52 protein-coding genes and 3 pseudogenes (1 of these 55 running past the window's edge) are annotated in these 57,671 nt (G+C 35.2%); 16 read left to right on the top strand and 39 right to left on the bottom strand.

Features of this window, described 5'->3' with window-relative positions; all coding sequences use genetic code 11:
* Positions 1 to 1,407, bottom strand: the 5' portion of a protein-coding gene (locus A4245_RS13795; protein ID WP_084268805.1) for a TRAP transporter permease. The gene continues 549 nt to the left of window position 1, outside the view; only the first 1,407 of its 1,956 coding nucleotides appear in the window; it begins with the start codon at positions 1,405 to 1,407; its stop codon lies off the left edge, out of view.
* Between the two features lie 232 nt (positions 1,408 to 1,639).
* Complete coding sequence (locus A4245_RS13790; RefSeq protein WP_067728897.1) at positions 1,640 to 1,948, bottom strand: HAD family hydrolase; 309 nt, start codon at positions 1,946 to 1,948, stop codon at positions 1,640 to 1,642.
* Between the two features lie 381 nt (positions 1,949 to 2,329).
* Here A4245_RS13790 and A4245_RS13785 point away from each other — a divergent pair, with 381 nt between their 5' ends.
* Together A4245_RS13785 and A4245_RS13780 are read left to right on the top strand one after the other, a co-directional pair.
* Positions 2,330 to 3,691 (top strand): M20/M25/M40 family metallo-hydrolase, encoded by a 1,362-nt coding sequence (locus A4245_RS13785; protein ID WP_067728895.1) that lies wholly within the window; start codon positions 2,330 to 2,332, stop codon positions 3,689 to 3,691.
* Between the two features lie 204 nt (positions 3,692 to 3,895).
* Positions 3,896 to 5,326 carry a YfcC family protein gene (locus tag A4245_RS13780; RefSeq protein WP_067728893.1) on the top strand — a complete coding sequence of 477 codons (1,431 nt, stop codon included), beginning with the start codon at positions 3,896 to 3,898 and terminating at the stop codon, positions 5,324 to 5,326.
* 905 nt (positions 5,327 to 6,231) lie between these two features.
* Here A4245_RS13780 and A4245_RS13775 read toward each other — a convergent pair.
* Positions 6,232 to 6,396 (bottom strand): DUF2187 family protein, encoded by a 165-nt coding sequence (locus A4245_RS13775; protein ID WP_084268809.1) that lies wholly within the window; start codon positions 6,394 to 6,396, stop codon positions 6,232 to 6,234.
* Positions 6,397 to 6,773: 377 nt separating this feature from the next.
* Positions 6,774 to 6,977, bottom strand: a complete 204-nt coding sequence (locus A4245_RS13770) for a DUF1657 domain-containing protein (protein ID WP_067728889.1) — start codon at positions 6,975 to 6,977, stop codon at positions 6,774 to 6,776.
* Positions 6,978 to 7,373: 396 nt separating this feature from the next.
* On the opposite strand from A4245_RS13770, the gene A4245_RS20395 reads away from it, so the two are divergent.
* The gene (locus tag A4245_RS20395) at positions 7,374 to 7,535 is read left to right on the top strand and encodes a hypothetical protein (protein WP_199860690.1); all 162 of its coding nucleotides are present in this window, start codon (positions 7,374 to 7,376) and stop codon (positions 7,533 to 7,535) included.
* Between the two features lie 370 nt (positions 7,536 to 7,905).
* On the opposite strand, the gene A4245_RS20390 is transcribed toward A4245_RS20395, so the two are convergent.
* The gene (locus tag A4245_RS20390) at positions 7,906 to 8,055 is read right to left on the bottom strand and encodes a hypothetical protein (RefSeq protein ID WP_199860689.1); all 150 of its coding nucleotides are present in this window, start codon (positions 8,053 to 8,055) and stop codon (positions 7,906 to 7,908) included.
* Positions 8,056 to 8,376: 321 nt separating this feature from the next.
* Between A4245_RS20390 and A4245_RS13765 the strand changes: the two genes are divergently transcribed.
* Together A4245_RS13765 and A4245_RS13760 are read left to right on the top strand one after the other, a co-directional pair.
* Positions 8,377 to 8,763, top strand: coding sequence for a hypothetical protein (locus A4245_RS13765; RefSeq protein ID WP_067728887.1), 387 nt, complete (start codon positions 8,377 to 8,379; stop codon positions 8,761 to 8,763).
* Positions 8,764 to 9,770: 1,007 nt separating this feature from the next.
* Positions 9,771 to 9,989: a hypothetical protein gene (locus A4245_RS13760; RefSeq protein ID WP_067728885.1), complete on the top strand. Its 219-nt coding sequence runs from the start codon at positions 9,771 to 9,773 to the stop codon at positions 9,987 to 9,989.
* A gap of 5 nt (positions 9,990 to 9,994) precedes the next feature.
* On the opposite strand, the gene A4245_RS13755 is transcribed toward A4245_RS13760, so the two are convergent.
* Both A4245_RS13755 and A4245_RS13750 read right to left on the bottom strand, forming a co-directional pair.
* Positions 9,995 to 10,174: a hypothetical protein gene (locus tag A4245_RS13755; RefSeq protein WP_067728883.1), complete on the bottom strand. Its 180-nt coding sequence runs from the start codon at positions 10,172 to 10,174 to the stop codon at positions 9,995 to 9,997.
* Positions 10,175 to 10,191: 17 nt separating this feature from the next.
* On the bottom strand, positions 10,192 to 11,349 hold the full coding sequence (locus A4245_RS13750; RefSeq protein WP_067728881.1) for an SDH family Clp fold serine proteinase: 1,158 nt from the start codon (positions 11,347 to 11,349) through the stop codon (positions 10,192 to 10,194).
* A 234-nt stretch (positions 11,350 to 11,583) separates the two neighbouring features.
* On the opposite strand from A4245_RS13750, the gene A4245_RS13745 reads away from it, so the two are divergent.
* Both A4245_RS13745 and A4245_RS13740 read left to right on the top strand, forming a co-directional pair.
* Positions 11,584 to 12,225, top strand: coding sequence for a hypothetical protein (locus tag A4245_RS13745; protein ID WP_157087727.1), 642 nt, complete (start codon positions 11,584 to 11,586; stop codon positions 12,223 to 12,225).
* A 241-nt stretch (positions 12,226 to 12,466) separates the two neighbouring features.
* Entirely contained in the window at positions 12,467 to 12,673 is a 207-nt protein-coding gene (locus A4245_RS13740) for a hypothetical protein (RefSeq protein WP_067728877.1), read from the top strand.
* A gap of 155 nt (positions 12,674 to 12,828) precedes the next feature.
* On the opposite strand, the gene A4245_RS20960 is transcribed toward A4245_RS13740, so the two are convergent.
* From A4245_RS20960 to A4245_RS13695, 9 genes are all read right to left on the bottom strand, one after another.
* Complete coding sequence (locus A4245_RS20960; protein ID WP_067728875.1) at positions 12,829 to 13,311, bottom strand: LysM peptidoglycan-binding domain-containing protein; 483 nt, start codon at positions 13,309 to 13,311, stop codon at positions 12,829 to 12,831.
* Positions 13,312 to 14,606: 1,295 nt separating this feature from the next.
* Complete coding sequence (locus A4245_RS13730; protein WP_067728873.1) at positions 14,607 to 14,831, bottom strand: hypothetical protein; 225 nt, start codon at positions 14,829 to 14,831, stop codon at positions 14,607 to 14,609.
* Between the two features lie 74 nt (positions 14,832 to 14,905).
* A complete protein-coding gene (locus A4245_RS13725) occupies positions 14,906 to 15,106 on the bottom strand; it encodes a hypothetical protein (protein WP_067728871.1) in 201 nt (66 codons plus the stop codon).
* Between the two features lie 88 nt (positions 15,107 to 15,194).
* Positions 15,195 to 15,851: an Ntn hydrolase family protein gene (locus tag A4245_RS13720; RefSeq protein WP_067728869.1), complete on the bottom strand. Its 657-nt coding sequence runs from the start codon at positions 15,849 to 15,851 to the stop codon at positions 15,195 to 15,197.
* Between the two features lie 51 nt (positions 15,852 to 15,902).
* Positions 15,903 to 16,124, bottom strand: coding sequence for a hypothetical protein (locus A4245_RS13715; RefSeq protein ID WP_067728867.1), 222 nt, complete (start codon positions 16,122 to 16,124; stop codon positions 15,903 to 15,905).
* Between the two features lie 331 nt (positions 16,125 to 16,455).
* Positions 16,456 to 17,145: a hypothetical protein gene (locus tag A4245_RS13710; RefSeq protein ID WP_067728865.1), complete on the bottom strand. Its 690-nt coding sequence runs from the start codon at positions 17,143 to 17,145 to the stop codon at positions 16,456 to 16,458.
* Between the two features lie 3 nt (positions 17,146 to 17,148).
* Complete coding sequence (locus A4245_RS13705) at positions 17,149 to 17,928, bottom strand: hypothetical protein (RefSeq protein ID WP_067728863.1); 780 nt, start codon at positions 17,926 to 17,928, stop codon at positions 17,149 to 17,151.
* Between the two features lie 916 nt (positions 17,929 to 18,844).
* Positions 18,845 to 23,539 (bottom strand): DEAD/DEAH box helicase, encoded by a 4,695-nt coding sequence (locus tag A4245_RS13700; RefSeq protein WP_067728861.1) that lies wholly within the window; start codon positions 23,537 to 23,539, stop codon positions 18,845 to 18,847.
* 60 nt (positions 23,540 to 23,599) lie between these two features.
* Positions 23,600 to 24,205, bottom strand: coding sequence for a recombinase family protein (locus A4245_RS13695; protein ID WP_067728859.1), 606 nt, complete (start codon positions 24,203 to 24,205; stop codon positions 23,600 to 23,602).
* A gap of 510 nt (positions 24,206 to 24,715) precedes the next feature.
* Between A4245_RS13695 and A4245_RS13690 the strand changes: the two genes are divergently transcribed.
* Positions 24,716 to 27,103, top strand: coding sequence for an AAA family ATPase (locus tag A4245_RS13690; RefSeq protein WP_067728857.1), 2,388 nt, complete (start codon positions 24,716 to 24,718; stop codon positions 27,101 to 27,103).
* 161 nt (positions 27,104 to 27,264) lie between these two features.
* On the opposite strand, the gene A4245_RS13685 is transcribed toward A4245_RS13690, so the two are convergent.
* The 11 genes from A4245_RS13685 to A4245_RS13635 all read right to left on the bottom strand — a co-directional run bounded on the left by A4245_RS13685 (position 27,265) and on the right by A4245_RS13635 (position 35,935).
* Positions 27,265 to 28,710 carry a VWA domain-containing protein gene (locus A4245_RS13685; protein WP_067728856.1) on the bottom strand — a complete coding sequence of 482 codons (1,446 nt, stop codon included), beginning with the start codon at positions 28,708 to 28,710 and terminating at the stop codon, positions 27,265 to 27,267.
* Positions 28,711 to 28,779: 69 nt separating this feature from the next.
* Positions 28,780 to 29,916, bottom strand: coding sequence for an AAA family ATPase (locus A4245_RS13680; protein ID WP_067728854.1), 1,137 nt, complete (start codon positions 29,914 to 29,916; stop codon positions 28,780 to 28,782).
* A 27-nt stretch (positions 29,917 to 29,943) separates the two neighbouring features.
* On the bottom strand, positions 29,944 to 30,144 hold the full coding sequence (locus A4245_RS13675; protein WP_067728852.1) for a hypothetical protein: 201 nt from the start codon (positions 30,142 to 30,144) through the stop codon (positions 29,944 to 29,946).
* A gap of 14 nt (positions 30,145 to 30,158) precedes the next feature.
* The gene (locus A4245_RS13670; protein ID WP_067728850.1) at positions 30,159 to 31,055 is read right to left on the bottom strand and encodes a DUF6744 family protein; all 897 of its coding nucleotides are present in this window, start codon (positions 31,053 to 31,055) and stop codon (positions 30,159 to 30,161) included.
* Between the two features lie 68 nt (positions 31,056 to 31,123).
* A complete protein-coding gene (locus A4245_RS13665) occupies positions 31,124 to 31,411 on the bottom strand; it encodes a hypothetical protein (RefSeq protein WP_067728848.1) in 288 nt (95 codons plus the stop codon).
* 24 nt (positions 31,412 to 31,435) lie between these two features.
* A complete protein-coding gene (locus A4245_RS13660) occupies positions 31,436 to 31,615 on the bottom strand; it encodes a hypothetical protein (protein WP_067728846.1) in 180 nt (59 codons plus the stop codon).
* Positions 31,616 to 31,694: 79 nt separating this feature from the next.
* Positions 31,695 to 31,877 (bottom strand): hypothetical protein, encoded by a 183-nt coding sequence (locus tag A4245_RS13655; protein WP_067728844.1) that lies wholly within the window; start codon positions 31,875 to 31,877, stop codon positions 31,695 to 31,697.
* 91 nt (positions 31,878 to 31,968) lie between these two features.
* Positions 31,969 to 32,619, bottom strand: a complete 651-nt coding sequence (gene radC / locus A4245_RS13650; RefSeq protein ID WP_067728842.1) for a RadC family protein — start codon at positions 32,617 to 32,619, stop codon at positions 31,969 to 31,971.
* A 119-nt stretch (positions 32,620 to 32,738) separates the two neighbouring features.
* Positions 32,739 to 33,113 carry a hypothetical protein gene (locus A4245_RS13645; protein ID WP_067728840.1) on the bottom strand — a complete coding sequence of 125 codons (375 nt, stop codon included), beginning with the start codon at positions 33,111 to 33,113 and terminating at the stop codon, positions 32,739 to 32,741.
* Positions 33,113 to 33,340, bottom strand: a complete 228-nt coding sequence (locus A4245_RS13640) for a hypothetical protein (RefSeq protein WP_067728838.1) — start codon at positions 33,338 to 33,340, stop codon at positions 33,113 to 33,115. The genes A4245_RS13645 and A4245_RS13640 overlap by 1 nt, the downstream gene beginning before the upstream one ends.
* Positions 33,341 to 34,021: 681 nt before the next feature.
* The gene (locus A4245_RS13635) at positions 34,022 to 35,935 is read right to left on the bottom strand and encodes a lipoteichoic acid synthase (protein WP_067728836.1); all 1,914 of its coding nucleotides are present in this window, start codon (positions 35,933 to 35,935) and stop codon (positions 34,022 to 34,024) included.
* A gap of 898 nt (positions 35,936 to 36,833) precedes the next feature.
* Between A4245_RS13635 and istA the strand changes: the two genes are divergently transcribed.
* From istA to A4245_RS20950, 4 genes are all read left to right on the top strand, one after another.
* The gene (gene istA / locus A4245_RS13630; RefSeq protein WP_067728834.1) at positions 36,834 to 38,339 is read left to right on the top strand and encodes an IS21 family transposase; all 1,506 of its coding nucleotides are present in this window, start codon (positions 36,834 to 36,836) and stop codon (positions 38,337 to 38,339) included.
* Positions 38,332 to 39,051, top strand: coding sequence for an IS21-like element helper ATPase IstB (gene istB, locus A4245_RS13625; RefSeq protein ID WP_067728832.1), 720 nt, complete (start codon positions 38,332 to 38,334; stop codon positions 39,049 to 39,051). The genes istA and istB overlap by 8 nt, the downstream gene beginning before the upstream one ends.
* Positions 39,052 to 39,239: 188 nt before the next feature.
* Positions 39,240 to 39,332, top strand: a complete 93-nt coding sequence (locus tag A4245_RS20955; RefSeq protein WP_084268808.1) for an aspartyl-phosphate phosphatase Spo0E family protein — start codon at positions 39,240 to 39,242, stop codon at positions 39,330 to 39,332.
* Positions 39,333 to 39,417: 85 nt separating this feature from the next.
* Positions 39,418 to 39,690: a response regulator gene (locus tag A4245_RS20950; RefSeq protein WP_084268803.1), complete on the top strand. Its 273-nt coding sequence runs from the start codon at positions 39,418 to 39,420 to the stop codon at positions 39,688 to 39,690.
* Between the two features lie 318 nt (positions 39,691 to 40,008).
* Here the strand turns inward: A4245_RS20950 and A4245_RS13615 are convergent, their stop codons facing one another.
* Positions 40,009 to 40,248, bottom strand: coding sequence for a hypothetical protein (locus tag A4245_RS13615; protein WP_067728828.1), 240 nt, complete (start codon positions 40,246 to 40,248; stop codon positions 40,009 to 40,011).
* A gap of 473 nt (positions 40,249 to 40,721) precedes the next feature.
* Between A4245_RS13615 and A4245_RS13610 the strand changes: the two are divergent.
* Positions 40,722 to 40,835 (top strand): annotated as a pseudogene (locus A4245_RS13610) (helix-turn-helix transcriptional regulator); the annotation flags it as partial.
* Between the two features lie 557 nt (positions 40,836 to 41,392).
* Here the strand turns inward: A4245_RS13610 and rnjA are convergent.
* The 9 genes and pseudogenes from rnjA to A4245_RS13560 form a co-directional block, all read right to left on the bottom strand.
* Complete coding sequence (rnjA, locus tag A4245_RS13605) at positions 41,393 to 43,057, bottom strand: ribonuclease J1 (RefSeq protein WP_067728826.1); 1,665 nt, start codon at positions 43,055 to 43,057, stop codon at positions 41,393 to 41,395.
* Between the two features lie 409 nt (positions 43,058 to 43,466).
* A complete protein-coding gene (locus A4245_RS13595) occupies positions 43,467 to 45,128 on the bottom strand; it encodes a class I adenylate-forming enzyme family protein (RefSeq protein ID WP_067728823.1) in 1,662 nt (553 codons plus the stop codon).
* Between the two features lie 21 nt (positions 45,129 to 45,149).
* Entirely contained in the window at positions 45,150 to 46,388 is a 1,239-nt protein-coding gene (gene fabF, locus A4245_RS13590; protein ID WP_067728821.1) for a beta-ketoacyl-ACP synthase II, read from the bottom strand.
* A gap of 8 nt (positions 46,389 to 46,396) precedes the next feature.
* Positions 46,397 to 46,831, bottom strand: coding sequence for an acyl-CoA thioesterase (locus tag A4245_RS13585; protein WP_067728819.1), 435 nt, complete (start codon positions 46,829 to 46,831; stop codon positions 46,397 to 46,399).
* A 226-nt stretch (positions 46,832 to 47,057) separates the two neighbouring features.
* A pseudogene (locus A4245_RS20650) lies at positions 47,058 to 47,574 on the bottom strand (glucose-6-phosphate isomerase); the annotation flags it as partial.
* Between the two features lie 118 nt (positions 47,575 to 47,692).
* On the bottom strand, positions 47,693 to 48,001 hold the full coding sequence (locus tag A4245_RS13575; protein ID WP_067728816.1) for a YolD-like family protein: 309 nt from the start codon (positions 47,999 to 48,001) through the stop codon (positions 47,693 to 47,695).
* 175 nt (positions 48,002 to 48,176) lie between these two features.
* The gene (locus A4245_RS13570; protein WP_067728815.1) at positions 48,177 to 48,800 is read right to left on the bottom strand and encodes a class I SAM-dependent methyltransferase; all 624 of its coding nucleotides are present in this window, start codon (positions 48,798 to 48,800) and stop codon (positions 48,177 to 48,179) included.
* A 207-nt stretch (positions 48,801 to 49,007) separates the two neighbouring features.
* A complete protein-coding gene (locus A4245_RS13565) occupies positions 49,008 to 49,427 on the bottom strand; it encodes a universal stress protein (RefSeq protein ID WP_067728813.1) in 420 nt (139 codons plus the stop codon).
* A gap of 16 nt (positions 49,428 to 49,443) precedes the next feature.
* Positions 49,444 to 50,895: a SulP family inorganic anion transporter gene (locus tag A4245_RS13560; protein WP_067728811.1), complete on the bottom strand. Its 1,452-nt coding sequence runs from the start codon at positions 50,893 to 50,895 to the stop codon at positions 49,444 to 49,446.
* A 329-nt stretch (positions 50,896 to 51,224) separates the two neighbouring features.
* Here A4245_RS13560 and A4245_RS13555 point away from each other — a divergent pair, with 329 nt between their 5' ends.
* The 3 genes from A4245_RS13555 (at position 51,225) to A4245_RS13545 (ending at position 55,732) form a co-directional block, all read left to right on the top strand.
* Positions 51,225 to 51,404 carry a hypothetical protein gene (locus A4245_RS13555; protein ID WP_067728809.1) on the top strand — a complete coding sequence of 60 codons (180 nt, stop codon included), beginning with the start codon at positions 51,225 to 51,227 and terminating at the stop codon, positions 51,402 to 51,404.
* Positions 51,405 to 51,409: 5 nt separating this feature from the next.
* Entirely contained in the window at positions 51,410 to 53,695 is a 2,286-nt protein-coding gene (gene helD / locus A4245_RS13550) for an RNA polymerase recycling motor HelD (protein ID WP_234402420.1), read from the top strand.
* A gap of 153 nt (positions 53,696 to 53,848) precedes the next feature.
* A complete protein-coding gene (locus A4245_RS13545) occupies positions 53,849 to 55,732 on the top strand; it encodes an LTA synthase family protein (RefSeq protein ID WP_067728807.1) in 1,884 nt (627 codons plus the stop codon).
* A 146-nt stretch (positions 55,733 to 55,878) separates the two neighbouring features.
* Here the strand turns inward: A4245_RS13545 and A4245_RS21030 are convergent, their stop codons facing one another.
* Together A4245_RS21030 and A4245_RS21025 are read right to left on the bottom strand one after the other, a co-directional pair.
* Entirely contained in the window at positions 55,879 to 56,070 is a 192-nt protein-coding gene (locus tag A4245_RS21030) for a hypothetical protein (protein ID WP_456093722.1), read from the bottom strand.
* Positions 56,057 to 57,361 (bottom strand): annotated as a pseudogene (locus A4245_RS21025) (IS91 family transposase). The gene A4245_RS21030 and the pseudogene A4245_RS21025 overlap by 14 nt, the downstream one beginning before the upstream one ends.
* Between the last annotated feature and the right edge of the window lie 310 nt (positions 57,362 to 57,671).

Here is a 57,671-nt window from a genome sequence, read left to right as displayed (position 1 = left end):
TCCCATCCCTAGAATAATACTCATGATCATGACTAGAAATGCTGCAATGAAAATACTTTCATTCGTGTATTCCATAATACTATAACCAAAAGATAGTCCAAGTCCTGTCAATGAAACAGTTCCAATAATAATTCCAATGATTGCACAGGCCGCCGCTACACCAACAGCACCTTTTGCTCCATCTTCCAATGCTCTAAGAATCATTTTAAGACCCATTCTCGTATCAGGACGTATCCAGCTTGCTGCAACACAGGCAAGAATAGAAAATACTGCCGCGAATAGTGGTGTATACCCCATAAATAATAGCCCCATTAATACAATGAGTGGAATAGAAAGATGTCCTTGCTTTTTAAGGACATTAACAATATTCGGTATATTTTCTTTTGAAATCCCCTTCAGTCCCAATCTTTTTGCTTCAAAGTGTACAACTAAAATAAGTGTTAAATAGTACAGAAAAGCTGGTACGATTGCTGCTACCATGACAATTGTATAAGAAACACCCAGATACTCAGCCATAACAAAACCAGCAGCTCCCATGATAGGTGGAGCAAATTGTCCACCAGTAGATGCAACAGCTTCTACTGCGGCTGCAAACCTTGCCTTATAACCGTTTTTCTTCATCATAGGAATGGTTATCGTGCCAGTGGTAGCGACATTTGCAAGGGCACTACCATTAATCATTCCCATCATACTGCTGGCTAGAACAGCAACCTTTGCAGGACCTCCAGGCGAGCGACCCGCAATCGTTAAAGCAAGATCATTAATAAATTGGCTAAATCCACTTATTCTAAGAAATGCCCCGAATAAAATGAAAAGAAAGACAAACGTAGCTGAAACACCAATAGCTATACCGAAAATCCCCTGACTTCCCCAAAACATATGATCAATGACCCGATTTATGCTAAAGCCACCATGACCGAAAATACCAGGTACCAAGTAACCAAAGAAGTTATAAAGAAGGAAAATGAAGGCAAGAACTGCTAAATTTCCAACTACTCTTCTCGCTGCTTCAAATACCATTATTATCCCAATCGCACCAAATATGTAATCCTGGTTTAATAAGAAACCGCCTCTTAATGCAATATCATTATAATTCATTAGAAAATAGCCAAAAGATACCAACGATAAAATAATGCATATTATATCAAAGATTTTAGGATATTTAATAACTTCCTTTTTCTTTTTCCGAGCCGGATATAGTAAAAAGGCCATCATCAGTAAAAAGATAATATGCCAGGCTCGCAGGCGAATCGCATCAAGTGCTCCAGTTCCAGCTGCATATAATTGGAATATAGACCAAATAATGCCTAATACTGATATAAAAAATGCTGTTTTGCCAACGTACTTTCTAACTGCTCCTTGTTTCTCGTTGTTTACATCTACTTCTGTTGTCTGAACAGCACTCAAGGATTCACCTTCTCTCTTTCAAATATACTTACTATATAAATATAATGTTATTAAAAAGAATTCGTTTTTTCAAATACTTTTTATTACTTTACAATAATACAAATTCACTAGCTTTTCAAGAAAGTATTTTAATAGTTTAAAAATCCGTACTTATGGAGTTCAGTGGGTTCTATAAATAAGATGAATTATGCCGTGTTGAATAAGTTGCCCGCTGCCCATCCTAAGTTTTGAATCATTTTCTACGACTTGCTTTAGACAGCTTAATAATAGTTAAGATATCTACTGGATTACTATTTACTAGTACGACATCAGCAGTTTCAATTGCAACCTCTGTACCAGCACCGATTGCAATACCTAAATCTGCCTCAGCAAAGGCAGGTGCATCATTAATTCCGTTACCAATCACGGTATCTTTTTTGCCACCTCGTTTTAAATCCTTCACATTATTCGACTTTTCATGTGGTAAAACTTCTGCAATTACTTTTGAAAGCCCGAATTTTTCACCTACATAAGTTGCTACTCGGCTATTGTCTCCAGTCATCATTACTGTTTCTATACCACGATCATTCAATTCTTTAATTAATGTGTAAAACGATTCTCTGCTAAGGAATCTGTTGTACAGTCTCTTTCAAAAACCAAACCATTTGTTTCCGAATCAGCATTATGGTGATTAGACCGGTAAACCTATCCCACTGGTCAAATTGTAATAATAGACTATTCCCTAGCTTCAATAATTACCTCCAAAAACTTCTTGTTTTACGATTTCTATTAATATATAATTCTAGTTACTGTACTAATTTAGTTCTTTACTACTTTAAAGTGATAACTAATATACTTATAGAGTTCTCTATTTTATAAATAAGAAATATCACCTTTATTACTTTTTATTTTGTTTCGTTATTTAAAGAAAGTAGGGATTTCTATGCCTTTAAAAGAGATTCAATCTGTCCTATTAGACAAAAAAGAAGAATACCTGGAACAATTATTTATTCTATTACGCCAAAAAAGTATTAGCACACAAAACGACGGGATTACGGATTGTGCCGAACTTCTTAAAAATATAATGGAAGAAATCGGGATTAACACCAAAATTATGAAAACGGATGGGCATCCTGTAGTTTACGGTGAAATGCTGAAGGATGAAAATGCCTTCACATTGCTTTTTTATGGACATTATGACGTACAGCCGCCAGATCCACTGGACGAATGGCTTTCTCCACCATTTGAACCTACCATTCGTGATGGGAGAATTTACGCTCGAGGGGCAGGAGACAACAAGGGACAGCTAATGGCCACGCTTCTTGGGATTAAGACATATATCGATCTATTTGAAGACTTGCCCATTAACATAAAGTTTCTATTTGAAGGAGAAGAGGAAAATGGAAGCCCTCATTTAGCCTCCTTTGTGAAAGAGAATAAAGAACTATTGAAAGCAGATCTTGTTTATACAGCTGACGGGTCTTCACACAATAGCGATTCTCCCCTTATTTTATTAGGAGCAAGAGGATCTCTCCAGTTAGAACTAAAAGCGACGGAAGCAAAATGGGATAATCACTCCGGAAATACAGGAAATATCGTGCCAAATCCAGCTTGGAGATTAATCGACTTACTGCAGACAATGCGTGATAAGGATGGAAACGTGTTAATAGAAGGATTTTATGATCATATCCGCAAGCCTTCACCGAAAGAACAGGAGCTACTTCAAACATTGCCTTTTGATGCGGATGATATTGGAGAGAAAATCGGCTACCCAGGGCTGGAAATGGATGGGGAAAACTATTATCACAAGCTAACGATGGAACCAACCTTTAATATAGCAGGAATCTATAGCGGTTATTCAGGAGAAGGCGTTAAAACAATCATCCCTTCTACTGCAGCCGTGAAATTGGATGTTCGTCTTGTCGTGGACCAAGACCCTGCAGATATTTACAACAAAATCTGCAGACACGTCGAAAAACATGATCCAGGTATTGAAGTGAAGCATTTAGTGTCCATGGAACCGTCAAGGACTCCTGCAGATCTGGATATTGTGGAAGTGGTAACGAATGCAGTTTTCGGGGCTTATCAAAAAGAACCCCTTTTACAGCCTAGTCTAGGGAGTTCACTTCCTGTTTATGTATGGACAAACATTTTAAACACTCCATCCATTATTGTGCCTTATGCGAATTTCGATCAACGAAATCATTCCCCAAATGAAAACATCAAAATGGATTATTTCTTTGATGGGATACAATGTACTTGCCATGTGGTTCACCAACTCGGTGAGTATGCAAAAAATCTATAAATCGATTTGCATAAGGAAGTTTAGTTATGTTGATTCAAAAACTGAAAAAATCCAACAGTTTTTGGCATTCCGCCTTACAGTTGAATAAGGAAAACAGGTGGAGGATGGTACGTTATCAAGATAACACTCATTTTCCGTATAGGCATTATTATTTGAAGTCTATGGAAGGGTATTCTCAGCAAAAATAAAAGGAGATCTAGCTACATGAAAGTTAATGAACAAAACAATGTAAACACAACAAAGACAAAGAACAAGCGAAAAGAACCGCCAAACATCCTTGTCATTTTATTTTGCATGATGATTATAACCGCTGTGACCACTTACTTTGTTCCAGCCGGGGAATATGAACGAACGACAAATGATGAAGGTAGAGAGATTTTAGTCAACGGAACCTATCAGCAAACTGAAGGAAATCCAACAGGGTTTTTAGAATTCTTCAATTCCCTTTATGATGGCATGTCCCAAGCTTCCGGTATCATATTTTTGCTGCTTATTACTGGTGGTGTATTTGGTATTTTAGGGAAGACAGGAGCGATTGAAAGTGCCCTCCATCAAGTCATCAAAAAAATGCACGGTAAAGAAGTTTACCTAATCCCTGTTCTTTTTGCTATTTTTTCTTTAGCTGGAGCCAGTTTTGGTTTGGGATCAGAAGCGATGGTCTATATTATTATCCTGTTGCCACTTCTATTAAGAGCAGGCTTCGATTCCATTATTGCCGTTGCAGTCCCGATGGTTGGTGTAGCTATAGGATACGCAGGTGGCTTTTTAAATCCATACAATGTTGGTGTTGCCCATGGAATTGCTGAATTACCACTGTTTTCAGGGATGGGAGTACGAATCATTTGCTGGCTTATACTCCTCATCGTTAGTGGCACGTATATAACACTCTATGCAAGAAAAATTCAAAAGAACCCAGAAAAGAGCCTAGTATATGATGAGGATCACAATAAAAAGGTAAAAGAAAACAAAGAGGTTATCGAAACTCGTCTAACAGGAAAACATATTTTGATATTAATCTGCCTCGCAGCAACATTTATATCCTTACCGATTGGCATTATTAACTATGGATGGTACTTCAAAGAAATTACTGGGTTGTTCCTCCTAATGGGAGTTGTCGTTGGGATGATTTCGAGGATGAACGTGAATCAAGTGGCTTCCTCCTTTACAGATGGATGTAAGAACTTAATGGAAGGTGCATTAGCTGTTGGGTTTGCTTATACTATTGTTGTAATTCTGCAAAACAGTAATTTAATCGACACTATCGTATATGGCCTAACGAATTTAGCTGGTCAATTTCCTTCCAGCTTTGCAGCCTTTGGTATGTTTCTAGGTCAATTCTTATTAAATCTGCCTGTCAACTCCGGAAGCGGACAAGCTGCGTTATCCATGCCAATCATGACGCCGATAGCAGATTTAGTGGGGGTAAGCAGACAAACTGCTGTTCTCGCATTCCAGTTTGGGGATGGATTCACAAACGCCTTTTATCCGACAAATGGCGGTTTAATGGCTGGAATAGCAATTGCAGGAATCTCTTGGCTTAAATGGGCAAGATTTATGCTCCCATTAGTCATTTTGTTATTCATCACGTGTGCCATCATGGTTACTTTGGTCCATCTATTTGTATGGCCGGCTTAAAAAGGATGAAGTATCACTTTCCTCATGTGATGAAGTAAAATGTCGCTGTGTTTAAAATAGGAGTTTACCGAACATTTAATACCTAACCAAATAATCTAAATCCGCCAACGAATTATAGGAACGAATGCTCGGATATGTTATGATTGAATTAACAGTAGACTGGCTTCAAACGAGGGGCTGGGTGCACCAATTTCCTTCCAGGACATTTCCATGGGAGGAGGTGCCGCCTTTGGATATGAGTGAGGTATTGACGATTATGATTTCCTTCGGCATGTTGATTGCATTCATCATGTCCGACAAATATAAAAAATAACCCCTCATGTGCTTTAGCCGAGCCTTAAGGGGTTATTTTTACCAATTGTGCCCACCCCTCTTGATGGGGTTGGTCTATTGTAGCCGTTCCATGTTACCAGCATGGGGCGGTTTTAATATTGTATGGAGTTGTATAGTTATTATACCACAAGTAATTACGTTACACACCTATTACCCTGGCATCTAATAATATGATCAGATAATAAGCTTTCCTGAGGAATAATGTAAACTTGTCTTAGCGGTCCTAAATATGTCTGTACAATCATTTAGATTCATTTTCAATATATGATAGATAAAAAACTTCTGCAATTCTGTACAGATATTATCAGTATTTGTTGAAAGATAGTGTATGCATTTTGTTGACTTGGGCCCTCGAATGGTATGTTCATAGGCGTAATAATCGGGATAACCGAAACAACCGTAACAATGAGAATGACCAACGAGTTGACAATGTGGAATTTGCAGAAGAATTCCTTGAAGATAATAGTCGAAACATGGATAACAACAAACAAAAATGACTTTTAGTTCATTTTAAGTTTTACATGAAAGGCGCTCTCCAGTATTGGGAAGGCGCCTTTTCATGCTATAACCTATCAGATAATCTCATAATTTTTATGTCCGACGACTGTCTTGTCCCCTTCAAACTCTAAATCGGTAGTATTTTCAGTAACCGATACGATTACTGAATTCTCATAGATTTTTTCGACAACGCCTTTTACCCCGGACTTAAAAGAAATTTTATCACCGATACCTGCAATATTATTTATTTCCAATGGATGTCCCACCTTTACATAAAGTATCTGTTGGATATTGATTTTTCTTTTTAACAATTTAACCTCCAACGTAAAAACATCTTATATAAATTCTCCTATTTTAGGATTAAAATTCCAAGTTAACCTGAAAAGATAAAGGTAGTTTAAAGAACACATTATAATTGTTGATGCTTTTGTTTGGTAGCCGAATCTGGTATTATTTATTTTTTGTTAGAGTGGCCCAATATGGGTCCTTTTTAAACCTCATAACAAATACAAACAAACATTTGAAACTTACCCAAAAAGACATGTGGAATACAAGTCACGCACAGAAAGATATGATGATTTTAATAAGAGGCTGGTTTTATCCCAGCCTCCGTGTCTTACTGTTTATATTGCGGTTCCTCTTGCTCCATTTGCTGGACTCTTGGCTCTACATTCTGTAAGATTGCTTGTGTTTGCTGTGCAGCATTTTGAAACAACTGTTGAGCCTGTTTATTATCCGTTTCAAGTGCAAAAGTTTCAAAACTTGCCTGGGCGCTCTTTAATCCAGCAATTGTTTGCTTAACCTGTGTTATAACTGTCAACTCTAACCCCTCCTAAGTTGGATTTCCTGGTCCATTCAAGTTTTTGATTTTTTGGCGAAAATATACTGCATATTATTTATTATTTTCCTTCAAACCCTGGTAAATCCAAACTATTCCTTTTACCCTGAATCCACACCATCTTCACTATTGGTTACTTTTGACCTGATTCCCTACTTTGATTCTTAACTTAATTAAAAATACCTATTGTTTTTGCTCTAATTTACAGGAATAGAGTAAAAAACTGTTTTTGCCAACTCCCTTTTGCGTGATTAAAGATAATAAAATTGGGTATTTTAAGGATTAAACTTACGACTATTTTAGTCTTGTGTACCTTAACTAACAGATTGAATACAAGGGATATTACTTCATATTTAGCAGGAATGGAGAGATGACGATATGGATAAAAAGAAATTACAAGCAGAAGATACTGCTGTTGCACCAGGTATGGATCCAGAAGATTCTTTTGGAAAGAAGGCAACGAAGTCCGATATTAAAAAAGGTGAATCGACTACTATGACAAGGTTTTCTTATGATGAGTATAATCCAAGTAAAAGGTAATCGGAAATCCAGAATAAAAGGATGATATTCGCGAGGGTATTCTACCCTCTTGAATATTAAAAGAGTAATTGGCCAAAATCTGGCTCATCTCACCCTTTTTTTCCTTGCAATCTCTATCAAACTATTTATAGACTTTGATTTTACGGGAGTAGCAATATTGTTTGTTTTTATTCTTTTGGTCTATTCCATAAATTTGTGGAAACCTGGAAAGGTCAGCCAATAGTAGTCGAAAAAATAATAACTAGGTGTAATTAAACTGAATGAACCAGATAGTGGATTACTGATAAATAATCTTGATACGGATTATAAGATTAATAAAAAAAATATCAAGGTCAATTGGACCATATGATAATTACAATAATAAACGGTTTCACACATTTATATCTTGGGTTTCAGCATTTATTATACAGGCTACCATTGTTTCTATAATGGTTTGCTGCTCTTCACCATTCTTTAATTTTTGTGCTGAACCTACTGCGGTTACTCGATGATATGAAGCAGGTACTAGATGATTATGCATTGTAATGTTTCCTTCTAAATCTTGGGTTTCTGGTATATGGAAAAGCTAACTACTCACAGCACATACCATTTCTTCGACTTACAAGCTTTGTTGTAACAAATTAAAAACATGCGACCAGTTGTTAACTCTGTAGTAATAATACGGATAAAAGAAATCATCTTCTATTTAAAAAAACTCTCATCTTTATAGATAGGATTAAGTATCCAAATTAGTGTAACTGTATTGACTGGCATACTTTTTTCAAGAACGTAACACCATAGCCCAATCATTGCCCAAGCTAGGTGAATATCCTTAGGATGTAAAGAGAGGAGAGATGTTCTAATGGATAACAACAATCCAATGCATCATCAATTTCAAGGAACTTATCAACCTATGGGTCACGATGTAAAAGCAATCTGTCGCCGATATATGAACTACCATGTTGTAGCACAAATGGGTGATGGATCACAATTTGATGGTATTATCGAAAGTATGGACGATGATGGCGTAACCATGTTAGTTCCTGAAGAGGTTGATGCAGAACAAGTAAGGCAGGTTAATGAAGAAGAGGTAGTTAGACAATTTGGCTACGATTTTGATGATTATGACGATTATGGTCGTCCTCGAAGAAGAAGGTTTCGTCGTTTCCGTCGCCAACGTTTTCCATTCCATTTATTTAGGATATTATTCCCTTACCCATATTATTACCCTTATTACCCTTGGTATTGAAAATGGCGGAGGAGACTGGTGATAGGTACTATAAAATTGATTAAAAGGCAGCTTCATGCTGTCTTTTAATATGGAGTAAAGTCAAAAAATAAATATATCATTCATATTATATTAAAAAAGCAGCCGTGGTATTGGCTAGGTGGCTGAACGATTTATCGGATTTTAAAGAACGGTTAGAGGCTTTTGATAAGTATCTTGAAAAAAATGATGCATCAAAAATAATAGAAAAAATAATAATGTCAAAAAAATTGGATTTAAGATAATCAACTCAACTTTCGCATATGAAAAATCCGACTAACCTATTTACCGCGGTCCCATTAGCTGAAGAATGACCCCCGTATAAACGAGCTCATTGTTATATTGTATAATGAGAAGTGTCTGTGTATTCGATCTGGCATTAAAACGTTACCTATTCGTTCACTACGTCATACACATATTGTCTTGTTGTTAGAGGCGGGGGCGAGCCAATATGTATATATAAACCGTTTAGGTTACGGGAGCTATCAAATTACTGCGATTTACTGACATATTTCATATAAAATGAATTTAAAATACCGCTCAGTATGAATCATACCTGAACGATATTTTAAAATAAGATAATTTATTGTTTTTCATATTTTGCGGGGGTTTGGTGGGTGCGGCCTATTAATATTCCCAAAATCAATAGTGCACCCACGATAAAAATCCCATTACACCAAGCTTAATAATTCGTCAAATACTGCTCACGTTCCCACGGATGTACAGTAGTACGGATTCTGTACCATACTGTTTTGCAATTTAAAAACATATCAATTTTATCTTTATATCAACATTTGACAAATCCGTTTTTCAATCGTTTTTCTTCTATTTCAAAATTTCGTGGGTGTTTCGTGGGTGTTTCGTGGGTGTTTCGTGGGTGTTTCGTGGGTGCAGTCAAATCTTAGCTATTCCGTTGCTTTCATATGACCTCATTTTTTAGGTTTTCACCCCCTGATTACAACGATAGTAGTTGTAGGAGGGAATTTCTAATGGAAAAAATTATTGATGGTCATTTGGTTGGGTTTGGATCTGTTAATTACATGGAGCGATTAGAAGCTGATTATTATGCTTGGTTTACGAACGCTGGGATGAGCGAGGTGCAGGTAAGTAGGTATAGCGGTGTGCCGTGTAAGGATGAGTGTGATCGGATTTGTGCGGAGTTGTCTGAGGAGGTTCATTCGTACAAAATAAAAAAGCCTCGGAATTGAGGCTTTTAATACCTGGTAGAACTCACTACTTGATATTGTGGTTGTTGTAATTCCTCGGAGAGCCTTTGAAGCTCGTAAATTTCATCAGAGTATTCAATAATAGGTTCTAACTCAAAACTATACTCATCCTTTTCCAAATTCTTTTCGAGTTCTGAAAAAACGATTTTAAATCTGTCAGTATTCATTTAAATTCCTCCTTTAATTATATTACCACAGGTTTCTTTGCCTTTGCTTCAATTTGTTTTAATAATTGTGTCAAATTTACTTGTTCAGAGCAACCATAACAGATTACAGTTCCATCCTCTGAAATGCTTTTATACCCTTTTTGAATGGGTTTGGGTTTTGCCACATTGATCTGGATTTTATTTACATAGTGGCATTTCGTACATTTAACATCAACAAAAAATATATCTCTTTCCTGTGGTTTTTGAGGGGTGTTATTTTGACCATTTAAATGTCTATATATTTGAGAATCACCTGTTTCAATGATTTTGAAGATATTACTATCAAAACTCTTGCTTAATAGCGCCCTGTATCTTTTGATTGCCTCGTCAAGTTCAGGAATATCTTCATAATTAGTAATTTTCAATTTCATTTCTTCTAAATCTTTTATACGTAAAGATCTTCCATGGGTTTTCCATTTTTCATGGTTACATAATTCTGTTGCTATTTCCTCAGCTCTTTGGCTTTTTTTCTCCTTAGTTACTTCTATGCCAGAACCAGAGTGAACATTCCAATCCTTAAATTTATACGATATCAACCATTGTTTAACGAGGTCTTTCGCAAAATCCAAGGAATTCTGTGCGCTTTCCAATTCTCCCGGTGATATTCCCTGAAGAATTGGAATATATGCTTGATTAAGATGATTTTTCTGTTCAACTTCATCTTTAATTTTTTCAAAACCCTTAATTAAAGCGTCGGCTGAAAAAGTCTTACCCTGCCATGATAATTGTGCGTCGATTGGTCCTAATGCTGAAGTGCTGTCCATTAAAATATCATCGCAAGCCATAGCTATAATTGTTCCAGCGCTTTTTGCCCAACCAGGAATAATCACTGCTATGTTTTTATATTTGTTCCTTAATGTCTTCACAATGTCTTCGGCTACTTCTCCCGAACCACCAGGTGTTTCTAAAATAAGGTCAACACTATCACCATGTAAATTTGACAGTTGGTCATAAAATGGAATTAAGTCGTCATAAGTTAATGAGATTGGCGCCTGATTTTTACTATAATCAGCAGCGTAAACAATTACATCACGGTTGTTTCTTAATGAGGAGATTTTTTTTAATAATCTCTTTCTTTCAGCGGTTATTTCATCAAAGTTCATATTTTTGTCTATGTATTCCCAATATATTCCCATCTTTTTCTCCCCCTCCTTATTTATCTTCTAAAATATAGTATTCGACACCTGTGAAGAAAGTCCTTTATATAATAAATATTTTTTTATATTAAAATTCAATTTCAATAAAAAACCCCAACTGTTTCAGCAGGAAGGATCGTGTATAGCGGTCTTTTTTGTTGCTTAAATTAATTTAATAAAATAGGAGGAATTACTATGCGTTTGTCTAATTATATATTAAGGGAGGGAAATTTTATGTCGAATGATGAAAAATTAAGCGGGAGAAAAAAATTTGATATTATCGTGGAGTCTGGATTGCAGCTTATACCTACTGTAGGAGGACCATTGGCTACTGCCTATTTTGGTACAAAAAATGAGAAAAGGTTTAAACGGATAGAAAGCTTTTACGAAGAGTTCTCCCGTCAAATGCAAGAAATTGATTATAGATTTAAGTCAATTAAATCACACGATGAGGACGCTTTAATTGCAATTATTGAAAGGTTAAACGAGAAGATAGAGCAAGAGGTTCTTGAAAAGAAGAGATCTTACTTCAAAAATTTCCTAAAGCATACTCTTTCTGAATCAACTAATAAGAATAACTTTGATGAACGTAGGTATTTCATTGACACCTTAGCGGATATGACTTTGCTAGAAGTAGAATTATTAAATTACTTAAAATCTATTCATCCCGATATGACTTTAGTTGGATCAATAAACAAGCCCGGTGTCGAACAGCCCGTTATCGTTGGTGCAGTTGGAAGAATTAAAAACTACGGATTTATTAATGCATCTCAGCAAAGTATGACCATTGGAAATGGATCAGATAATGCATTAAATCAAGCCATAAGTTTAAATAGCTTTGGCCAAAAATTCATTGGTTTTTGTCTAAGGAATTAATTTTTTTCTAAACATATAAAAACAAGTAAAGACAATTATTATCAACCATAACCACCAATATTTTATTAATAGTTGCCCCTGTGTCAAATTAATAAAATCATTTGTGATTTTCAGCATGAATTCATCTCCTTGCATAAATTTAAAAAATAAACCCACAATTGTTTCCATAGCTGCATTATTAAATTCGCGAGTTAAAACGTATATCTTGGATATCCTATAAACAAAAAACAGGAGAAAACCAATGAAAAATTTACCCCGTAGCAGAGCAATTGAAATTATAAACGAATTCCTAGAAGAAGATGTTTCCGAAATATTTAACGAGCAAGCAGATAATGCAGGAGAACATTGCGACCCTAGCTTTGTGGTAACGAACATCAAAGGAGAATCTGTTCAAGTTTTTGTTGATTGGAATGAAGAAGAAGATATTTTATCCTACTCAATAAATTAAGATTTCAAGGCCGAATAAAAAAAAGCACCTAACTGTTTCCGCAGCTGAGGGCTTTAAATTACTATATTAAAAAGATACATAATTTAATTTTTAATACACATAATAAGGTGGCTGCTTTAGAGCCACCCTTCAGTACCCCTTCTTAGGAAGGGGTTTTAATTTAAATATCTCGCTAAAGTCAATTTGTGAGAAATAAAATAACCCCTCAACTGTTCAAAAACTCGAACATAACTAGGATTACCAGTGATATACAATCCTGACTTAAGCTTGTACATCGTCGATCCGTCAACGGTTAATATTTCTGCAATCGTAAATAATTCTCCTGAACTGACTGTTGAATGTCTTGCATTCCAATCTGGTACATCATACACCAACAAGCTTGAAACAATAACCTGAACATATAGATTACCTGAAGAACCAGATCCACTCACTTTTAATACTTGTCTCGGATAAATAGTATTGTCAGTTAACCCGTTCAACGCTTTTAGTTCATCAACTGTCATGTTATGATCCTGTGCAATACTCCATAAAGTGTCACCGGATTTGACAGTGTAAGTTCCAGCAGCACCGCCACTTTTCTTTTTCAGGCCAAAATGAGAAGCAATAGCATCAGCCAAAGCCTTACCTGTACGGTCCATAACAATATTATCTCTCATCTGAACAATAAATCTGGCGGACCCAACATTTTTGCCATAAGTCCTTCTATTTGTAACATGTTTAACGAAAGATAACATAAGTTGATTAACGTGCGACTTACATCATTTTCGCAGGATACGTCTTGTAATATTTTTAGCAGTGAATAATTCCTTTTCACGATATTGCGTTACTCCTTTGTTACTCATAAATAAAGCTTACAGTTGGCTGGCTATTTTTTCACACTTCTTAAATCTAGTAGAAAGAATTGCTGAAAAGACCGTATTTATTACGTTCTTTCATAGACGAGTTTCTTCTATATTATATGGGAGGTCATAAACCGCTTTAAATCAACGTATTTCCCTATTTGTATTTCATGGGATTTTAACGGATTTTTCGTAAAGGGTATTCAAGGGGTATTCAAAAACGTATTCAAAAAAATACGCTGGCAGGCTATATACAGGAAACCTATTTGATTTCTTGTTTTTTAGATTTTTGCTCAATTCATTATAAGAATTGGAGTATTTATTTGCTTATCTTTGTTGCTGCTTTTTAATTAATCTAATTTCTCGTATCTGGCGGTTGAACATCGGTGGTTGGGGTCTACATAGCGCTTGAAACATTGATATAACAATAATTTTCATGTGTTATGTGTAAAAGTAAATCAATCTCCTTCTGCAAAGAAACGAAAAATCATATTCTTTCACTGTACAACGTGTTCGATACTATAATACTTAATAAGATTAATGTTATTAATGCAATAGAATTCACGATATGAATCAAATATAGTAGTCCATATTTAAAATCAGGTATTCACTATCGTCATGGTGTGAATACTTCACTCGTAATGAAGAGGTCTAGGGTTCAAGTCCTCTTACCAGCAATTACTAGAAAACCTAATCCATCAATGGTTAAAGACTTTTTTATTTAATTAAAATCTTCTAATACAATGCATTTCTTGACCAATCGTTGAATATTTTTAAAAATAGAATGTTCGTATATAGCTGAAATTTTTTGAAACCATCTTCTCTCACTTGTTGCATATCGCATCATGGGTTTTTGAGCGGATGATTACATCATTCCCCACATCTAACCACCATAAAAATGCAACAAAACACACGATAAAGACCTTTATAAATCAACATTTACATATTTTATCCATACATAGAAACCCCATTTTTAAAACTTCTCGATGGTTTTTCAGTGGATTGAAATTGTAGCTTTATTCCGCTATTTATCAGTACTTCCATCAACTGCCGCATAAATTTCAACCTAGGTTGCTGATTGAATAAAACCGATTCTATTCTCCAAGATACCCATTCAATTTCTTTCTCGAAATATGGTAAGTCCATATAGATGACATTTTAACAGCACAGCCAAAATTAAATACTTTTTGCCGTATGCCTATTCTGATGAATCGTTGTGATACTCCCATCATTTCGGCTGCTTCCTTAGCTTTAATATTTTTCGATAAATGACTATTGGGATCTATAGTTAATTTTGAATCCGTTCTATTCTGATTCATACATTCACCTCCATTATTGGTTTAAATTCGATAGATATAATTAAAATCCTTCCCAATAGAAAAAGCACCCTTTACTATTCGGGTGCTTCCATAATTCCATGATAAGTTCCAAGTCTTTCAATGGAAAAATCATTAGGATTAAATTTTCTTTTGGATTGATAAACTTCTTTCTCTTCTCTATTTTTCTCATCAATCCATAATTTTATTGCATCTATGCTACTGTCAGCTTTCACTACAAATTTATCATTTGAATATCTTATCAAATATAAACTCACATTATCTCCTCCTGCCTAGTCTATTCGACAAAATGAGAGTGGTAATCCTTCTTTTAATTAAGATTATTTCCCCGTAAAAAGAACCTCATTAGCATTCTGATTCAATAAGACTAATATTCTTATGTTTGTAAAATTTCGTATAACCTTTTGTTAATACCAATACATCAATAGGTCCTCCACACGGATTATGCCCTTTGATAACCTCGTAATCTATTGCAGTTTTGATAATTAATTCCGCAAATTCAATAGCACTTTCCAGTGGAATAGGGTTTGAATTAATATCGATATTAGAATATCGTTTATCAACCTGTTCTATATCCCCTCGCCAAATGGCATGGTATGGTTTTCTGTTGCTAAAATTTAGTACATAAGCATCCTCACAAATAGTATAAGCAATAGGGTCACCTTTATCATATCCACAAGCAATAAAACAAACTTCACTTCCTGGATGAAGTGACATGTATTCGTGCAGTTTTTTACTGATTTCTTCCAAAGTGTCATTTTCATTAATATACTTGTCATCAAACTCTTTTAATAATCCTGGTACTGGCTTTTTATCTATATGTGTTTTCCCGTGATAACTTATCCCTACAGTTCCTTTTCGAAGTAGCGATATCTTATATTCATTGTCCCGCTCAACAGTTTTACACTCCCTTCCATTAGGGTAAGTTGTGGTTAAAGTTACTCTACTATCGGCGGCCATAACTATTCCATCTGGAACAAAAACTGAAGCTAAAATAGTCATTCTTATCCCCTCCTGTCCTTTATTTACTATATCTAGTGGCAGGGTGGGATTTTATTTTAAACTAGCAGTACCTCTTGCGAAATTATATTTACTGTTACAATCTTCGCAATCGCAATAGATATCGCTTTCCCTAAAACCGGGTATATCATCTTTTTCATAATAGACAGTACCATTTCCGCAAGGACAGACATATTCTTTCTTGATAATCTGACCACTGCCTGCCCCGTAACCTTCATGAGGAATCTCTGAGGATTCTTTTAGTTTCAACTGCATTTAATCACCTCCTCCTGCCTACTTTATTCGACAGGAGGAGTGAAAACCCTTCTTTTCACCTATGATAATTAAACCATAAAAATGCACCCGTTTGAGCGAGGGGATTCATTATGTAAAAAATAATAAAAGGTCATTTGGTTTGTTTTTAACTGTTAAGGAAATGCGGCGCTTAAAGGACGATTAATATGGTAAGTTTACAAATGCTGGAATGAGTGAGATTAATAAGAGAACTTCTGATGGTGTTCCGAGTCAAGAAGATTGTGATCAGATTTGTGCGGAGTTGTCTGGGGAAGTTTTTTAATAAATTGAAATAGCCCTCAAATGAAGGGCTTTAAATATCTTTATATAACATAGGTCTTATGAATAATAATAAATCCAAATCCTCTTCAGGAGTTCTGTTCTGCATTATAACGACTGTTTTGTTCGCGGTTATCATAAAATCATAACTTGCTTTTTCAAAAGCAATTGAGCAATTTAATGAGCTTAGTTTACCTGCAGCTTCATATCTATTGTAATCCTCACTCAGATTAACTCTATCTCCATAAAGGGCAACACTTCTGAGACTTCCATCGTTAAACCCGTTCAACCATCCTCCCCAAACATTTTGCGTATGTTGGATAAGATAAGGGAAATCAACATTTGAACGGGATAAACTAAATTCTTCAGGATAGTGTTTTTCAAACTTTTTCTTAAAATCATTCACGGATGATTTGTTTCCCTCAATTAGCATTAAACTAAAATGCTTATTATAATAAACATTCATACTAGAACTCTCTACAAACTTATTAAAAAACAACTCTTCACCATATGCTCTTCCGTATTTTCTTTTTACCTTTTCATGGTGAATGATATACTTATCAAATCCTTTATAGTAGTCCCTTTTAATTAGTTTTATTGAACTTTTGGGTTGTGCATCAACACCGTCCATAGCGAGTTGTTGCTCAGTTGTTTTTATACATCCCTCAGATTCTCCTTCAAACACACTGAAGTTTTGAACATCCAAAAAGTGATATGACTTCAAAAATTACTCACCTACCAATGATATGAAATTTATACTAGAATTTTGAAAATCAGTTATATTTGATGTGGTACACTCTATAGATTTATCAGTAATCTTGATATTTCTTTTGCCAGCTGTTGTTGTCTCTTGTATAGAATACCATAACGAACTAATTGTTTTTAAATCTACGTTTTTTGTGATTAATCTAATAAAAGGGTTTTTACCCCTAAATTTTATCTTGAAATTAAAAGTTGTTACATCGGGTCGAAGATTTTTCTCTATTATACTAAAATACGGGATTATGTTTTCTCCAAATGCTTTTATTGAATAATCATAGGAACTATTAAAATCAACAATATTACAATATACTTTACCGATAACTCCAGTGCCTTCGTCATTTTCAATATCAACGTATTCAAAATTATAGTTAAGCCCATTAACTGTAAGTTTTACCATAGTCTCACTAACTTCAAAATAATCACTAACTTGATTCCCTTTTCTAATTTCATTAATAGCTCTTTTGAAATTTTCTTTATCGAATTCACCTTCAAAGTTAGAAGAAACATTCCAAATAGCGGTTGAGTTAGTTAATATAATCCAAATCTTAGTAACAAACAAATTAAATTTTTTCCAGTAATTAAAAAGAGTTGTAACTAAACCTATAACCCCTATTGTTATTTTTAAAGTATCAAACCAATTGGATGCTATCGTTCCTATATTCCTGTATAAAAATATTGAGATTAAGCTTATTAAGAGAACTATAACGGGTAACCAGAATTTTCTATTGTATAAAATTCTCTGCATACATGTCTCCTCCTTAAATTTAATCTCTTTTTATTTAATAATAAGCAAAGAAATAATTTATGTAAATAAATTTAAGACATCTAAAGTAGAAAAATTTTTTAATATGTACTAATTAACCTTACCAAGTAACTCTTTACAATCGCCCCTTGAACAAGCAATACTATTTTCAATATCAGCTAATTGAGCTTCTGTGTAATTTAGACATCTGTCTAATTCTTGTAGTATTTCTTTCACACCTCAAAAATTCATTATACACAGATTAGTAAATTTTCACAGGAAGAAAGTCCTGTTATTGTTTAATTAAATAAATACAGGATTAGCACGCTTATCCTTCTTATTTTATAGCCGTTTTCTATATAGTTCAGTGAAATAATAATAAAAAAAGTAAAAAAGACGCAGGGCTTTTGGAGGTAATGTAGAATAATTAACTATGAGGGAAAAATAAATTAGCTAGGCATACATTTACAGTGAATTTTATCAAGACTTTATTTTCAGTATTTGACCGGACTTATTTACTTAAAAGCTATCTTTTTAGTATTTTCATTTTTACTGTTATTTTTGGGGTTAATTTAGTTGCAATCACGCCTAGTTTTAGATCATTTTATTTTTATTTAAGATGTTAACGTTATTTATTTAACCCCATTGATAGCTCCCATTGGTATGATGTACTTATATTCTATGAATTAGATTGAAATGAAAGTCCCCGCAAACGTGAGGGCTTTTTTCCTTTGGCCTTATCGTAGATTAAAGCTTTCCACACTAAAATCTGGGGTCTGCCAATACCACCACATTCTTTTTTATAATATCATATGACCTATAGTTAATCATTTTTCATACACCCTGACATAAAAATAAAACAGCCCTTTAATTTGGGCTGTTTTTCAACATAATTAATTGTTGTTCCTTTCTTTGGCAATTATTCCTCAATTTTTAACTCCGGCAAACTGTTTACCAAATCAACTGTTTGAACAGATACATTGATTATACGAAGTAGCAAGTTAAAGATATACTTTTCATCTTCTGAATAGTCATTCGGATCATCAACGATACCTGAGTTCTTATCAGTTTTAACTTGATATTGATCAATAATCCATTCAATTGCAGGACGACCGTTTACTACGTATTCATAGGCTTTTTCTGGTATATCCTTAATAGTAATATCACTATTAAATATAATGGTATCCAGCATTCCTTTTTTAGGATGTTTCATCTTTTTAACTTTAAATGAGGGATTAGGATTCATTTTAATTGTTACATTTTCATAAGGCTCTTCCGTTTCATAATTTAAGTGCAAGTCTATGAGTTTCTGACCAACTTCTATAAACTTATTTTTATTTTTCAAAAGTGGAATTCTTGGGAGTACTTTGTTTAAATCATTACTATATTTCTCTTTGTACTCCGGAGAATTTAAGACAGCGTAGATATAGCTAAACAATTCATCGGTTGTTAAATCTAAACCTAGAAAAGAACTTAATGCAATATTGCTATCGTAACTTCCTAAAAGATTATCCTCTCTATAAATATTTTTCAGGAATCCTTGACCGGAATCTTGCAAGTGTAGATTAGGAACTTTATTTACCACTAAAGCAGAAAAGTCTCTACTTGCACCACTTCCTGTAATATAAATTACCTTATTGTCATTACCCATTTTATTTTTATATTGACCTGGTCTTTCTATAATATCTTTATTGTAGAACAACCATTTCTTGACGAAAGGACGATACATACTTTGGGTAAGATCACTTTTATCCAACTGAATCTTTTCGTTTTTCTTAAATTTTTTAGTCAGATTTACTGTCCACTTAATATAGCTTGGATCCATATTTCTTTTATCCTGTCTTTCAGTAGAATCCTTTATGTTGGATAAACGAGTTAATTCATGATTATAATTTCCTACCATTTGTAGAGCATTATTTTCTACTTTATCTTTGGAAAAACCATAAACCCAAGCGTCTCTATTTGTACTTATCCCTATGGCCTTGTGATTGAAAAATTCTTCAATAGAGGGATAGTTATTATATTTAGTATCCCTTTGATTTATCCAGTCGTGATTTTCATCTGGGATGATTTCTTGCCATTCCAGCCCATCAATGGATTTCTTTTCTGATAATATGCTGAGCTTATCCTCTCTACTTAAGTAATCTCCTATATCGTTATAATAGATTTTATGAATTTCAGAACCATCTTTTACTAAAACAGTAATCGCTATTGGCGTTCTACTGCCTGAGCCAAATATTTTACCTCCTTCTTTTCTAGATTGCTCACCTTGAGTACGTTGGTCCCCTCGTAAATTGAATATATACACGTAATTAAATTCTTCATTTAATGCTTTTCTTACCCCTGCTGTGGAATTACTGTCAATAAATGAAGCATTAGTTACAAAAGAGATTACCCCTTTGTCGGCAATACGGTCAGAAGCCCACCTTAGAGCAAGAATATAAGAATCGTATAGCGCCTTTTTCAACTTTGATTTTGTATGTTTTCCGTAAGTTTTTTCAATTTGTTTATTTAAATAAGGATAGTTTATGTTCCCTCGGTTATCATTTGCATTTTTTTGCCCTACAGAATAGGGAGGATTTCCGACGATTGCAAATATCTTCTCGTTTTTCTGCTTTTGCAACCTAGTGTTATTCTCGTTTAAAAGAATTCCATCGAAGTATTCGTTATGTTCAGTACTCTCAAAAGTATCCGTAAGAACTATTCCTTCAAATGGTTTGTAGTCGTCTTCTACTATACTATGAAAAGTTTCTTCTATATTAATTGCAGCTATATAATAACTGAGCAATACGATTTCATTAGCATGTAATTCTTGAGTATATTTTCGAACTAGGTCTTCCATTTCTATATTCCCTTGGTCTAGTTCTCTCTTTAAGTAATTTAGGATTCTAGTAATAAAAGTACCCGTACCTGTGAATGGGTCTAGTATATGAATGTTCCTATCCCCGATAGATTTAGAAAAATGTTTACTTAGAACAACGTCAACTGAGCGAATAATGAAATCCACCACTTCTAGTGGTGTGAAAACAATACCTAAACGATCGGTCGTCTCCTTGAAGCCAACTTTAAAGAACTTGTCGTAAAGCTGTATTATAATTTTTTGCTTAGCTTCCAAGTTGTCAATACCCTCTGCCCGAATACGAACACTTTCATAAAAACCTTCTAACTGTTCTTGTTCTTTCATAAGCCCTTGTTTATCTAATATGTCTAAAATGGATTCCATTGATTGTGATACGGGGTTATTATTCACAAAGCTATACGAGTCAAATAACGCCTCAAATATAGGCTTTGTAATCAAGTGTTGTGACAACATTTCAATTGCTTGTTGTTCCGTAATAGAATCATTAATGTTATGATGAAGACTTTTTACAAACTTTTTAAATTCGTTATAGGCATCACTTTTTTTATCTTCCAACATAACATTAATTCGCAATATATGCTTTTGAGCAATCTCTGCAACATCTTCCGACCATTGTTCCCAATAGCGTACATTACCAACTTTTTGAACAATTTTCCCATAAATGGCTCGCTCTAAGTCTGATAAATCTTCCTCAAACAATACTGATTCTCCAGTTAATTGCTCATGTCCACTCGTTTGCTCTAAACCTTCTTCTGGAGCATCTCCTACAGCTATAATCTGTAATTGATCTGGCTTTTTCTTATTTAATTCAAGCTTATTAATTGTGGCATCAAAGCGTTCATCAATGGAACGAAGAGCGTTTAATATTTCCCAAACTACTGCATAATTTTCGTTATTATCTAATATAGAATGTGCTTCAGCCCCTGCTGGTACCCCAATTGGTAGAATGATATAGCCATAATCCTTTCCTTCCGACTTACGCATAACCCGTCCAACAGCTTGTGCAATATCTATTTTAGATTTTCTTGGTTTTAGAAACATAACTGCATCAAGGTCTGGTACATCTACACCTTCTGTCAGAAAGCGAGCATTAGATAATACCCGACAGGTGTTTTTTGGTACTTTGCTTTTTAGCCAATTGATTTTTTCGTTTTTCTCGACAGCGTTCATTGATCCATCTGCATGTTGAATTTCAATAGAAAAAGGCTCAGAAACGTCACCGCTCTTATATAAATATTCGTCTACTACAGTTGAAAACATTTCAGTGATCTTCTTGGAGTCTTTTATCGTTCCTGTAAACGCAATTGCTCTTTTCATCGGTTCACCTAGCGTTTTATTGCTATTTCCATCCCGTTTAACTAGTCCATTCCAACATCCCACAATCTTGGTGATATCATCAAATGCTAAACCAGATTCGGTATTAGCTAACATATCCTGAAACCGTCTAGCAATGACATCTTTTTCAACAGCTAAAACCATTACTTTATAATCGGTTAGAATACCTTTACGGATAGCATCACCAAATCCAAGGCGATAAAACTCTTCTCCATATGTATCAGGATCATTCATGTCTGCAATAATGATAGAATTTTCTTCAGCTTTTTTCTTAGCATCTTCACCGTAAACACGTGGAGTTGCTGTTTGGTAAAGTCGTTTAGTTGCTTGAACATTACTATTACTATGTACTTTGGTAAACGCTGATGCCTCTTGATTTAACTCTGTCGTACCTGTTGTACGGTGTGCTTCATCACAAATAATTAAATCAAAATCATAAAAGCCATCCCTTTGAGCATCTATAATGACATCAATGGATTGATATGTAGAAAAAACAGCAATAAATTCCGTTGTAATACTTTTTGATTCAATGGTTTCTTGATACTCTAGCAATTTCAGGGCATTTGTTGTGGCTGGGAATCCTATATCTGTAGTTGCAATATCTTCAATTTCTGTGCCAATTCTTTCTTTAGTTACTTTTCGATCGGAACATACTGCGATTGAATCAATATTATATTGAGTGTCTGCGTTCCACGCTCGGAGGGTTTGTGATAGTAGTTGGATACTTGGTACTAAATACAACACCTTAAAAGTACCTTCTTTTTCTGATGCCATTTTTTCCGCAATCGCCAGTGAAGTAAATGTCTTCCCCGTACCTGGAGCCATAATGAGTTTTCCCCGATTAGCATTTTTGAATCCATCTATAACAGCTTCAATCGCTGGTTTTTGATGAGGTCTTGGTGTTTTCCTATCTTGTAGAAAAACCTCTTTAGGTCTATGGAATGAATATTGAGACCAATCAATACGACTGTCAGCTAAATCGGATAAAGAAATCCGCATGATTGCCTTATTACGATTATTCAAAGCGTCATCTGCATTCTTACTCCATTTATCAGTTGTTGTAACAATTAAACCTTCTGTATAATAATTTTTTCCAATTTCATTTAAAAATGAATCAATATGTTTTTTTTGGATAATAGTATCTTTTGAATAAAATTTACATTGAACAGCTACTAAATCCCCTGTATCTCGTTTTCTGGCAACTAAATCAACACCTGTGTCATGTTTTGGAATATTATATTCTATCGGCACTTCATTCAAAGGCCATACTGCATCAAATAAACGTGTATACATTGGTTCATGTGTTAAATAAGCGGAAATTAACAATTCAAAAAGTGTACCTCGATCTCTTTGTTCACGTTCTACTGTATCAATCTCTTGAATAAGTTCTAGAAAACTTTTATATGGTGTTGTTTCCATTTTGGTCACCTTTCTATTTACTTATATTGTTGAATCTAATACGTTTAAAATTAAATCCTATTAACTATTTAATTGCTTTTTTATTGAATAAATGGTATTTCTGGATATTCCTACTTCACGATGTATATCAATAACACTATTTTTCTCTTTTAATAACTGTATTACCTTATCATAAATCACTTTATCTTTACCAGTAGCCCCAGCATGATATTTTTTCTTGCCACCGCGGAACTTACCTTCTTGCTTTGCAATTTCTATTCCTTCTCTTTGAGCAGCCCTAATACGCTCTCTTTCTTCATCCACCATCCATGATAGCAACGTAAGCACTAAATCAGAAACTAATTGTCCAACACCTTCTAATTCTTTGTATTTTCTTGTATCAAGAATTGGCATGTTTAAAACGACAATATCAATTTCTTCTTTAACAAGTTCTTCCCATTCTTCCTTTATCTCCTGTTTGTTACGACCAAATCGACTTAAATCATGTACAACTAAAACATCTCCAAATCGCATCTTAGAACGCATTTCTTTATAAACAGGTCTTTCAAAGTTTTTACCAGATTGTTTTTCTCGAAGTATTCTATCACACCCAAATTTTTCCAATTCCTTTATCTGGCGATCTAAATTTTGATCTTTCGTACTAACCCTTGCATATCCAAAAATCACCACTCTCACTTCCCATTCAATGAACAAGTCTGTTTGAACAACTTTATATATTGATATTACTACATTTCTATTTGTTTGAACAGCGTGTACTCTAGGAGAACAAATATTTATAACTTTAATTTTTCAGTTTATCAATTAATTGATTACTTCGTGATGTGATTTTTTCCTTTGAAATTTGTAAAAATCTATCTGTAATTTAAGGTACATAAAAGTACCCTAAGGGCGGAACTTTTTTAAGGTCTCTCAATAGGGTACTTTATTTTACTAGTTGACCTTTTTTCATATGTTTATTATAGCAATAGTCGATATTAAGTAGATTGTAATTCGTTATATTTTTTTGGTAAGAAGCTGATTTAATCACATTGTTTAAAATGAATTAACCTTCTTATTTTCTATAATTTTCCACAAAACTAAAACAAATAATAGATTATTTATCCAATAGTGGTATAGTTAATTGTAACTATAAACTTTACTTAGAGGTAAATATCTAAGTAATTTGGAGGGAAGCAAATGAGTATTTCAACAATCAAAATTTCAGGCGGTTATTTTAATTCACAAAAAGAATTTAAACTTTTCCATAATCATAAGCAAGTTGCTACAGTTATTTATGGAAAAAATGGGAGTGGTAAATCTTCTATTTCACGTGCTTTTCAAGAAGTATTCAATTCTGAACCTACTAAAGAAAAGGAGTTTTCGTCAATAGAGTTTTATAAACTAAAAGCCCATCCCTCTCAGGGTATAGAGCTAATTGACACATCGAAAATTAGTATACCATGCTATGTACATAATGAAGAGTTTACTCATGACACTGTTTCATTTAATGATAGTGGTCTTGGAACTATAGTTATGTTTGGCGAACAATTAGATATTAAAAAAGATTTAGAGGCATTAGAAGAAGATCTAAAAAAGTCAGAAGAAAAGTATAATACTACCATCGAAAAGGTAGAGAAAATGTCCAACCCTAATAACATAGATTCGCATTTTAATATTAAGGAACAAATTAAAAATAAACTCAGACAACTTTGGTCCGTTAGACACCAAAATATAAATGATTTAAAAACATTGGGTAGAGTTGATACTAATCTATTCGGAGAGCTAATGAATTTTGAGAGTATTAATGATTCTTATGAAAATCTTTTTACTGTATTTGAGAATACTTATAGTAAATATCTAAAATTAAAATCGGCTACTCCAATCAAAGACGTTGAACCTTTATTATTAGATATTAATATTGAAAAGTTAGTTAACCTTTTAAAATCAGAATTACAACAACCACACCTAAGTGAAAAAGAACAAAAAATCCTTGAGGTCTATAAATCATTAGACAATAAAAAAACTACTGATGCTAACATATTCTTAAACAATTCAGACAATACATGCCCGATATGTTTTCAAAATGTCGATATCGATCATAAATCAATGGTTCTTGAAACCATCGGAAAAATCCTAAATACAGAGGCTGCGAATAATTTAAAAAACACCTTAAACCAGATAGAAGTCAAATATTATAAAATAGATGTTTCATCGATCGAAACAATTGTTGATGACAAGATAATCAACAATCTTAAAACTCACATCGAATCTTACAATGAATTTATAAAACGATTAGAGTCTGAACAAAATAATAAAAAAAATAATCCTTATTCTCCAATAAGAATAGATTTTGACATTAATCATTTAGTCAACATTATCAATGAATGTATTAAAACAGTAAATTTAGAAGTAAAAAAATTTAATAAACAAATCACCATAAAAAAAACCATAGCCGACGAGCTAAAAGATATCAATAAAAAATTGGCATATCTAGAGTGTAAAGAGTTACTAAACTTATATAAAGAAAAGAATAAGCTTTTCTTGGAAGCTAAAGCGGATAAAATAAGCGGAAATAAAGAGATTAATAATATACAGGGGAAAATCGATAAAAAGCAAGCAAGTTTAGAAAATGTAGAAATTGCCCTTGAATTAATAAACAATTACTTACGTTATATTTTTTATGATGAAAACAGATTATACTTAGAACCATCTAAGGACTCCTATAAAGTAATGAGTAGAGGAAAGCCTGTTAAACCAAGTTCTCTATCAATTGGCGAAAAAAATATAATTTCATTGTGTTATTTCTTCTCTACCTTGTTCCAAAATAAAAGTATGGAAGATTTATTTAAGAATGAATGTCTTTTAATTCTAGATGATCCATTATCAAGTTTTGATTTTGAAAATAAAGTTGGCGTATATTCGTTTTTAAGATATATTCTTAATGAATTACATTATGGTAATGAAAAAAGCAAATCAGTTATTTTCAGTCATGATTTAGATGTTCTATACAATATGGCCAAAGTATATAGTGATTTAAATATTACTGATAAAAATAAAGGACTAAAATTATTTTATTTAGATAGCCAAGAACTAGATGTAGTAAAACAAGAAAATTTTGATGAATATTCAACCTTAATTCAGAGTGCATTTGATTTTATAATAGATAGTTCTACTAATGACTTAAATATCGGAAATAATCTAAGGAGAATCTTAGAAGCATTTGCTACCTTCAACTATAAATGCAGTGTTGAAGAATTAACTAGACATCCTGATATTTTATCAAAGCTTCCATCCGAAGTACATTTTTATTTTAAAAATAGTATGTATAGATTAATCTTGAATACTGAAAGTCATTTAAAAGAACGATCTAGACAATTACTTACAAGTTCATTTAAAGAACATTTTTCAATAGAGGAAAAAAAACGTACAGCAAAAGATATTTTAATGTTTCTTTACTATTTAGATATAGTACATTTAAAGTTTCATCTAAAAAAAGAGAAAACAGAAGATGTATCATTAAAAATTAAACAAATCGAAGATTGGACTCAAGAGATCAATTCCAATTCAGAAAATCTGATGATTTAGTCTTAAAAAGTAATATTAAAGGCAAAAAGAAGGAGTGCAAATTAAACTGTATAAGCGAGAGAGCGTACGGCTTCACTTCGCTATTATTTTACACTCCCATACATTAATTTTATGTATATAATAGAAAACAGGCTCCAGCATACAGGAGCCTGTTCTGGCAATTATATTTCAAAAGCGGTGAAAGTTCCTTCATCGTGGAAATTATTTATTTGGATAATTTTTTTGGAAAAAAGGTTGACGGTATCACTTCGGTATCCAATTATTAGCGACAACACGTTAAATTCCTTCCTTTGTTTTTGCTTCTGAAAATCATTTATAAATGACTCTGTTACACTAGCCTCTCCATCAGTCACAAATACAATATCAGCTTTTTTAAAACTACTTTCATTTATAACTTCCAACGCTTTTCCTAAAGGAGCTTCAAAATTCGTTCCTCCCCCAATAAATCTTTCACATAGATCGACCATATCTTTTGCCTCAATCTTTCCTTTTTTATAAAGATATTTATATGCCTTTGAAGAAAATGGTATCAAGGCAAAATCTCGTTTTTGCCTTTTAGCGATACTCATCAGAGCTAATGCAAAGCCTTTGGATTGCGAATCCAAGTTATTCATGCTGCCGGATTGATCCAGGCAAAGAATGAATGGACCTTTTCCCAACGTATCTTTCCCCTTTGCATCATATTGACGTGTTTTCTGTTTTGAAAAAAGGCGTAGAAAATCCATTTTTGTTGCCTCATTCTTGTACATAGCCAGTTCCGATGGCAAGACCCTTTCCAGGTTATTTCCTAATGTAATGCCACTTCTCGTTGTTGCCTTGTTATGTTTGTTCTTTTGCTTCTTGCGGGCAATTTGCTTGAATCTTCCAGCCCAATCAGCAATTTCTTTCATTTTCTTTTGTTCTTCCATTTTGTCCGCTAACTTCAATTGATCACGGAGGGGTACCTTTTTTAGCTCCGCTTCTCCACTGCCTGCTTTGGTTCCGCCCATCAGTGATTTTACAGACTCCCTTGTATCCTGTGTGTCCTGCATCGCTTGTTTCATTGCTTTTCCGAATCCTATATGATTATCACGTAATGCCTTGTCTATTTGTTCATGCAGATTGGCCAATAACTTCTGTAAATCTGCTTGCAGACTTTCATTCCCATTACCAACTCCATTATCCTGTTCCTGTTGTTTCAACTGCCGCTGCATCCGCTCGATATCCTTTAATGTTTTGTTCAATTCATTATTATTGTGCTGTTCTTCCTGTAGCCATTCCTTTGTTTTCTTTCCCAACTGAACTGTTCCGATTGCTGAAGACAAGTCATCCAGACGGGTGTACTCCCTAAAATGGTGGAAGTTCTCATCATCCATCATTCGTTGCATCAGTGAATGATTTGGATACAGGTAATCGCTCACTATCTCCAGCTCCTTTAATTTCGGATTCACTTTATACAAGCCTGCCCATATATCACTTAAGAGTGATTCGTACGTTGGAAAAGGCTGTTCAAATTCGTTTAGATTTTGCAATCCCTTGGACATGGCATACAGCTTTTTAAATCCCCTCTGGTCATATTTATCCGTATTCAGGACGGACTGATTCGTATCTGTCTTAATCGTATACATGTTCAACACTCCTCCAAAAAATAAAGAAGTGCTAAAGGAGGAAACCCTTCAACACTTCTTATTATGTGATTAATTTGGCATTGGCTCTTCAATCGGTTCCAAAACCGAATTTGTTAACGTCTCCAGATTCTCTCTGAGTTTTTCACTTACTTTCTCAATATCCTGTATGCGAGCAGGATGCTTCTCCTTCACATTATTTAACTCTTTGGCAAGCGACTTTATTTTTTGGGTTGCTTCCAATACATAATTTGTGTTTTCACTCTCTTGCAGCTGTTTCATGATGTCTGCTGATTCTTCGGTTACGGATTCAAGCAAACGGGAAACAACATCTTGTGCATGCTTACGGATGATTTCGGTAACCTGTCCTTTTTGATCGATATTTTGCCACAGGGCATGCTGCAAAAATAAAATGTCTTTCACTTCGACGATTTGCCGTTGCTCCATCAGTGCCTTGGCCTGCAAGACCGAATAGCAGCGCTGTATCCTTCGATCCGAGGGAAAGATTCCTTCATCGCGTAATTCCTCCCAGATGTCTGCCACTTTCTCATAGACCTCATCGGGAATGGCAACCATTTCACGCAGGAATTGGAGGTTTTCCAATTCTTCCAGCGAGATCGTAGGCATTTCTTGCTCTTGCCCAGTTCCTTTCATCACTTTAAGGAGATTACGACGGTCCTTGATGTAATCCACTTCAAATCGCAGCAGAAATCGGTCGAACAAGGCATCCAATCCATCTTCCTCATCGGGATACTCATTACTTGCTCCCACAAGTGTCATCAGGGGCATATCCATTTCTTCGGTACCATTTTCAAACGTGCGTTCATTAATCGCCTTTAACAACGCATTTAGAATCTCGGAACTCCCTTTGAATATTTCATCTAAGAATACGAGATGGGCTTCGGCCAATTTCTTTTCCGTATTGTGTTTGTGAATTCCTTCCTCGATGTCTTTTAACATTATTCCTCCGAATACTTCATCCGGTGTCGTGTACTTTGTCAGCAACCATTGGAAATAGGTTGAATTCTCAATGATGGTTGATAACTCCATCGACAAGGCGCTCTTGGCTGTACCCGGCGGACCGACCAATAGAATATGCTGCCTGGACAACAAGGCAATCAGCATTCCTTCCACCTGCTGTTCACGCTCCAGATACTTCCCGTTCAGCGCATCTTTAATTTCCCTTATCTTCATTAAATTGTTCGACATGGGTAGCCTCCTTTTCCCTTCCACATTTTATTTGAATAACTGTTCTTTTAAGATGGCGAGTTCATGTTGCTTCATCTGTATTTCCTTTTCTTTCATTCGCAATTCTCTTTCTTTTAAAAAGTTTGCTTGTCTTATTTCCTTTTCAATCCCTTTTAATCGCTTAGTCATTTCCGGAATATGGTAACCGAAAAAGTCCTGTCCCATTTTCGTCAAATGAAATTGATTCACGTTTTTCATCCTCTCTATATTTCCGTAACCATTCTGGAAATTTCACTACGGATCGTTGCTATCGTTTTTTCCATCCTGGCTGATTCGTCTGTGACAATAGATTTATAGTTACGGTGATTTTTAATCATCCCATTCGCTTCATCAATCAACACTTTAATTTGACCTTTTGAAAGCCGATTGCTGTTTCTGCATTCTGCCAAAACCGATTTCAGATGATCAAGCAGTTTTTTATTGACCATATGACGGTTGTCCATACTGTCAATGACAGGGATCTTATACCCTTCACTGTTATCTAGTGAGGAAATAAACTGAACCAGTTTTGCCAATTCCATGCTCTTTGAATCCGGGACAAAATATATTCCCCCGTTTTTCCGTACAGGTGTCGGGGCAAGGGATTGCATTATACTATTTACCATGACCCGAACCTGTTGGGCTGCATAATGACTTCTATAAATAACGAACTTTCTTTCAACTTCCTGTGAAAGCTCCTGTGCCATGGAATTCTCCACAGTAAAGGTCAACCGATTATTTTTCTTATCCAGTGTGATGATTCCTGCCTTTGAATCATAAGATAATCTTTTCCCATGCTGATCGACGGTTTCGATAACCATATTCCGTTGAATCAGCTCTTTATCTGAATACACTTCACGAATAAGAATATTTTCAAATACACTTGGATTGGAAGTTGCTTTCCGCTGCTCGATTTCCTTCGTTGCACGTCTGAATGCATCGGCAGACCGAATCGGCTTTGGCATCCACGCTGAGTCGAGTCCTGCATCTTTCAGTTTTATTTCCAACTCTTTCGCTTCTACCAATTGTTTTCCCACGCTATACCAGGTTAGATAACCTAAAAGGTCCATCTCCTCATTCTCGTCATTTTTGATCGCTGTCATCTTTTTCAGCTCTATCACGAGTATCCACCCTTTCCATTTTTTTAGATGAAAAAGACAGGAACTTAAATATTCCTGCCTTCTTTTAATTAATACTCTCTTGGCAAAATGACAATATAGATTCTTTCCGTCTCATATTCCTCGGCAATAATCCATATTTGTTCAGGAACCACCATCCATAATTCATCAAGAATCTGATTATCACCATCCGTAACCAGTGTCGTATGACGATTCTTCTTAAACGCAAAGAAGTAGCTTGCATCCCCATGTTTAATTGATTTCTGAACTAAAATCATCAAATTATCTGAATTTAAGACATTACTTTGAAGATATGATTCGACGCCTGGAGTGACACACAGTTGAAATCCTTTCATCATTTCTTTTCGCTTCCTTCCCTTTTATTAGCCTGCATGGTAGAGATGTAATTGACGATATTGCTTAACAATCTCATCGAAATTCTCATCCGCCCATTCCTCAAAACAGCCCAGATCACAAAAATAGAGTTCTGCCTGTTCATCGAATAGCGCATCATCCAATCGAACGTTACCATCACATAACTCGCATGTTACTTTTTCATCCATCGTTACCACTCCTTTTTAAATAAAAAAGCATTCCCAAAGGCTATTCATGACAGCTTTTTAAGAATGCGCTTTGAACGATCTATAGTTTGTTTCCCAATTTCAAATAACCCTCTACTGTTTCCGTTAAGGTCATCTCCAGTTTTCCCCCCTCATCAAAACAGTTATTGACGATAGAGGCTTTTCCATTTAACTTATATTTTTCGATTAACCCATCAATAAAGCGTTCTGCATCAGATGCATGCCTCGGACCCTTGCATTCCACCGTCTCCTGTTTGGCATGTAATCGAATCCAGATCGCCTGATGGTCCTGATACTCTTCGATAAACAGTACATACTCGGGTTGGCACCTACCATCACAGACATCCTTTTTCCTTTAAACTGACAAAGTTTCCATCTCCGATGATGATATGATCAAGTACCTCAATTCCAAGCATTTTTCCCGATTCCACCAAGCGATGTGTTACATGAATGTCTTCATTTGATGGTTCAGGCAAACCACTCGGATGATTATGAAATAGGATCACCGATGCTGTAGCACGTTTGACGGCTTCCCGAAAAATCTCCCTCGGAGTGACAATCGCTGAATTCAGACTTCCGATGAATACAGTCTTTTTATGAATGATTTGATTTTTTGTATCCAAATACATTGCAACAAAATGCTCTTGTTTCAGGTATCGTAATTCTTCCATGACACATTCTGCTGCATCTTCTGGCGAACGTATCGTACCTTTTTCCTCCCTGAATAGGACACGACACCTTTTTCCAAGCAACAGGCTTGCATGTAAAGCTAAAGCCTGATTATGCGTTAACCCTTCTATCTTCATTTCTTCTACCGTCATATCAGACAGATCACGCAACTGATATTGACTTAAATGCTGAACCGTCTCTGTATTGGCAAACGGGCCCAAGATAACTGATAAAATATCCAGGTTACTTACCAATCCATGGTCTCCTATGGAATCATATGTCGAAATAGCTTCCCTAGCTTTTTCAATGGTACGCATTTATATCTCCTTTCCACACAAGACGAGTACCAGATGGCACCCGACTTGCATGCCATCTGATTATTCTGCCTTGATGGAAGGCTTTATTTTTAGTAAACTAACATTAACTTAAGTTTTATTTATCTTTTTTTACGTGACGTAAACCTTTGCGTCACTTTTTTTGTACCAAGCTTGGATAGTCTTTGTTCTTCCCAGCCCAGTTTATTGATATTAGTTTTAGAAATGTTCAACATGCTCCAAGGATCAATTCCATCTAATGCCATCTCTCTAGCCACCTCTTTTAATTCCATATCACTGAATCTCCAGGAAACTGATTCATAAAAGTTCCACGTTTCTTCCCCAGTATCAACTTCTCCATGGTCTCTCACGAAATTTTTCAATTCCTCTTTCATTTGCTTTAATGCAGCTTCCAACCGATTAATTTCATTGGCCAGTTGAATGGCATCATCAAAACTTTCGATTGCCTCTGTACGGACTTGAGTTGCTAAGCTCATTATTGAATCCCGCCTTTCTTCATCGTTTGAAATGAACCAATCCCTCTGAATTTTAGTTGCTTGGCCGTTATCATCAGGAAAATCTGATAGGCTTCTTTGGGGCTCAATTTCCGCATTTCCTTTCTGTTATTCAGAAGAAAATACCTTCTGCCTTTACGGACCAGAAACTGATTCTTTCGCTGTTCATCAGCATACGCGATGAACATCTTCTTTTGCTCCTTTAACATGGAAATCCTCCTTTTAAAGTTTTTTATAAAATAAAAAAAACCGATCAATTCCCTTTACAGGAATCAATCGGCTTTTTTATTAACCATTAAAAAAAGCATAGCCATGGCTATACATTTAAATTTAATCAACTTTTATTACATTACACATACTGTGTAACAATTTTGTGCCAAAAAACACCTATTCAACATTACCGTTTACGAACAAAAAAAAGCTTCCGGTATACGAGAGTAAACGACCTGTCAATACAAAACCTTTATGCCGAATCTCCTTCTAAAAAATGAAGATATGACGACTTCCACTAAAAGTGGCATCCCAATAAATTAACTATATATTGATATTAACCAAATAATCTAAAAATGTCAACTATTTTATAGGAACGAATGCTCGGATATGTTATGATAAGGTTAACAATAGACTGGCTCACATGAGGGGTTAAGGCACATGTTTCCTTCCGGGATATTTCCCAAGACATTATTTGGAAATTATGAAACCGAAAGCATACCCAAGAAAATATTAAACCCTGATTCTTCTGCTTAGCGTAGAAAAATCAGGATTTTTATTTATTTCAAAAAAATGTCTTAGCGTATAATATCTGCGTTTTGTGGCAGTACCCCTAATGTACAAGAACCAACTTTTTTATAAATTCCCATATAACTTTAAACGTTGTTTTGTTATATATCTTATTCTGTTGTTTTTAAATAGTTGTATTTAGTACGATCGACAGGTGTAAAGTTTTCAGGAGTATAAAACCGTAGTAGATCGCCATTTACAACTTTATCAGAAAGTAACAATTCTTCTTCTGCAAGCTGACGATACTTTTTTGCTTTTTCAATTTGTTCTTCGTTTATAAGTTCCTCTCCTGTTTTTGAATCATAAAATGTATTATCAATCCCTGTATATTCTGGACTCACATAATCACCATTACGGAAAGGTACGAGTTCATCATGCTGTTCAGATAGCATATCAGTCCCAAAATGAATATAGTCCTTTGTATCAATTCCCAAAATGTGCAAGAGTGTTGGAAGAAGGTCAATTTGACCAACATATTGTTCCATAATACTTCCTTCCATTCCTGGTACTCGAATAAATAAAGGGGTCCTCTGTAATTGTGTACTTACAAATGGAGTGACCTCTTGACCAATCACTTCTTCCATTGCATTATTGTGGTTATTGGATATTCCATAGTGGTCACCGTACATAATAATAATAGAGTTATCAAATAAGTCGTTTTCCTTTAAATCCAAGAAAAATTGTTCTAAGGCTTCATCTGCATATCGGGCTGTTTGAAAATAATTATCTACAGTTTTGTTTCCAGTAGTATGAGGTTCAATCGTTGCTTCTTCCTGATCCATGGTGAATGGATAATGATGCGTTACCGTAATAAAATTCGCATAAAAAGGTTGTGGTAAATCTTTTAGATAACCCATTGATTCTTTAAAGAATGGTTTATCCATTAATCCATAATCTGCTAGATTATCAGGATCCATTTCGTAATAACTTGAATCATAAAACTTATCGTACCCCAATGATTTATAGATTTCATCCCTATTCCAAAAACTTCCTGTATTCCCATGCAACACGGCCGATGTATAACCAACATCAGACAAAATAGCTGGTGCAGCATGATATGTGTTTAAACCTTTCGTAGTAAAAGCCGAACCCTGTGGTAAACCATATAGTGAATTTGCGACCATATATTCAGCATCTGCCGTTTTTCCTTGAGCGGTTTGGTGGAAGAAATTTTTGAAATATAAAGTATTTTCATCTCTTGTTAATGAATTTAGAAAAGGCGTTACTTCTTCACCGTGAAGTTCGTAATCTATAAGAAAGTTTTGGATAGACTCCATATGGACATAAATAATATTCATTCCTTCACCAACACCAAAATATTTTGGATTTGGTTCGGCATATTTTGCATTGGTATAGTTTCTGACTTCTGTAATATCATCGCTATCAGCAAAAACCCTTTTCGTCGATGCTTTTGTATTTTGCACAGCATCGTATATTGTGTAATTATAGATCCCTAAATATTTAACAATATAATTTCTGTCGAACCCTCGAGTTAATAACTGTGGTCTATCTACTTGTGCAAGTGCCAAATTTGCTCCAGATATTGATAATCCTAATAAGAAAACAATTCCTAATTGTTTATAGCTAAATTTACGCAAGTCAACTTTCACGACTCTAAATAGTACCAACATGATAAGAATTATAAAATCTAAAAACATTAGAAGATCATATGGCTTTAATAATGAAATAATACTTCCACTGACATTTCCAAAGTTTTGAGTTTGAGTTAATGTTGGCAATGTAATAAAGTCGTTAAAGAACCTATAAAACAGAACATTTGCATAAAGTAGAAAAGAACATAAGAAGTAAGTAATAAAAAGAACTTTGTATTTCATTTTCCCTTTGAATAGAAATGCTATCCCTAAGAAAAGAAGGGCAGATCCTAATGGATTAAGAAATAATAAAAAGTTCTGTAATGAATTGGCTACACCTAATTCAAACTGTGTTAATTGAGTAAGATATGTTTTTATCCACATGAATAGAACAGCAATAAAGTAAAAGATATAAAATGAATTTTTTATCATATTAATCAAGACACCAACCTTTGTTAAGAATCTACTATATTTATTATAAACCATTATAATTTGTTACAAATTACTATAATAATTTATAATAATATCCTATATATTACAAGTGGTAACTTCTTCATTTATGTTAATTGAGAATAAGTGTAATAGGGACAAGCAGTAATCAGACTTTGCGGTAAACAACAATAATGGGACGTCAGGTAATGATTCCAGATTGGCTCAACGGATTAGAACCTAATAATTACTGCAAGACATAGCTGGGTGTTACTCACCCAGCTATTTTTGAGGGATTTCTTTTGATTTTTTGATAGGACTAAATTTTTATTATTTCACTAAAAAATAGAATATCATCATAAATTTTCTCTCTTATATTTTCATCGATACATTTACTGTATTCACTATGTAACAGCTCTAACTCTTTAACAAAGATAACCATTTCGTCGGGTGAAATCATGATTATATCTCCAGTTTAGGTTTATTGGATTTAATTACAGTTCATAAGTTATAGATATGCAATCATTATGAGAGATCTCCGCCGGTTATCCCCTAGTCTAATTAAGAAGAAAGAATCTGTTTAAATTGATCCAGCATTTTTTCAATTTCACGTTCAAGGACATTATATTTTTCTTCCAAATCATCGAGACACCTATTTAACTCTTCTACAGCTTCCATTTACAATCTTCACCTCAGATGTAATATATTTAGGTAAAAATATCTATATGAATGCTTTTTTCGATGTTTATGGCAAACTAATAATGTAGGCATTGGCATTGGCATTTAATTTATGTACGGCCCGTAGGGCCGTACATAAATTAAAAAAACCACTTGCCAACTCCTCCAAATAACTTTAAACTCCTCGTTGGACCAACAACGTTCGACAGGAGGATATGAGGAGATGTTAGCAGTGGCTCAGATTGATTATATCAGACATGAGGTAAACCAAAAAGGAGAAACTTATGCCAACGTTGGCAGAAAGATGGGTGTTGACCCACGTACGGTTAATAAATATGCCAATCAAGATGAATTTAAAAGAAAAGAAAAACAAAAACGAAAATCACCGGTAATGGATCCCGTTAAACCAATTTTAGATAAGTGGATTAAGGAGGATCTTAAAAAGAAAAGAAAATATCATAGAACGGCAAAAAGAATGTTTCAACAGTTGGAGAAGTTTCATAGTTTCACAGGTTCTTACCGTACCGTTCGTGATTATGTATCTCGTCGTAAACAAGAATTAAAAGAAACTACGGTGGATGCGGCGTTACCGCTTGAATCATTCCCCGGTACCGCCCAAGTTGACTTTGGGACCGCGCCATTTAAATATCAGTCAGAAGTAATTGACCTCCCTTATTTGGTCATGTCCTTCCCTTACAGTAATAGCTTTTACTTTCAAGTGTTTCCTTCGGAAAATACAGAGTGTTTACTAGAAGGCTTACAGCGAATGTTTCAGCATATGGGTGGTGTTCCTAAAACAATTCGGTTTGATAATTTATCACCAGCTGTTAAGAAGATACGTGCAAAAGGAGAACGGGATTTAACCGACACATTTGATAGATTTGTTTTACACTATGGTTTTGAGTATGAATTCTGTAATCCAGGTAAAGGCAATGAAAAAGGTCATGTAGAAGCAATGGTTAAATATGTGAGGAACAACTTCTTATTACCTGAGAACACAATTTTAGGCTTGAATCAATTTAATTTGACATTGTGGGAATTGGCTGAGGAAGACCGTAATCGTCCCCATTATGAAAAAGATATTATTCAAGCTAAACTCTATGAAGAAGATAAAGATAATTGGCTAGTACTTCCAGAAAAAGAGTTTGAATGTGCCCGTTATCAAGATGTAAAAGCGGACAAATATGGGATGGTGACAATAGATAAAAAGCAGTACTCTACTTCTCCAAGATTCGCAAAACAGAAGGTAAGCGTTTGTATTACATACAACACAGTACTTATCTTAAATGACAATAACGAAGTGATAGTAAAGCATTCACGATTATATGGTATTAGAAGAAAATCCATGATTTGGCAGCCATACTTAGATCTATTGTCAAAACGTCCGAGAGCCGTGAAATATTCAAGCTTATATGACCAATTTCCAGCCATATGGTCTGACTATTTGATTGATTGTACCGAGGAAGAACAAAAAAGTGCTTTGCGTTTATTAGGAGAGCTCCTAAAGAATGATGACTTTTCATTATTAAATGAAGCTTTACAAACAGCTTCTACTCATGGGCACCCTAGTGTTGATCAAATTAAACATTGCTTTTATACATTGCTTAATCAAAATACACCTCACACAACAATTAAACCAAATTTGTCAATACCTAAGGTACCGGAGATAACTAGAGGACTATCTCATTATGATTCCTTCTTTCAGAAGGAGGGAACATTAGGTGAATGAACAGATAGAAGCATATGCCAAACGCTTAAAATTAAGTTGGATAAGAGAAAACTATCATGAGATTGAAGCAGACAATAACCAAGAATACCTTCTCAAGTTATTTGAGAAGGAGATACAGAATCGTGAAGAGCGAAAAGTAAATTTATTACTTAATCAAGCGCAGTTACCAAAAACAGGTAATCAAGCCTATCAATGGGAGCACATTCAGATTCCTCAAGGAATCAACAGAACGACAGTCCTTAACGGAGATTTTATTACCGAGAATGAGAATCTTATTCTGTATGGTGGAGTTGGTACTGGTAAAACGTATTTAGCGACGTTAATCAGCTTAAATGCCATACATAGGTTTGGCAGCCGTGTTAAGTTTCATACCGTGGCATCTTTAGTGAATAAATTGATTGAAGCGAACCAGCAAGGATCGTTAGCTAAGCTAATGAAACAAATTGAAAAACTCGATCTATTGGTATTAGACGAATTGGGATATATTCCACTTCATAAAGAAGGCGCAGAGCTGTTATTTCAGGTTATTTCAATGTGTTATGAGAATAAAAGTATAGTTATAACAACTAATCTACAGTTTGGTCAATGGAATCACGTCTTTGGAGATCCGATATTAACCGAAGCAGTCATTGATCGATTGATTCACCATTCTCATTTACTGCTTTTTACAGGAGACAGTTTTCGTTACAAAGAATCTTTATTACATGGATAATCGGGGCTGGCAAGGGGCATACAATTTTAAATGCCATTTCATACATTTTTTACTTGCCAAATACATTTTTCGATAGATCTTAGGTGTGATTTATATATAAGGTGAAAGCAAAGGGGCGAAGATGTTGAGAACACCAGGTGATACAAATAGAGAAGCCATTATGTTATTAATAGTCAAGAAAAGAAAAAATAGCAAAAAAAAGTGGGTTAAGCCCAGATGAGACAATAACCTGCAGTCAGGAACTAGATTCATTATTAAACTGTTTGTTAGAATATCAGTAAACTACGATTTTTTTGGATATTACCAGACTCTAAGTAAGCCGGTATCAATGATACTGTAGAATAGCTAATCTATGGGGGGTAAGTAATTGCAGAAGCTTCAAATGGTCAAGAAGCTATTTTAAAATATAATGAACTTCAACCTGATATTGTGATTATGGATCTAGTCATGGATGATATGGATGGAGTACAAACTTTAAGACACCTTGTACATTTATTTTCAGGTGTTAAAGTTATTATTTGTTCTTCGCTAGCAAAATCCTCATCTATACAGGAATGTTTATCCATAGGTGCCAAAGATTTTATCATTAAGCCTAACTTTAATAATCTAGTTGACGTTGTAGATAATGTTATAAATTGAATATGCAGTACACAAAAATAGCCATCTAATGAAGGAAGGCTATTTAAAATATTTATTAGCTATGTACCCAAATTTTCCTCGATCCATCTCAAACTCATTTAAAAGATAAAAACACTGTTGATGAGCTATAGTATAAAGTTCTCCAATGATAACAGGTTCATTAAATTTAATAATCCGGTGACACTTTCCGCAGCACAAATTACCAATTACAGACATAATTGTATCGATGTGACTCATGCAATATATTATTAATCCATTTACGCATAAAAGTTGAATCATCTACTAGAAGTATCCTATAAATAGACCTACATTCCTTTCTTAATACATTATAACATCATATAATTTATCTCTTTCGATTTTATATTTATTATTATCTTTACTTATCAAACCTTTATTAATTAAACCACTTATGCCTTTATTTACCTGCCAATTTGCATTTTCACTTGTGATCATTTCTTCAACAGAAGCTGCATGTGGAAATTTACGATTGAGGTAAACTAGTATACTTATTTCAATAACATTTAAGTTGTTTTTTTTCGCAACTTCTAGATAATCCATTAAAGCGTCTCCTTAATTATCTTATATTTGGTTCAGACTAATTTTAACAAATTCAAGAGAGCTGCGAAAATGTAAATATTCCTATTTTATTTTTAAATAAAATAATTTCACCCTAGTTTACTACGTCTATAGAGAAAACATTAATCACAAGCAATATATAAAATAACGACCTCAAAAATAACTTTTTTCTTAATTGAATTTCCTAACAAATAATATTATGTCTTTTTGTACAAACCAGCCCAGTTAGCTTTATATCCAATATTTTAAAAGTTATACATACTACGCCATTCTTCATTATCCTCTACTAATCTACCACTTTTCACAAAATCTACATAACCTTATATTTGAACATAGTTATTTATATTTAAGCATAGTTATTTATAATTGAGATAGTTATCTTATGCTTTTTAAAAACTTGGATAACAATTGTGGTATGATAGGGATAAGTTAACGATTTGGAAGAATTTTATATTATGCAGAAAATTTTGACCGTTTTACAAGTAGCAGAATACTTGCAACTTAGTGAGATGACAACATATAAATTAGTACAAGAAGGAAAGTTTCCTGGATTTAAAATTGGAAGGTACTGAAGAATAAAAAAAGAAGATTCTAAAAAAATGGAGAGCGAATCTAAATATTTTTTAGAGACCCCATATGTTAGTGAGGTCTCTACTTTTATATTATTTTCCATAGGATTTAACTGGAAACCCCTAAATCAATGTTATGTTTAATTATGTGTTTTGACCAATTAAGATTTATGGGACTTTTTGGCAATTAATGAAAACACAACCTGAATAACAGGAAATAGTAATGTGACAATTAATACTGGTGTATCGCTTTGGAAGTATCATATCCTATTCTGAAAGTTAGTGGACCTAGAGTTGAGCCTATTACCGTCATTGCTGATATGTCCTCACCCAAAATAGTTTGGCCAAATCACATTTATACTTATCCGGTCTAGTCCATTGCAATCCCTATATACCCAAACAACATAGCCATTCAAAAGCTATTTGGAACCAATTCCATAAGCAGTAAAACAATCTCGATAAAGAAAATAACTGACAACAGATAATTTATTTGTTTTTAAAACTAATTAGTTAATGAAAAATCCGTCCACGAATGAATAGGACGGATTTTTATGTGTTTAGATTTCCATAATAATAGGGAGAATGATTGGCCTACGCTTTGTTTTTTCATATAAAAATGGTGTGAGTAGGTCTGAAATTTCCTGCTTAATTTCAGACCATTTTTTTGTTTTTCTTTCCATTAAGATAGTCAGATAATCGGCTACCTTTCCTTGAGCTTCATTAATTAAATCACCAGACTCACGCATGTAGACAAATCCACGAGAAATGATATCAGGTCCAGCTGTCACCTTATATTCTTTCATGTTTATGGTGACAACGACAATCACAAGTCCTTCTTGTGAAAGAATTCGCCGATCTCTTATAACTATGTTTCCAATATCTCCAATGCCACTTCCATCAATATATACAGAACCAGATGGAATTTTCCCGGCTAGAACACCTTCCGTTTTATCTAGTGCTAACACTTCACCGTTATCCATAATAAAGCAGTTCTCTTCTAAAACACCACAATCCTGAGCTAGTTTAACATGATGTTTCAACATACGATATTCCCCATGGATTGGAAGGAAATACTTCGGTTTTATTAATCGAAGCATAAGCTTCATTTCTTCTTGTCCACCATGACCTGACGCATGAATATCATTTAATGGCCCGTGGATAACTTCTGCCCCTACTCTATACAGCTGATTAATCGTTTTATTCACGCTTAACGTATTACCCGGTATTGGTGATGCAGAGATGATTACTGTGTCCCCAGGAATAACTTGAACTTGGCGATGGTTGCCAAAAGCAATTCGAGATAGGGCAGCCATTGGTTCCCCTTGACTACCAGTACATAGAATGGCTACTTTATTTTTTTGGATTTTATTTAACTCTGATGGCTTAATAAACGTATCTTTAGGCGCTTTAATATATCCCAACTCTGAACCTAAATTTATCGCTGAATCCATGCTTCTGCCAAAAACAGCAATTTTCCGACCGTATTTAACCGCTGCATCTACTGCTTGTTGTAGTCGATAAATATTAGATGCAAACGTTGCAAAAATAATTCTTCCTTCGACTGAACGAAAAATCTGGTCAATGTTTTCGCTAATCTTGCGTTCAGACATTGTGAATCCTGGAACTTCACTGTTTGTACTATCTGATAACAGGCAAAGAACACCTTCTTTTCCTATTTCAGCCATTTTTGTCAAGTTGGCTTGATCTCCAATTGGCGTAAAATCAAACTTAAAATCACCGGTATGAACAATTTTTCCAGCTGGTGTCTTTACGACAATACCATAGGAGTCAGGAATACTGTGTGTCGTTCTAAAAAATGAAATCGATGTTTTTTGAAATTTCACAATCTCATCTTCATTCATTTCTCTTAGCTCTGCTTGACGTAATAAGCCATGTTCCTCTAATGCATTACCAATTAAACCTAATGCTAACTTTCCACCGTATATTGGAACGTTAATTTCACGTAGTAAATATGGAAGACCACCAATATGATCCAAGTGACCATGAGTGATAAAAATCCCTTTAATTTTATCTACATTCTTAACTAAATACGTATAATCAGGAATAACATAATCAATTCCCAATAGTTCATCTTCGGGAAATTTTATTCCAGCATCAATAATAATAATCTCGTCTTGAAATTGTACACCGTACATGTTTTTTCCGATTTCCCCCATCCCTCCGAGGGCAAAGATGGCTACTTGATGATTTTTTGTTTTCATATTATATAGTCTCCAATTTAAATTTTGTCTTGTTAATAAGCTAACTTTTTAATGAAGTAATACCTTTTTATGTCGTAGTTACTTCAAGCATGTTTCAACCCCCTCCTCTGATCCACTTTTAAATATAATGTGAATAAAGATCGAATGGGAATTTATATTGGTCAGGTATTGGTAGGCTCCAGACATTATTAGATAATCATCAAACTGTAATGGAAAAGGGAGCAAAATGCGTGTCCCCATTTTTAATTCCAATGATGATTGGGAATATGGCATCAGGTATCCTTGCTTGTCCAAAATGTATCGACATCATTGCCTAATGGTGAAACAACCTCCACTCCCCGTTAGGACTACTCTACGTTTCATCATAGTTTCTCCTAACTGAAATATAATCTATTGTAATATGTAAAAATTACCCTCTTTCTAATAAACCAAGTTCTTTATCCTTTTTTACTTGTCTTTTCATGATAAAATGCTTCTTCTTACCTGTGGCAGTATAAGGCAGTTCTTCAATAAATCTGTAAAAACGAGGCTTTTTATAATCAGCTAGCATCAGACTATCGGTGCAATACTTGTGCAAGTCTTGAATGGTAAGAGAAGGATCATTTTTAACTACATATGCCACAACAGATTCACCTCTCACAGCATCCTGAACACCAACCACGACAGACTCAGCTACTTTTGGATGTTGATTTAAAATCTCTTCCACTTGGACTGGATGAATATTTTCACCAGATGAAACGATCATATCATCTTTGCGACCTACTATCGTGACAAACTCATTTTCATCCCAAGCAGCCATGTCTCCAATATAAATCCATCCCTTGTAAAAACGCTTCTTACTTTCTTCTTCATTATTCAAATAGGTGTAAGTGGTTTTTCCGGGCGCCTTTACAATGACCTCCCCAACTTCTTCTCCATTTTTCTCTACTAAGTCATCTGGTTCCGCCTTGCGATCTGGATATACTTTTACAACTGCCACATCATCATCCGTACAAGCTTTCCCTGCTGACCCCGCCATTTGTGGCAAATTATAAGGTCGTAGGAAAGTATTCCAAAAAGCTTCTGAGGTACCATAGCCATTGAAAATATTCGGCGTCAATGTTTCCTGAAATTGAATGCAATCTTCTTTTTCCAAAGGTGCACCCATGGTTATGATCCCTTTTAAGTTAGAAAAGTCAACTGACTTTCTCTTTTGCACTTTATGTAACATTTGCAAAATCGATGGGACCCCAATTAGGAAGGTTATGCCATACTTTTCTACATATTCCAAACATGTCTTTGGATGAAAATGTCTTAAAATCACAATTTCTCCTCCAATATATAAAGTTGGACATGGGCCTCCTGAATGTATTCCTCCACGATGAAACCATGGTGTCATATTCATTGTCTTATCCTGAGGACTCAGAGGAAAATGCATGGCAACATCATGCGCAGAAAGAATCTCATTAATATTGTTTAATGGAACTCCTTTTGGTTTTCCTGTCGTTCCTGATGTATAAAGCCTTGTTGTCTCATCATAAATATGACTTTGAACGTCTACTTTCGGATCTTCTTCGGGGTGATAGTTAACATACTCTGAAAAAGTGACATGCCCTTCTGGTGCTTCCATTTCACCGGTTATATCTGCCATAATGATTCTTTGCGGTTGATGTGTTGCCAATGCTATGGCTTGTTCTGCAGTATCTTTAATTTCTGCATCATATATGTAAACACTCGGCTTACTATCATCAATAATCGATGCTGTTTCTCCTGGAGAAAGACGAAAATTAATAGTACTGTTAATCGCTCCAATTTTTTGTGGCGCTAAGTAACAAAAAACAAATTCTGCCGAATTAAGGAGTTGGTACATGACGACATCATTTTTTCCAACCTTATCTTCTATAAGAGCATGTGCTAATTGATTGACTTCTTTGTTTAAATCGGCATATGTCCATGTATTTTCACGAATGGGACATGTCATTGCAGGACAATCTGCAAATCTGTGTATATTACGTAAAAAACCATTAATATAGGTGAATTCTTGTTCAAACGTTTCTCTAAACATTGTTGTATCATACGTAAATTGCTCCATAATACATTCCCTCTCTTACTCTTAATGTTTATATTCTCCAATTATTAATGATGTGTTCTGCCCACCAAATCCGAAAGAATTAGACATTGCTATCTTTATGTCCACTCTTCTAGAATGATTTGGTACGTAATCGAGGTCACACTCTGAATCTTGATTATCATAATTCAACGTTGGAGGTGCAACCCCTTCATTTATGGCTTGAATACAAGCAATAAATTCTGTCACTCCACCCGCTCCCATCAAATGCCCAGTAGCACCTTTTGTTGAGCTAACAGGAATTTCTTTTGCCAAGGATTCACCGAAAACTGCTTTCAGTGCAGTTGTCTCAACCTGATCCCCAACCTTTGTTGCTGTACCATGTGCATTAATATAATCAACTTGTGAAGGCGTTAATTCTGCCTGTTGTAAAGCTCTTTTCATACAGCTTATTTCCCCACGACCAGTAGGTTCAGGAGATGTAACATGATATGCATCCGTATTGTTTGCATAACCTAATAGTTCCGCCTTAATATCTGCCTCACGTTCTATAGCAATATCTAATCTTTCCAGAACAACTGCTCCTCCACCTTCTCCCATAACAAATCCATCTCGGTTTAAATCAAACGGACGACTTGCCCTTTCTGGACTCTTATTATTTGTTGAAAGAGCCCGTGCTGAGGACAGACCAGCAGCCATCAATCCAGTAAGAATTGACTCAGCCCCAACGGCCACAACAGCATCTGCCTGTCCAGATTTTATTAACATGGAGGCCATACCTATTGCATCTGCCCCAGCAGAACATGCTGTGTTCACCGTCAAACTTGGTCCTTGTATCCCATGGATTATCGCTATTTGAGCAGCAGCAATATTCCCTAACATCTTTGGGACAATATGTGGACTTAATCGATAACTATTACACTTCGTTATCTGCTCTTGTGTACTAGTCACAGTGGAAATCCCACCTAGGGCTGATCCAACAACAATTCCAATTCGATCTGATTGCACATGGATATTACTGTCAGCCAATGCTTCTTGAGTAGCAATTAAAGCAAACTGCATGAAAATATCTGTATTTCTAACAAGCTTTTTCGGTAAGAAATCAGCGGGAGAAAAATCTTTCACTTCGGCTGCGATCTTCACCGGTAACTCACTTGGATCAAAACGCTGAATATGGCCCACCCCAATCTTATTAAGAATTAAATTATTCCAATAGGAGGATACGTCCAAACCAATCGGAGTAATTGCCCCCATTCCTGTAATTGCAATACGGTCTTTATACATGTTTACCCTCACCTCTGCTTGCCCAAATTACTTAATTTTCCCCATAGAGTTGGGAAACTTTTTTCTAGATTCATAGGAACCCCTTCATTATTAACATAAGCATGGGATGTATATCCTTCTGCCGCTATTTCCCCGTTCTCTTTAATAATTTGATACGCAAATTCCATCCTTGTACGCGCTAGTAATGTAATAGAGGAACGAACAATAATATTTTCTAATGGGCGCACCATTTTTTTATATGTACTATCGGCCTTCAAACATACAAGATTTATCCCATGGTTATGGAATGTTTCCATATAAGGAAATCTGTAATGAGCAAGAAGTTGCATGTAGCTATTCGTATACCATTCAAAATTCTTAGCATAATACGAAATACCCGCCGCATCACAATCTCCCCAATTAACAGTCATTTCCATATCATAACTTACATGCCTGTCAATCATTCATCTACTCCTCCTATAGTTACAGATAAAACCTTATTTATTTAGTTTTTTCAAAAGCACACCCGTTTCTTGTTTCTTAGGAAACTATAAAATTTAAATGCTGTGGATAACTTAGTTACCGGAATAGCCACGTCCAGATCCAACACCCAGCGACTAGTGAGACTTCCCTCACCTTCGTACTAAAAGTCAACCTCGGATCCTTACGGTCGCCGTGTTTCTTTATCTCCTACGCCTCATTCCAGTCCGTACGTCGCCAACAAGGGCGGGTGCGCTTTTGTTCTTCATATCCCGGTTTACCAAGTAATGTAAACATATTCTTCTTGTAAACCTTTACTCCTGGTTGACAACATGGAGCCACTCCCATCAAAATCAACAGTCAAATTAGGAACTTCTCCATCTACATGGGTAAGGACAGTACCTTAAAATGTCTTTTTCTTTACTTCATCCATGGTTTCGACCTTCCTGTACGTATTGACCATAGAATGCAAATCGACTAAAAATTCAACGGAAGCAGGGAATAAACCTTTTTGTCTTTTCCTTCACTTTCTGCAAATAACTGTTTCCACCGTTCAGAGACATAATGAAGTGACGACTCATAGTTAACCAATAACTCAATTGATTGCTTTGCGATAATTGCAATACAAACTGCAGCATATTGATAACTTTCATTAGTGGCAAAATATGAATTATTGTATTTTTTTAGATGCAACCAAGTCTCCCTCGATCATTTTGTCAATATCAAGAACAATTATTGTATGAAACCTAACAGTAATCGGATTGCGGATAATTGAACAATTAAAACCATTTAAAGAATAACTGCTATGGCATATGTAGCACATTATTGGGAATCTATATAAACGATTAGTCTACATAAATATCCAGGATATGGTTAAGAGCAATTTCTGTTCTGTCTTCTAATTGCAGTGTTCCTTCTGCCAAATCAATCTTGTACAATGTTCCTATTGTGGTGATAAAGTCAGGTGAGCTAAAATGTTGAATTTCTACAGTTAAATTGTTAAAAATCGCAAATTGAAGTATCGCTTCAATTTGAGTTCTTCGCTGTTTGTTTACCACTGCTTTTAGTATCTTTTCGGCTCTTTTCTGCCTTTGATGAAATCGATTAGCATCTTTCGGCAGCATTATCGCAAACCATTTTTCCTTTTTGGTCACTCTTAATCACCCCATGTTAATTTCCCTTGTTTTTTCCCTTCCCCTTTACATAATGAGCATTTTCTGTGGTAATTCCATATCCAAAACTTTTTCTCTACCTTACCGGTTCCATTACAGTTCATACACAATGTGTATATTTTCAATCTCCTAACCCTTTCTTTATGTAATAGAGCTTTCATTTTCGACAGACTGCTATACCGAGTGGATAGTGTTTATTTGTGTCAGGAATAGCCGGTTCAATTAATACACCTTTCTGAAAGAAAAAGGAAGTTGTGGTATAGGAAAACCCAGTAAACAGATTTTTAAATTCCTTAACTGTCAATTGATGAATATGAAATGGAGAACCACATGGTTTTCCTCTCCCCTTCCCAAAGGGAGTGGAGAGAATTAAGGTGCCTCCAGGCTTTAGCATCTTATATATGTTGGATAAAAATCGCTCTTCATCTCTTACGTGCTCGATCGTCTCAAAACTGAGAATGGTATCAAATGTCCCCAACTTCTCAGGTAAACCGGGATCAGTCACATCTCCCTTAAGGTAAGTTGAAAGAGGGTGATAATAAGTCAATTTGGCATAATCGACAGCTTCTTTTTCATTATCGATGCCTATAACTTCTTGTATCCTGTTTTTGCACAACTTTGCGATAATATGGCTGCCATAACCAGAACCACTGGCAAAATCAAGAACGCGACCCTGAACATACTCAGAAGCGAAATGATACCTCGCAATGTGCTCTAGCAATAATCCATTCGTAATTTTCATCTTTTCTGGTATTACTCTTTCTCCTGTATCTTTTAACACTATTCCCACCGCTTAACTATTAATTTGGTCTTAAACAAGATTGATTATAACATAAATTTAATAAACATAAATAGTTATATCTAATTATAACTGGATATAATCAGATCTTTTTTGAAATAAAAGGATGAATCGGGTTATTTCTATGTAGTTTAATGCCCACCAAAAAAGCTAACCGGATTTTTAGACCAGTTAGCTTTCCTGTTAAGTTTATTTCACAATCAGTACGGGGCAATTTGCCCGTTTCGCTACCTTATGACTTACACTACCCAGCATAAATTCCTGTAATCCATTTAGTCCTCTACTTCCAATAATGACTACATCTGTTTTATTTTCATTTGCATATTCTACAATGGTAGGACCGGGTTCACCATGTAAAATTTTTATTTCGAAAGATACTCCTGCTTCCTTCGCCAGTCTTTCGGCATTTTTGAGTTGTTTCATTCGCGAATCATTTACATCGAAGGAATTCCAATTATTCAGTACATCTGATTTTGCCTTGCTGGCATCTATCACATAAACAACATCAACTTTGGATCCAGTAGTGCATTTAGCTATATGGATTGCATTTTCCAATGCCCGTTTTGAATGTTCCGATCCGTCTGTAGCAAGTAAAATATTTTTATACACGTTGATTCCCCCCTCATTAATGTGATCCCAGTTTATTTCGTAACTTACCCACCAATTCAGTACTTGCCTCATTCATACCTTTTACTGCTACCTGTTTACCGTTTTCTCTAAACCTGGTTACAATTTTCTCTACCGCAACAAACGCAGAATCATCCCAAATGTGGGAATGGCTTAAGTTTATCTCCACTTCCTCAATACCATCTTCTTCGTAATTAAATTTAGGGAGCAATTCTGTAACAGATGCAAAAAACAGTTCTCCTCGAATCTTATATATTCTTTTATTCCCTTCGACAGCACTTTCCACATGGACGCGTGATATTTTAGAAACAAAGAAGATGGAACTTAATATGATTCCCGTAAAAACGCCTATCGCTAAATTATGCGTAAGGACTACCGATAATACTGTTACAATCATTACAACTGCATCACTTCTTGGCACCAAATGGATCGTTCGAATGGAATTCCAATCAAATGTACTGATTGCAACCATGATCATAATTCCCGCCAAAGCAGCCATGGGGATTTGAACTACAATATTACCGAGTATCACAATTAATAGCATAAGAAATATACCAGCTACTAATGAAGAAACCCTTCCCTTTCCACCCGACTTTATATTAATTACTGATTGCCCGATCATCGCACAACCCGCCATTCCGCCAAAAAATCCAGTTATGATATTTGCTATTCCCTGTCCCCTGCTTTCAACATTCTTATCACTTTCTGTTCCGGTAGAATCATCCACAATAGAAGCCGTCAACAAAGATTCCAGCAAACCTACGATAGCTAAGGCCAAGGCATAAGGGAAGATAATTGACAGCGTTTCCAAATTGATTGGGATTTCCGGAACCAGGAATATCGGCAAGGTCTGTGAGATAGAGCCGATATCCCCCACACTGCGAACTTGAACGTTCATAAAAATCGCAATTGATGTTACCACCACCAATGCAATTAAGGTAGATGGGATGGTTTTAGAGATATACGGAAACAGATATATAATTAACAAAGTTACCGCTACCAGAAGGTACATTACCCAGGATTCTCCAACAAAATGCTGAAGCTGTGGGAGAAAAATCATGATAGCTAAAGCGTTTACAAATCCGACCATAACGGAACGCGGAATAAACTTCATATACCTTGCTAACTTAAATATACCGAATATAACTTGAATTATACCTGTTAATATCGTCGTAGCCAATAAATATTGAAGTCCATACCCAGCAACTAAGTCAACAAATAATAATGCCATCGCTCCAGTGGCACCTGAAATCATCCCCGGCCTTCCACCAACAAATGCAATAACTACACATATAGTAAAAGAAGCATATAGACCGACCATAGGGTCAACCCCAACAATGATGGAAAAAGCGATCGCTTCGGGTATTAAAGCAAGAGCCACGACTAGACCGGGTAGTATATCCCCTTTTATATTTCCAAACCATGTCTGTGCATAAGTAATCTTAGTCATTCTATACCATCCCTCCACAAGTACCAATAGTATGTGTAGAGAAGTTCGAGGGATAACTGTAAATTTTTGGTTATCAACTACATTTTACTACTAAACATTATAAAAATCCAAAATATCGAATCCTTGTCCACCATTGTAGCTTATCGGCTCAATCAAGGTACTATCATTTCTAGTCCCGTTTTTCCATCAATTATCACCGCTCAGCCGTTAAATTACCCTTAAATATATCTTATTCGAGACAATTATATCATATACAATGTAGAATATACTCTGTTATATTATATTATATTATAATTAGTTGTCAAAAACTTTTTTATAAGGGGATTAACATGGAAGAATTTCTAGAAGGCTTATCAAAGGAAGATCAGATAAAGTATAAACGATTATCGAAGGAACTAAAAGGAACAGATAATATCGACAAGATGAAGAAATATATACCGCAACTAATTATCCTGGAAGAACGAGGGAAAATTGAGATGGAGAAAAAGAGAAAGGAGCAGAACCATTGAGCGAAGTGCACAATCATCCAGCATACCACGTGGAAAAAGGTCGATTAGACTATACGAAGAAATATATCCAATCGATATTGGAAGTTGCCGGCTCAGCACAGGCCAACTATAAAGATAATATCAAAGATGCATATGTTAATCTGGATTATCTTGACAGCAGCTTAAGCTATATCAATATCCTTACGAACGCCCGTCTGTTGGAAATGATTCAAGGAGATATAAGAAACCTGCTTAACATAAAGGACAAACCATACTTTGGCCGGATCGACTTTAGGCGTCATGGTTCTGATCATGTTGAAAAATACTATATTGGCAAAGTATCCCTCTACCGGAAAGATAATGAGGAACCAATTATCGTCGATTGGAGATCTCCAGTTGCCAATGTTTATTATGAAGGAAGGTTGGGAGAAGTATCCTATCATTCTGTGGAAGGTGAACATAAAGGCGACCTCGAACTAAAACGCCAGTATGTTATCGAAGAAGGGAATCTTGAGGAAATAAGGGACATAGACATTACCACACGAGATGAACTCCTGCAGAAATCCCTGTCGGAGAAAGCAGATAAACGCTTAAATGACATTATCGCCACGATTCAGGAAGAACAGAATAAAGTCATCCGTGCCGATTTGCAAAAACCAATGATTGTACAGGGGGTAGCCGGAAGTGGAAAAACAACCATCGCCCTTCATCGGTTGTCTTATTTCATCTATACCTATGCTGATAAAATCACACCCGATCAAATGATGATTCTTGCGCCAAGTAAAATGTTTATCAACTACATTTCTGAATCTTTACCGGAACTAGGTGTAGAAAAAATTAAGCAAACAACATATACGGACTACGTAAGTGAATGTTTAGGCAAGAAATTAAAAGTAATTGATTCGAATGAAAAGCTTAAATTACTGATCGACCCATTAACCAGTAATAAAGATAGCATTCGCTCGATTTCCGAGTTCAAGGGTTCTCTTCTGTTTGAAACGATCTTAAAACGATATTTGAAAGATATTCGGAATCACTATGTCCCCGAGCAAGATGTCTATATCGGCAAATTCCGATTGTATAGTGGAAAGAAATTAAAAAGACTATTCATCAAGGATTATCGCTACTTACCATACGTTAAAAGAAAGGAAAAAATTAATAATTTACTGAAAGCAAATTTTATGGATAGAAAAAAGAGAATCTTAGAGGTGATTGAGGAAAAATTTGAAGAAAAATATGATGTTATCCTTGCTCGCTATAAAGATCCAGATGAGAGAAGAAAGAAAATGGTAAACCTTCTCGATAGCAAAGAACAAAAAACCGAAGAAGTAAAAGCCATTACAAGACGTGTTATCACAAATTACATGAAACTATTCCCTAATAAAAATGCAATCGACTATTACAAAGAGTTGCTGACCAATTTTGAATTGCTTCATAAGTACGCAGAAGATGACCTGACAAACGAAGAAATAACCCACATTATCTCACACGCAACTAAACTATTTGATCAACATGCATATGAGATGGAAGATTTGGCACCCATGCTTTTTCTGCAAACTTACTTAGAAGGCATTCCCAATGATCTAAAAATGGGCAATATTGTCATCGATGAAGGACAGGACTATAATCTTTTTCAGATAAGAGCACTGCGAAAGGCTTGCGAAACAGATTTATTTACCATTTTGGGTGATTTGTCTCAAGGTATACACTCCTATCGTGGTACTAATAATTGGGATACTCTCATCCGCCATGCCCTTCCCAAGGCAAACTATCTAACACTTCAAAAAAGCTATCGAACAACGATAGAGATTATGGATTTAGCTAACCATATATTAGGAAAACTAAAAAATGAACAGCCTGTTGCAGAGCCGGTTGTTCGACATGGCGAACAACCTGTCCTATTTTTGATTGAGACAAAGCAGGAGGCAGTAAATAAATTAGTAAGGAATATAAGAGAACTGCAGGCCGGTGAGTTTGCTTCCATTGCCGTCATCGGCAAAACAGAAAAAGAGTGCACGTGGGTCTACAAAGGATTAAAAAAACAGGGAGATATTGATATTCAATTTCTAAAAGAAAATGATGAACTGAAAAGTAATGTTGTAATTGTCCCATCTTATCTGGCTAAGGGACTAGAGTTTGATGCTGTTCAGCTGGTTGCCTTTGATGAGGTATATGGACAACATGACATTGACCTGAAACTTCTCTATGTAGCGATGACCAGAGGTATGCACAGTCTTACCTTAATCGGGAAGGGTCTGTCATCTTTCCAACTGGAAGATGACGGTCCATCTGATCTTTTAGCGAACTACTAAGCTTAGTTCAAATTGAAACCTTTTCATCTTCCAACCCGTATCTAAAATTACAGTAAACTTTACATTCCGTTTAAAAACAAGCATAATCAAGAAGCAACATTTATGAACTGTAATGGTTTGGTACTATCCAGATAGTTTAAGGAGGAAATGAACATGAAATTGAAACATACCAACATGCCTTTGTATATCATAGCAACTTTGCTATTTGGCTTTAAAACCTACCTCGTCTATCGCTTTATGTTTAATATAGATTTGGAAAATAAGATGCAGGAATTAATATTATTCATTAATCCTTTCGTCTCTGCTTTTCTGATCTTTGCGTTAAGCGTCTGGTTTAATCAGCATTCCAGACAGATGAAATTTTTACGATATACTGCTTTGCTTGGAACATTGATTGTTTTTGCAAATCTCGTATTCTACCGATCTTTTACGGATTTTATAACGATACCGCAGTTATTCCAAGGAAGTAACATGTCTGATCTAGGATCAAGTATTTTAACCTTAATCAACCCATCCGACATATTACTCTTTATGGATGTCGTGATCATCTGGTATCTAAGTAAAAAGAAACCGGAGAAGATGACAGTAGATTATCCAAGAAACGGAAAAGTATTCGCACTGGCTATATCTTTTGCACTTCTTGCAGGGAACTTCTTTCTTGCAGAAATGGAAAGACCACAATTATTCACACGTGGATTTGATCGTGAATATTTAGTTAAAAATATAGGTTTGTTTAATTTCCACATCTATGATATTGTCATGCAATCAAAAACAGAAACACAGCGTGTTTTTGCAGATGGTAACGAATTACCCGAAATTGAAAATTTTATCAAAGAAAATATAAAAACAGATAATAATCAAGAGATGTTTGGTGTAGCTGAAGGTAGGAATGTTATTTATATAAACGCAGAATCACTTCAAAGTTTCGTTATAAACAATGAAATGAATGGTCAGGAAGTCACTCCCTTTTTAAATAGTCTTACAGAAGATGAGGACACGTACTACTTTGAAAACTTTTATGATCAGACGGAACAAGGTAAGACATCCGATTCTGAGTTTCTTGTCGAAACATCCATGTATCCTTTATCACGAGGGGCAGTTTTCTTTACACACGGAGGAAACACTTACCACCAGGCACTACCGGAAATATTAGAAAGGGAAGGATATACGTCCTCTGTTTTGCATGCTAATAACATGAGCTTTTGGAATCGTGAACAGATGTATAGTAGTTTAGGCTTTAACGGAAATTACGGTGAAGAATCTTACCAAGTGACAGAAGAAAATTCAGTTGGCTGGGGATTGAAGGACAAACCTTTCTTTGAACAATCCATAAAGTATTTACAATCAATGGAAGAACCATTCTATGCTAAATTCATCACCTTGACGAATCACTTTCCTTTTGAATTGGATGAGGAAGATCAGTCAATCGAACCTTATCATTCAAATTCAAATACATTAAATAACTACTTTCCAGCAGTAAGATATATGGATGAGGCAATTGAGGACTTCTTTGTTCATTTAAAACAAGCAGGATTATATGAGGATTCCATCATTATAATCATGGGTGACCATATTGGTATCAGTGCAAATCATAACACCGCAATGAGCATGTATTTAGATAAGGAAGAAATTACACCGTATGACCAGGTGCAATTAGAACGAGTTCCATTATTTGTGCATATACCTGGGCATGGGGAAGGAGAAATTAGGTCCGAGGTTACCGGTCATATTGATATGAAACCGACTTTAATGAACCTTTTAGGCATTGATTCTGAGAATGATAGTTTTAATTTCGGCAATAATATCTTCTCAGATGACAGGAAGGGCTATATTGCCTTACGAAATGGTGATTTTATCAGTGATGACTATATAGCCACCAGTGGTATATGTTACGATCGGGAAACTGGAGAACCAATTATAGATGAGGCTGATACTGAAAGTAGTTGTGCCCCAATACAGGAACAGGTCGAAAAAGAATTAGGTTATTCGGATGCGCTAATTTACGGCGATTTGCTTCGTTTTGCAGAAGATGAATAGTAAGAAATGAATATACCAACCTTTAAAAGCAATTCAGCTTGCAGAGATGACTTTCTGCAAGCTTTTTTTGTTTTCCATGTTTACAGTATTAGCGGAAACCCTCTACGTACTAAGAAAAACCGGCCAAAGTTCAGCCCGGTCCTTTTCTACCTTTCGAGACTAGAGAACATCCGATAGTTTGTATTCCTGTCCATGTATTCCTTTATAATACTCTGGATACATCTCTCCTCCACATTTTTCACAGCTAAATCTTGGTAGAGTAGTTGATCACCACCATCCATCAAATCAAATTCTTCCCCAACTTCATACGGTATCTTTTCTTCTTCACGACACATCAAACAATGATAATTCACGTGTGTCTTCTTTAGACGTAAGTGATCGGTTCCTTTTTTCTTCTTTCTTTTTTTTTGTTTGTTCGCCTGTGCGAGATAATGAATCACCCTTTCTAAATAATTCCTTGCTTCTTTCGTTAATACAATTTTTATTTCTAATCTCCCATTCTCAAGGCACACTTCTCCCTTATATTCATAGTAATTATCACAAATGTGGGCACACCAGGGGATCTTTTTGACCACTAGAAATAATAATACGCTTTCTCCAGGTTTGGTGGCGTAAGGTCTTCTTTACTTTTAATATCCAGCGTTTTGTTCCTTGTTGCCATGTGGCTAATAGTTTTCTACTTAAGTTTTTACTTCTTCTAGAGTACATCCCGTAGTGACGAATCGTTTTGAATTGCTCATCGGGAATATGGCGAATTAACCGAATGATAAACTCTTCTGCTGTAACGGTTTCATGCTTTTCTTTTCCATCCACTTTATCGATATATTTAAACGTCACATGTTGCCCATCATATTCCTCGATTCGATTAATTCCAATCGCTGGTCGACGGATATAACGGGCAATATAGCTAAGTTGGTCCTTTACTTTTCCTCTTTGCTTTGGGGCATACACATAGAAGCCTTCCCTATTATTGGAGAATGCCTTTTGTAATCTTGGTTGAATTCTTTTCTTTTCGTTTTTCGATAGGTGTTTACGAATGAAATTCAATACCACTGCTTGCCATTGTTTCCGAAGCATCTGAAACGGTATAAAGTCGTATGCTTTCCATTCTCCTTTCTTTGTTACCCCACCCATGGTCACTAACATATGGACATGCTGGTTGAAATTTACTCTTGATCCAAATGTATGTAAACCCGCTATAATCCCTGGGGTCACCTTTGCTTTCTTTTGAAAATACTCCGTAATTAACTTTGCTCCCTCATCCATAAGTGGTTTCAACAGTTCCCGATGTCATAGGAATATCTCCCGTAAATTTTCATCGATCGTAAAAATCACATGTCGATGATTTACTTGTAGGGCGTCTTTTGTAAGAATGCGACTCCATTCTTCACCTTCTCCAACTGAACAGGTCGTACAAAAACGACCTTTATATCGAAAAGGTACATGCCGGACATCATGGCATCCTTCACAAACATAGAGTTTAAACCCTTTTTTGAGATCTCCACAGTCACGAAATTTTTCTACCTCCTTGATGACGACTGGACGGATTTTAGCCCCATGTTTCTTTTTAAATGAATCCCAATGTTGATGTTTACCAAAGAAGATTTGTTTCAAAATATTTTTCTCCATATATTTAAAATACCACAGCGACAAACGCTGTGGTAGAGCCAATTTTTTATACTTTCTTATCTTTGAACAAAAGCGCAAGCGCCCGTTTAGGGACGTACGGACTGGAATGAGGCGTAGGAGATAAAGGAAACACGACGACGGAGAGAGTCGATGTTGACTTATCGTACGGAGGTGAAGGAAGTCTCGCTAGTCCCTGGGCGCTGGAGCTGGACGTGGCTGTTTATGTGTAGGAGTTAATTGCTGCCAAAAAATTTATACTCCCTCTATATACTAACGTTTTCTCTTGTTTACGCTGTTTTTCTTAGAATTT

The organism is Oceanobacillus damuensis, assembly GCF_001618145.1.
Taxonomy (GTDB): Bacteria; Bacillota; Bacilli; order Bacillales; family Amphibacillaceae; genus Oceanobacillus; species Oceanobacillus damuensis.
Note: the sequence above shows the minus strand (reverse complement) of the source record. Positions and strands in the feature narration are given on the sequence as shown.

Coding starts and splice junctions, on each gene's coding strand:
- A4245_RS13790 (WP_067728897.1), bottom strand. CDS start 1,948: ATGACTGGAGACAATAGCCGAGTAGCAACTTATGTAGGTGAAAAATTC.
- A4245_RS13785 (WP_067728895.1), top strand. CDS start 2,330: ATGCCTTTAAAAGAGATTCAATCTGTCCTATTAGACAAAAAAGAAGAA.
- A4245_RS13780 (WP_067728893.1), top strand. CDS start 3,896: ATGAAAGTTAATGAACAAAACAATGTAAACACAACAAAGACAAAGAAC.
- A4245_RS20395 (WP_199860690.1), top strand. CDS start 7,374: ATGGATAAAAAGAAATTACAAGCAGAAGATACTGCTGTTGCACCAGGT.
- A4245_RS20390 (WP_199860689.1), bottom strand. CDS start 8,055: ATGCATAATCATCTAGTACCTGCTTCATATCATCGAGTAACCGCAGTA.
- A4245_RS13765 (WP_067728887.1), top strand. CDS start 8,377: ATGGATAACAACAATCCAATGCATCATCAATTTCAAGGAACTTATCAA.
- A4245_RS13760 (WP_067728885.1), top strand. CDS start 9,771: ATGGAAAAAATTATTGATGGTCATTTGGTTGGGTTTGGATCTGTTAAT.
- A4245_RS13755 (WP_067728883.1), bottom strand. CDS start 10,174: ATGAATACTGACAGATTTAAAATCGTTTTTTCAGAACTCGAAAAGAAT.
- A4245_RS13750 (WP_067728881.1), bottom strand. CDS start 11,349: ATGGGAATATATTGGGAATACATAGACAAAAATATGAACTTTGATGAA.
- A4245_RS13745 (WP_157087727.1), top strand. CDS start 11,584: ATGTCGAATGATGAAAAATTAAGCGGGAGAAAAAAATTTGATATTATC.
- A4245_RS13740 (WP_067728877.1), top strand. CDS start 12,467: ATGAAAAATTTACCCCGTAGCAGAGCAATTGAAATTATAAACGAATTC.
- A4245_RS20960 (WP_067728875.1), bottom strand. CDS start 13,311: ATGGACCGTACAGGTAAGGCTTTGGCTGATGCTATTGCTTCTCATTTT.
- A4245_RS13730 (WP_067728873.1), bottom strand. CDS start 14,831: ATGAATCAGAATAGAACGGATTCAAAATTAACTATAGATCCCAATAGT.
- A4245_RS13720 (WP_067728869.1), bottom strand. CDS start 15,851: ATGACTATTTTAGCTTCAGTTTTTGTTCCAGATGGAATAGTTATGGCC.
- A4245_RS13715 (WP_067728867.1), bottom strand. CDS start 16,124: ATGCAGTTGAAACTAAAAGAATCCTCAGAGATTCCTCATGAAGGTTAC.
- A4245_RS13705 (WP_067728863.1), bottom strand. CDS start 17,928: ATGCAGAGAATTTTATACAATAGAAAATTCTGGTTACCCGTTATAGTT.
- A4245_RS13700 (WP_067728861.1), bottom strand. CDS start 23,539: ATGGAAACAACACCATATAAAAGTTTTCTAGAACTTATTCAAGAGATT.
- A4245_RS13690 (WP_067728857.1), top strand. CDS start 24,716: ATGAGTATTTCAACAATCAAAATTTCAGGCGGTTATTTTAATTCACAA.
- A4245_RS13685 (WP_067728856.1), bottom strand. CDS start 28,710: ATGTATACGATTAAGACAGATACGAATCAGTCCGTCCTGAATACGGAT.
- A4245_RS13680 (WP_067728854.1), bottom strand. CDS start 29,916: ATGTCGAACAATTTAATGAAGATAAGGGAAATTAAAGATGCGCTGAAC.
- A4245_RS13665 (WP_067728848.1), bottom strand. CDS start 31,411: ATGATGAAAGGATTTCAACTGTGTGTCACTCCAGGCGTCGAATCATAT.
- A4245_RS13660 (WP_067728846.1), bottom strand. CDS start 31,615: ATGGATGAAAAAGTAACATGCGAGTTATGTGATGGTAACGTTCGATTG.
- radC (WP_067728842.1), bottom strand. CDS start 32,619: ATGCGTACCATTGAAAAAGCTAGGGAAGCTATTTCGACATATGATTCC.
- A4245_RS13645 (WP_067728840.1), bottom strand. CDS start 33,113: ATGAGCTTAGCAACTCAAGTCCGTACAGAGGCAATCGAAAGTTTTGAT.
- A4245_RS13640 (WP_067728838.1), bottom strand. CDS start 33,340: ATGTTAAAGGAGCAAAAGAAGATGTTCATCGCGTATGCTGATGAACAG.
- A4245_RS13635 (WP_067728836.1), bottom strand. CDS start 35,935: ATGATAAAAAATTCATTTTATATCTTTTACTTTATTGCTGTTCTATTC.
- istA (WP_067728834.1), top strand. CDS start 36,834: ATGTTAGCAGTGGCTCAGATTGATTATATCAGACATGAGGTAAACCAA.
- A4245_RS13615 (WP_067728828.1), bottom strand. CDS start 40,248: ATGGATTATCTAGAAGTTGCGAAAAAAAACAACTTAAATGTTATTGAA.
- rnjA (WP_067728826.1), bottom strand. CDS start 43,057: ATGAAAACAAAAAATCATCAAGTAGCCATCTTTGCCCTCGGAGGGATG.
- A4245_RS13595 (WP_067728823.1), bottom strand. CDS start 45,128: ATGGAGCAATTTACGTATGATACAACAATGTTTAGAGAAACGTTTGAA.
- fabF (WP_067728821.1), bottom strand. CDS start 46,388: ATGTATAAAGACCGTATTGCAATTACAGGAATGGGGGCAATTACTCCG.
- A4245_RS13585 (WP_067728819.1), bottom strand. CDS start 46,831: ATGATTGACAGGCATGTAAGTTATGATATGGAAATGACTGTTAATTGG.
- A4245_RS13560 (WP_067728811.1), bottom strand. CDS start 50,895: ATGACTAAGATTACTTATGCACAGACATGGTTTGGAAATATAAAAGGG.
- A4245_RS13555 (WP_067728809.1), top strand. CDS start 51,225: ATGGAAGAATTTCTAGAAGGCTTATCAAAGGAAGATCAGATAAAGTAT.
- A4245_RS13545 (WP_067728807.1), top strand. CDS start 53,849: ATGAAATTGAAACATACCAACATGCCTTTGTATATCATAGCAACTTTG.